Source organism: Sulfuricurvum sp. (assembly GCF_036279695.1).
Lineage (GTDB): Bacteria > Campylobacterota > Campylobacteria > Campylobacterales > Sulfurimonadaceae > Sulfuricurvum.
Window position 1 is genome coordinate 1 of the sequence record NZ_DASUIQ010000043.1, and the last position, 52,615, is coordinate 52,615.

At 47.1% G+C, this 52,615-nt stretch carries 49 protein-coding genes and 1 tRNA gene; 29 read left to right on the forward strand and 21 right to left on the reverse strand.

The window, feature by feature from the left end; translation table 11 throughout:
* Positions 1-232 precede the first annotated feature (232 nt).
* The 3 genes from VFW36_RS04185 to VFW36_RS04195 are packed head-to-tail and all read right to left on the reverse strand — an operon-like array spanning position 233 to position 5,231.
* Entirely contained in the window at positions 233-3,262 is a 3,030-nt protein-coding gene (locus VFW36_RS04185) for an efflux RND transporter permease subunit (RefSeq protein WP_329657555.1), read from the reverse strand.
* A gap of 8 nt (positions 3,263-3,270) precedes the next feature.
* Positions 3,271-4,008 (reverse strand): efflux RND transporter periplasmic adaptor subunit, encoded by a 738-nt coding sequence (locus tag VFW36_RS04190; protein WP_329657556.1) that lies wholly within the window; start codon positions 4,006-4,008, stop codon positions 3,271-3,273.
* Positions 4,005-5,231, reverse strand: coding sequence for a TolC family protein (locus VFW36_RS04195; RefSeq protein ID WP_329657557.1), 1,227 nt, complete (start codon positions 5,229-5,231; stop codon positions 4,005-4,007). Before VFW36_RS04195 ends, VFW36_RS04190 begins: the two co-directional genes overlap by 4 nt.
* 111 nt (positions 5,232-5,342) lie before the next feature.
* On the opposite strand from VFW36_RS04195, the gene VFW36_RS04200 reads away from it, so the two are divergent.
* Positions 5,343-5,945, forward strand: coding sequence for a TetR/AcrR family transcriptional regulator (locus VFW36_RS04200; protein ID WP_329657558.1), 603 nt, complete (start codon positions 5,343-5,345; stop codon positions 5,943-5,945).
* Here VFW36_RS04200 and VFW36_RS04205 read toward each other — a convergent pair.
* Positions 5,942-6,616: a TIGR01621 family pseudouridine synthase gene (locus VFW36_RS04205; RefSeq protein WP_329657559.1), complete on the reverse strand. Its 675-nt coding sequence runs from the start codon at positions 6,614-6,616 to the stop codon at positions 5,942-5,944. The two genes, VFW36_RS04200 and VFW36_RS04205, sit on opposite strands and share 4 nt — an antisense overlap.
* A 117-nt stretch (positions 6,617-6,733) precedes the next feature.
* Between VFW36_RS04205 and VFW36_RS04210 the strand changes: the two genes are divergently transcribed.
* From VFW36_RS04210 to VFW36_RS04240, 7 genes are all read left to right on the forward strand, one after another.
* Positions 6,734-7,546 carry a DnaJ domain-containing protein gene (locus tag VFW36_RS04210; RefSeq protein ID WP_329657560.1) on the forward strand — a complete coding sequence of 271 codons (813 nt, stop codon included), beginning with the start codon at positions 6,734-6,736 and terminating at the stop codon, positions 7,544-7,546.
* A 164-nt stretch (positions 7,547-7,710) separates the two neighbouring features.
* Positions 7,711-8,448 (forward strand): TetR/AcrR family transcriptional regulator, encoded by a 738-nt coding sequence (locus VFW36_RS04215; protein WP_329657561.1) that lies wholly within the window; start codon positions 7,711-7,713, stop codon positions 8,446-8,448.
* Positions 8,441-9,769, forward strand: a complete 1,329-nt coding sequence (locus tag VFW36_RS04220) for an AarF/ABC1/UbiB kinase family protein (protein ID WP_329657562.1) — start codon at positions 8,441-8,443, stop codon at positions 9,767-9,769. Before VFW36_RS04215 ends, VFW36_RS04220 begins: the two co-directional genes overlap by 8 nt.
* The gene (locus VFW36_RS04225; RefSeq protein WP_329657563.1) at positions 9,762-11,228 is read left to right on the forward strand and encodes a DUF4173 domain-containing protein; all 1,467 of its coding nucleotides are present in this window, start codon (positions 9,762-9,764) and stop codon (positions 11,226-11,228) included. The genes VFW36_RS04220 and VFW36_RS04225 overlap by 8 nt, the downstream gene beginning before the upstream one ends.
* Positions 11,229-11,242: 14 nt before the next feature.
* Complete coding sequence (locus VFW36_RS04230) at positions 11,243-11,605, forward strand: hypothetical protein (RefSeq protein WP_329657564.1); 363 nt, start codon at positions 11,243-11,245, stop codon at positions 11,603-11,605.
* On the forward strand, positions 11,598-11,993 hold the full coding sequence (locus VFW36_RS04235) for a VanZ family protein (protein WP_329657565.1): 396 nt from the start codon (positions 11,598-11,600) through the stop codon (positions 11,991-11,993). The genes VFW36_RS04230 and VFW36_RS04235 overlap by 8 nt, the downstream gene beginning before the upstream one ends.
* Positions 11,994-12,009: 16 nt before the next feature.
* Positions 12,010-12,462, forward strand: a complete 453-nt coding sequence (locus VFW36_RS04240) for a hypothetical protein (RefSeq protein ID WP_329657566.1) — start codon at positions 12,010-12,012, stop codon at positions 12,460-12,462.
* A 115-nt stretch (positions 12,463-12,577) separates the two neighbouring features.
* Here VFW36_RS04240 and VFW36_RS04245 read toward each other — a convergent pair whose 3' ends face one another.
* From VFW36_RS04245 to VFW36_RS04280, 8 genes are all read right to left on the reverse strand, one after another.
* Entirely contained in the window at positions 12,578-13,615 is a 1,038-nt protein-coding gene (locus VFW36_RS04245; RefSeq protein WP_329657567.1) for an HD-GYP domain-containing protein, read from the reverse strand.
* Positions 13,608-15,893, reverse strand: coding sequence for an ATP-binding protein (locus tag VFW36_RS04250; RefSeq protein ID WP_329657568.1), 2,286 nt, complete (start codon positions 15,891-15,893; stop codon positions 13,608-13,610). The genes VFW36_RS04245 and VFW36_RS04250 overlap by 8 nt, the downstream gene beginning before the upstream one ends.
* An 11-nt stretch (positions 15,894-15,904) precedes the next feature.
* Positions 15,905-17,029 (reverse strand): substrate-binding domain-containing protein, encoded by a 1,125-nt coding sequence (locus tag VFW36_RS04255; protein ID WP_329657569.1) that lies wholly within the window; start codon positions 17,027-17,029, stop codon positions 15,905-15,907.
* Positions 17,030-17,091: 62 nt separating this feature from the next.
* The gene (locus VFW36_RS04260) at positions 17,092-17,802 is read right to left on the reverse strand and encodes a pseudouridine synthase (RefSeq protein ID WP_329657570.1); all 711 of its coding nucleotides are present in this window, start codon (positions 17,800-17,802) and stop codon (positions 17,092-17,094) included.
* Positions 17,789-19,621 (reverse strand): ABC-F family ATP-binding cassette domain-containing protein, encoded by a 1,833-nt coding sequence (locus VFW36_RS04265; RefSeq protein ID WP_329657571.1) that lies wholly within the window; start codon positions 19,619-19,621, stop codon positions 17,789-17,791. The genes VFW36_RS04260 and VFW36_RS04265 overlap by 14 nt, the downstream gene beginning before the upstream one ends.
* A gap of 8 nt (positions 19,622-19,629) precedes the next feature.
* Positions 19,630-20,706: a phosphoesterase gene (locus tag VFW36_RS04270; RefSeq protein WP_329657572.1), complete on the reverse strand. Its 1,077-nt coding sequence runs from the start codon at positions 20,704-20,706 to the stop codon at positions 19,630-19,632.
* A gap of 7 nt (positions 20,707-20,713) precedes the next feature.
* The gene (flhA, locus tag VFW36_RS04275) at positions 20,714-22,903 is read right to left on the reverse strand and encodes a flagellar biosynthesis protein FlhA (protein ID WP_414720237.1); all 2,190 of its coding nucleotides are present in this window, start codon (positions 22,901-22,903) and stop codon (positions 20,714-20,716) included.
* 3 nt (positions 22,904-22,906) lie between these two features.
* A complete protein-coding gene (locus VFW36_RS04280) occupies positions 22,907-23,311 on the reverse strand; it encodes an Rrf2 family transcriptional regulator (protein WP_329657573.1) in 405 nt (134 codons plus the stop codon).
* 169 nt (positions 23,312-23,480) lie between these two features.
* Between VFW36_RS04280 and rpsO the strand changes: the two genes are divergently transcribed.
* The 8 genes from rpsO to VFW36_RS04320 all read left to right on the forward strand — a co-directional run bounded on the left by rpsO (position 23,481) and on the right by VFW36_RS04320 (position 34,726).
* Positions 23,481-23,756, forward strand: a complete 276-nt coding sequence (gene rpsO, locus VFW36_RS04285) for a 30S ribosomal protein S15 (protein WP_329657574.1) — start codon at positions 23,481-23,483, stop codon at positions 23,754-23,756.
* Between the two features lie 141 nt (positions 23,757-23,897).
* Positions 23,898-27,257: a transglutaminase family protein gene (locus tag VFW36_RS04290; protein WP_329657575.1), complete on the forward strand. Its 3,360-nt coding sequence runs from the start codon at positions 23,898-23,900 to the stop codon at positions 27,255-27,257.
* 49 nt (positions 27,258-27,306) lie between these two features.
* Positions 27,307-29,772 carry a circularly permuted type 2 ATP-grasp protein gene (locus VFW36_RS04295; RefSeq protein ID WP_329657603.1) on the forward strand — a complete coding sequence of 822 codons (2,466 nt, stop codon included), beginning with the start codon at positions 27,307-27,309 and terminating at the stop codon, positions 29,770-29,772.
* Positions 29,773-29,775: 3 nt separating this feature from the next.
* The gene (locus VFW36_RS04300) at positions 29,776-30,666 is read left to right on the forward strand and encodes a transglutaminase family protein (protein WP_329657576.1); all 891 of its coding nucleotides are present in this window, start codon (positions 29,776-29,778) and stop codon (positions 30,664-30,666) included.
* A gap of 118 nt (positions 30,667-30,784) precedes the next feature.
* The gene (locus VFW36_RS04305) at positions 30,785-32,149 is read left to right on the forward strand and encodes a circularly permuted type 2 ATP-grasp protein (RefSeq protein ID WP_329657577.1); all 1,365 of its coding nucleotides are present in this window, start codon (positions 30,785-30,787) and stop codon (positions 32,147-32,149) included.
* Positions 32,146-32,841 carry an alpha-E domain-containing protein gene (locus VFW36_RS04310; RefSeq protein WP_329657578.1) on the forward strand — a complete coding sequence of 232 codons (696 nt, stop codon included), beginning with the start codon at positions 32,146-32,148 and terminating at the stop codon, positions 32,839-32,841. Before VFW36_RS04305 ends, VFW36_RS04310 begins: the two co-directional genes overlap by 4 nt.
* Complete coding sequence (locus tag VFW36_RS04315; RefSeq protein WP_329657579.1) at positions 32,838-33,791, forward strand: M14 family metallopeptidase; 954 nt, start codon at positions 32,838-32,840, stop codon at positions 33,789-33,791. The genes VFW36_RS04310 and VFW36_RS04315 overlap by 4 nt, the downstream gene beginning before the upstream one ends.
* Complete coding sequence (locus VFW36_RS04320; RefSeq protein WP_329657580.1) at positions 33,788-34,726, forward strand: M14 family metallopeptidase; 939 nt, start codon at positions 33,788-33,790, stop codon at positions 34,724-34,726. Before VFW36_RS04315 ends, VFW36_RS04320 begins: the two co-directional genes overlap by 4 nt.
* A gap of 15 nt (positions 34,727-34,741) precedes the next feature.
* On the opposite strand, the gene VFW36_RS04325 is transcribed toward VFW36_RS04320, so the two are convergent.
* Positions 34,742-35,083 carry a hypothetical protein gene (locus tag VFW36_RS04325; RefSeq protein WP_329657581.1) on the reverse strand — a complete coding sequence of 114 codons (342 nt, stop codon included), beginning with the start codon at positions 35,081-35,083 and terminating at the stop codon, positions 34,742-34,744.
* Positions 35,084-35,225: 142 nt separating this feature from the next.
* Here VFW36_RS04325 and VFW36_RS04330 point away from each other — a divergent pair, with 142 nt between their 5' ends.
* From VFW36_RS04330 to VFW36_RS04340, 3 genes are read left to right on the forward strand one after another with little or no spacing between them, the layout of a single operon-like run.
* Positions 35,226-35,444: a hypothetical protein gene (locus tag VFW36_RS04330; protein WP_329657582.1), complete on the forward strand. Its 219-nt coding sequence runs from the start codon at positions 35,226-35,228 to the stop codon at positions 35,442-35,444.
* The gene (locus VFW36_RS04335; RefSeq protein ID WP_329657583.1) at positions 35,432-35,845 is read left to right on the forward strand and encodes a type II toxin-antitoxin system VapC family toxin; all 414 of its coding nucleotides are present in this window, start codon (positions 35,432-35,434) and stop codon (positions 35,843-35,845) included. Before VFW36_RS04330 ends, VFW36_RS04335 begins: the two co-directional genes overlap by 13 nt.
* A 13-nt stretch (positions 35,846-35,858) precedes the next feature.
* On the forward strand, positions 35,859-36,107 hold the full coding sequence (locus VFW36_RS04340) for a hypothetical protein (protein WP_329657584.1): 249 nt from the start codon (positions 35,859-35,861) through the stop codon (positions 36,105-36,107).
* A 4-nt stretch (positions 36,108-36,111) separates the two neighbouring features.
* On the opposite strand, the gene kdsB is transcribed toward VFW36_RS04340, so the two are convergent.
* Entirely contained in the window at positions 36,112-36,831 is a 720-nt protein-coding gene (gene kdsB, locus VFW36_RS04345; protein ID WP_329657585.1) for a 3-deoxy-manno-octulosonate cytidylyltransferase, read from the reverse strand.
* A gap of 54 nt (positions 36,832-36,885) precedes the next feature.
* Between kdsB and VFW36_RS04350 the strand changes: the two genes are divergently transcribed.
* The 5 genes from VFW36_RS04350 to VFW36_RS04370 all read left to right on the forward strand — a co-directional run bounded on the left by VFW36_RS04350 (position 36,886) and on the right by VFW36_RS04370 (position 42,090).
* Entirely contained in the window at positions 36,886-37,584 is a 699-nt protein-coding gene (locus VFW36_RS04350) for a tRNA1(Val) (adenine(37)-N6)-methyltransferase (RefSeq protein ID WP_329657586.1), read from the forward strand.
* The gene (locus VFW36_RS04355; protein WP_329657587.1) at positions 37,569-37,949 is read left to right on the forward strand and encodes a YkgJ family cysteine cluster protein; all 381 of its coding nucleotides are present in this window, start codon (positions 37,569-37,571) and stop codon (positions 37,947-37,949) included. The genes VFW36_RS04350 and VFW36_RS04355 overlap by 16 nt, the downstream gene beginning before the upstream one ends.
* Positions 37,942-39,210, forward strand: a complete 1,269-nt coding sequence (locus VFW36_RS04360; RefSeq protein ID WP_329657588.1) for a hypothetical protein — start codon at positions 37,942-37,944, stop codon at positions 39,208-39,210. The genes VFW36_RS04355 and VFW36_RS04360 overlap by 8 nt, the downstream gene beginning before the upstream one ends.
* Positions 39,197-39,982, forward strand: coding sequence for an indole-3-glycerol phosphate synthase TrpC (gene trpC / locus VFW36_RS04365; protein ID WP_329657589.1), 786 nt, complete (start codon positions 39,197-39,199; stop codon positions 39,980-39,982). The genes VFW36_RS04360 and trpC overlap by 14 nt, the downstream gene beginning before the upstream one ends.
* 89 nt (positions 39,983-40,071) lie before the next feature.
* A complete protein-coding gene (locus VFW36_RS04370) occupies positions 40,072-42,090 on the forward strand; it encodes a diguanylate cyclase (protein WP_329657590.1) in 2,019 nt (672 codons plus the stop codon).
* 11 nt (positions 42,091-42,101) lie between these two features.
* Here the strand turns inward: VFW36_RS04370 and VFW36_RS04375 are convergent, their stop codons facing one another.
* The gene (locus VFW36_RS04375; protein ID WP_329657591.1) at positions 42,102-42,545 is read right to left on the reverse strand and encodes a GatB/YqeY domain-containing protein; all 444 of its coding nucleotides are present in this window, start codon (positions 42,543-42,545) and stop codon (positions 42,102-42,104) included.
* 57 nt (positions 42,546-42,602) lie between these two features.
* Here VFW36_RS04375 and flgH point away from each other — a divergent pair, with 57 nt between their 5' ends.
* Positions 42,603-43,319, forward strand: coding sequence for a flagellar basal body L-ring protein FlgH (gene flgH, locus VFW36_RS04380; RefSeq protein ID WP_329657592.1), 717 nt, complete (start codon positions 42,603-42,605; stop codon positions 43,317-43,319).
* A gap of 12 nt (positions 43,320-43,331) precedes the next feature.
* Here flgH and VFW36_RS04385 read toward each other — a convergent pair whose 3' ends face one another.
* From VFW36_RS04385 to VFW36_RS04410, 6 genes are read right to left on the reverse strand one after another with little or no spacing between them, the layout of a single operon-like run.
* A complete protein-coding gene (locus VFW36_RS04385) occupies positions 43,332-44,546 on the reverse strand; it encodes a murein hydrolase activator EnvC family protein (protein ID WP_329657593.1) in 1,215 nt (404 codons plus the stop codon).
* The gene (locus tag VFW36_RS04390) at positions 44,547-45,359 is read right to left on the reverse strand and encodes a cell division protein FtsX (protein ID WP_329657594.1); all 813 of its coding nucleotides are present in this window, start codon (positions 45,357-45,359) and stop codon (positions 44,547-44,549) included.
* Entirely contained in the window at positions 45,346-46,017 is a 672-nt protein-coding gene (locus tag VFW36_RS04395; RefSeq protein ID WP_329657595.1) for an ABC transporter ATP-binding protein, read from the reverse strand. The genes VFW36_RS04390 and VFW36_RS04395 overlap by 14 nt, the downstream gene beginning before the upstream one ends.
* The gene (gene trmB, locus VFW36_RS04400; protein WP_329657596.1) at positions 46,010-47,182 is read right to left on the reverse strand and encodes a tRNA (guanosine(46)-N7)-methyltransferase TrmB; all 1,173 of its coding nucleotides are present in this window, start codon (positions 47,180-47,182) and stop codon (positions 46,010-46,012) included. The genes VFW36_RS04395 and trmB overlap by 8 nt, the downstream gene beginning before the upstream one ends.
* Positions 47,183-47,185: 3 nt before the next feature.
* Positions 47,186-48,439: a fibronectin type III domain-containing protein gene (locus VFW36_RS04405; protein ID WP_329657597.1), complete on the reverse strand. Its 1,254-nt coding sequence runs from the start codon at positions 48,437-48,439 to the stop codon at positions 47,186-47,188.
* Positions 48,384-49,361, reverse strand: a complete 978-nt coding sequence (locus tag VFW36_RS04410; protein ID WP_329657598.1) for an RluA family pseudouridine synthase — start codon at positions 49,359-49,361, stop codon at positions 48,384-48,386. Before VFW36_RS04410 ends, VFW36_RS04405 begins: the two co-directional genes overlap by 56 nt.
* A 90-nt stretch (positions 49,362-49,451) precedes the next feature.
* Here VFW36_RS04410 and VFW36_RS04415 point away from each other — a divergent pair, with 90 nt between their 5' ends.
* The 4 genes from VFW36_RS04415 to dndC all read left to right on the forward strand — a co-directional run bounded on the left by VFW36_RS04415 (position 49,452) and on the right by dndC (position 52,521).
* Positions 49,452-50,561, forward strand: a complete 1,110-nt coding sequence (locus VFW36_RS04415) for an FtsW/RodA/SpoVE family cell cycle protein (RefSeq protein WP_329657599.1) — start codon at positions 49,452-49,454, stop codon at positions 50,559-50,561.
* Between the two features lie 35 nt (positions 50,562-50,596).
* A tRNA-Ile gene (locus VFW36_RS04420) sits at positions 50,597-50,672 on the forward strand.
* Positions 50,673-50,769: 97 nt separating this feature from the next.
* Entirely contained in the window at positions 50,770-50,952 is a 183-nt protein-coding gene (locus VFW36_RS04425) for an addiction module protein (protein ID WP_329657600.1), read from the forward strand.
* A gap of 228 nt (positions 50,953-51,180) precedes the next feature.
* The gene (gene dndC / locus VFW36_RS04430; protein WP_329657601.1) at positions 51,181-52,521 is read left to right on the forward strand and encodes a DNA phosphorothioation system sulfurtransferase DndC; all 1,341 of its coding nucleotides are present in this window, start codon (positions 51,181-51,183) and stop codon (positions 52,519-52,521) included.
* Positions 52,522-52,615: the final 94 nt, after the last annotated feature.

The window sequence follows — 52,615 nt, forward strand, 5'->3', positions numbered from 1 at the left end:
AGGGGTTCAGCTCTTGAGAAATCATGCTGTAATCGTTTTTAATCTGATCGACTTCGCCCGATTGTGAGATCTCTTTATACGTCGGTGGAGGGGACTAGGAAGCGGTACCAAAAGGGTTTGAGAACGGATACGAACTGTTCGTTTTAACCTGCATTTGCACTCCTTATAATTCTAGTTATAAAGAGAGTAGCAAAAAGCAGTCCAAAATAGGGATTTATAGCCTCAAAAGAGGCTATTTTTTAATCGTATAGAGCTTACGAAGCTTTGCGTCCAACGGTGCGAGGACTTTGTAGAGTGCGGGAACGACGAGGAGACTTGTCAGCGTCGAGAGGAGCAATCCGCAGATGACGGCAACCCCCATCGGTCCTTTGACCCCTGAGCCTTCTCCGACCGAGAGGGCGAGGGGGAGCATCCCGAACACCATCGCCGTCGTTGTCATCAAAATCGGACGCAGACGTGAGAGCCCCGCTTCAACGATCGCTTCATCGAGTTCTTTACCGGAATCTCGGAGGCGATTCGCCGCATCGACGACGAGGGTGGAGTTTTTCCCGACGAGTCCCAGCAGTAGCATCAGCCCCATCATACTAAAGAGCGACATATTCATCCCTGCCGCCCACAGACCGATAAATGCCCCTGTAAAGCTCAGAGGCAACGCACTCATGATGATGAGAGGCTGTAATGGCGATTCGTACAATGCGGCGAGGATGAGATAGATCATCACCAGTGCCGCACCGATAGCCACACCGAACGCTTCGTTACTCTCTTGCATGTGTTTGGCATCGCCGTCGAGCTCATAGGCTACCCCTTGATCCAACCATTCGCCTTGGCGCTCGTTGACGATTTTGACCAGTTTATCGAGCGGCAGAGCTTTGGTGATGTCGGAACCTACGATCACCTTTTTGAGGCGGTCGAACCGTTTGATCGTGGTGGGTGCTTGACTCTCGCTGATCGATACGACGGCTGAGAGCGGTACGGTTCCCCCTGCTGAAGTGCGGACATTGAGGGCATTTAAGGTGTCGATGCTTTGTCGTTTCGTATCATCCAGACGCATCACGACATCGTACTCTTTCCCCCGTTCGCGGATAAAGGTGATCGTTCCGTCCCCCGAATAGCCGCTGGCAATTACACGGGCGATCTCATCGACGTTGACCCCGAGGCGTGTGGCGTTTTGGGTGAGGACGGTGATACTCAGCTGAGGTGCTTTGGGCTGAATGTTACTTTGAACATCGGTTGTCCCCTCGATACTTTTGAGCAATTTCATTAGTTTCAAAGCCGAAGCTTCCGCATCCTCCATGTTTTGAGCTTTGATGATTACCTGAAAAGGGGTATTGATCTCGTAGCCTCCGATGTCGTTGACCTCGGTGACACTGGTCATTGTAAACCCTTTTAAACTATCGAGCATGGAACGGGTCTCTTTCATGATGTCGCTTTGGCTACGGGAGCGCTCTTTGATCGGTTTGAGGCGGACGTAGAGTGCTGATTCATGTGCCTTTTGATCATTTCCGCGCCCGACATAGAGGGTGCAGTACTCCACTTCGGCAATTTTCCCGATACGATGCTGAACATCGAGAGAGAGTTTTTTCATCCCCTCAACACTCGTTCCGGCAGGAGCTTTTAGGGTAATGTCGAACTGGCTTTTGTCCTCTTTGGGCATAAATACCATCCCCAGTGTCCCCGAGAGGATGATGGAGACGATGAAAATCCCTAGAGCGCCAAAGAGGGTTGTTTTTTTGTATTTCAGAACGCTTTGGATGAGAGAGCGGTATGTCTCCTCCATCCGAACAAAGAAAGGCTCCGTTTTGTGATAAAAGCGGCTGTGTTCCCCTTTGGCGATTTGTGACGCGATCATCGGGATCAAGGTGATCGCGATAACGAACGAGACGACGATAGCGGCGATAATCGTCACCCCGAAACTGGTGAAAAACCGTCCGACGATTCCGCTCATTTTGGCAACGGGGACGAAAACCGCCAAAAGCATTGCTGAGATAGCGACGATGGAGAAGATGATCTCGTTTACCCCTTCGATGGCGGCACTCAGGCGGTCACGTCCCGCTTCGAGTCGTTTGAAGATATTTTCGATGACGACGATAGCATCATCGATGATGATTCCGATGGCGAGGGTGAGGGCGGTGAGGGTGAGGAGATTGAAGGTTTGACCGCTCCATCCCATGATCGCAAAGACCCCGAAAATCGATACCGGCAACGAGACGGCGGCGATGAGGGTGAGGGTAAGATTGCGTAAAAACAAAAAGATAACGAGCGAGGCGAGGACAGAACCTAGAATAAGGTCAAACTGAACCCCATCGAGGGTATCACGGATATATCCCGTCGCATCTTGCAAGGGGGTGAGCGTCATGGTTGGCTCCAGTGCCGCCAATGCGGGGAGCTGTTTACGGACAATATCGGCGATAGCGATTTCGTTGGCTCCCGTCATTTTTTTGACCATCAATAAAACGCCCGATTTACCGTCCAACGATGCAAAACTGCGCTCTTCGGCCAAGGTATCACTTACCGCTGCCACATCCCCGAGACTAAGCCCATCGCGTATCCGAAGCGTTCGCAGCGCGTCTACCGTTTTACTATCGTTATCGATGAGGATTTGGGTCTCATGTGCAGAGTCTACCGTTTTCCCTCCGTCGAGACGGATATTTTGGGCACGGATAATATTCGTTAGATCGCTCATGGTGAGGGAGTATTTGGAGAGGAGCACCGGATCGGGGGTGATGCGGATCTGTTTTTTACGCAAACCGGCGATCGTGACACCGCCGACCCCTTCTATACGCTGTAAGCGGGGTTTGAGAATCTCATCGGCATGCTTCATCATTTTTTGGGTGTCGTTACCCGCCAAAAAGAGGGTGATGACGGGGGATGAGTTGAGCGAGTATTTATCGACCGAGGGTTTATCCACCTCATTGGGGAGTTGAATACTGGAAACTTTGTCACGGACATCATTGACCGCTTCGTCGAGATTTTTGGAGAGTTTGAATTGGGCGACGACGACACTGATCCCTTTGGAACTGTCCGAGCTGAGGGTATCGAGTCCCGAAATCCCGCTCACCGCCTCTTCGATCTTGTCGCTCACTTTGCTCTCGACGATGTCGGCATTGGCTCCCTTATAGGTGGTGGTGACGATGACGATCGGAAAATCGACATTCGGATAGAGTCCCGAGGGCATACCGCCTCGTTCGACCAGCCCGAAAAAGATCAACGCGAGGGCGAACATAATGGTAGTGATAGGGCGGGTAATGGCAATTTTGTGCATAATAAGTCCTATTTAGCCATGATCATGCCGTCGCCGAACGTGCCGGGACGCAATCCTGAACCGTCGGCCTCGGCGGTCATTTGACGATTTTTGGTATTGATAGTGGGGTAGATTTTAATGATTTTGGTACATTTACCCGTCGATTTACCATCGATTGAGGTGCAAAAACGATCCCCCACTTTGACCTGTGAAGCGAATTTGGAATCGTACTGGATGAGAAGTTTGGTTTGGTCGCTGATGAGTTTAAACAGAGGTGTTCCCCCCATGGACGATACCATGTCCCCCATCTCGATATTTTTTTCGGAGATACTTCCCGCAAACGGGGCGCTAAGGCGCATTTTAGAGAGTTTTTGTTCGGAATAGGCGACCGATAATCGAGTCCGCTCTAGCTGTGCGCGTTTGGCATCCAGTTCGGCTTTGAGTTTGCCAAGGGTATTTTTATCAAACACCTGCGCACTTTTTTCATAGCGGGCGTACTGATCGCTCAAAAAGGCGGCCTCTTTGGAGATAGCCTCCAAATCGGCTTTTGCCATTTGAAGCGATAGCTGCTCTTCGGTACTGTCGAGTTGGAGGAGGAGGGAGCCTTTTTTGACATGATCACCGTTTTGGACGGAGACGTTTTTAACGATCCCCGAGGCATTCATCCCCAGAGAGGCTTCACGGTAGGCTTGGGATTCAAACGTGGCGTACACATCTGCCCACAACGAAAAGGTACAGAGGCTAGAGAGTAGGGCAATTTTTTTCATTTTTCATCCTTGATTAGAGTCATTAAATCGATTCCGTACGCATAGGCGGCACTCGCTTTTGCCACTTGGAGGGTGTTACGGGCATTGCGGGCTTTGGCACGCGAGTAGGTGAGGTTGGTGAGTTCGCTGAGGTACGTTGTCGTATTGACCAACCCCGCTTCAAAGCGTTTTTTGATAAAACCGAAGGCTTCGAGACGCGCTTCCTCTTCGGCAATGGCTGCGTCGTAGGCATTTTGGGAGGTTTGGATCGACATGAGGGCTATTTCGGCATCGTTGTTCAGACTTTGGATCTTGTAATCCAAGAGATTCTGGGCTTTAAGGGTATCGATACGGGCTTGTTCACGCTCTTTTGCGATGCGTCCCATATCAAAAAGGGTCATAGAGAGGGATGCGGTGATTTCGTTTTGGTTCAGCGGCTGGAGATTGGTTCCCCCCATTGTATCGTACCCGCTGTACTCCATGTATTTGTGTTTTGCCTCGAGGGTGATGGAGGGGAGATAGGTATAGCGATTTTCGGTGTTGCGTAAAATATCGATTTTGGAGCGATCGCTTTGCAGATCATGGCGCTCCAGTGTTGAAAATACCGGCATGGCAAGCTCACGGTAGACAAGCGGCTCCCGAATCGCAGTTGCGCTCAGGAGTTCCAAATGTTTACGATGTTTTTCAAGGAGCATTTTGAGATTTTGTTCGTCATACTCGGTTTCGAGTTTGGAAGCAATCAACGATTTGAGAATATCGGTGGTGGCGAGGTCATTTTTTACGAGTACCTCATAACGTTCCACTTCGGAGAGGATCTCTATTTTTTTCTCTTTATTGACGTTCAGTCGCTCTTGGGTATCGAGATAATCATAATACGCCGCGATAGTCTCCATGAGGACATTTTGCTCTTCTTGTGCGAGTGAGTGGGTGGCAGAACTCATCGACGCATGGAGGGCATCGAGTAGGGCTTCGCGCCGAAACCCGTCAAATACACTGATCTGCGCCCCTATCTCGGCACCTTGGATTTTGTTCGGCTCAAACGCAGGTGTTTTATCTTTTTTCTTATAGAGGGCAGTTGCGCTAACCGTCGGGAAATAGGCCGTTTTAGCCTCATCAAGCAGAGCTTCAGATTTTTGTATCTCCAGACGTGCCGATTCGACCCGTAAATTCGTTTTGGCACTCGGAAGCAACGATGCGAGATCGGCACACATGAGCGATTGGGCGGCGAGGAGTAAAAGAGCCATATTCCTCATACTGTTTTCCTTTTTTAAATCGTTATTACGTTTTATGTTGACAATGGTAACATTAAATGTGAACAATGTCAACATATTTATGCTATAATTTTTCTCATGAACATGAAAAAGACCTCTGCTTATCATCACGGTAATCTCAAAGAAGCGCTTCTCTCTACCGCTTTGTATATGGTAGAGAGTGAAGGTCTCGATGCGATTACACTACGTGAAATCACCCAGCGACTGGGGACATCACGCAGTGCTGTGTATCGCCATTTTGAAAGTAAAGAGGCTCTTATAAAAGGGGTGATCGAGCAGGGATATGCCCAGTTGGATGAACTGTTTACCCCGATTTTCCGGGATCAAAACCGCAGTGTCGAAGAGCGTTTTGAGTCTATGAGCCGTGCGTATTTGGATTTTGCCATCGCGCACCCCAACCTCTATCGTCTCCTTTTCGGTGAGCGGTTTCGAGAAGAGCGCGAGGGGATATGTGACTACCGTGACGAAACGCAGGCGACAGGCTTATATGCGCTGATTGGGTTGCTTCTCGAAGCCCAAGAGAAAGGTATTGTTGAAAAAGCCGATCCGATGATCCAAGCTGCAACGATTTGGGCATCGGTACACGGGCTAGCCTCTTTATTGATCGACGGGCATCTGATGATGAGTGACAATCTCGAAGAGATCTACCGACACATGTACATCTCTTTACTCAAAGGGCTGTGTTAAAACTGCTCCCACGGCTTGCTCCACAGCTCCAACTGATGTTTACACTCCGCACTCACAAACCGTTCCCCCTCCTCTGGCGCTATAACAAACTCAAATACGTCACCCTCAAGGCTAAATCGCAATGCGTAGGCGTGCAGATACCCCCGTTCCTCTTTGCGGGCTTCGTCGGATGACGCGTAGCGCTCATCTCCCGCGATAGGGGAGCCGAGACTTTTGAGGGCGACACGGATTTGATGCGTTTTTCCCGTATGGGGTTTGATGAGGAAAAATCGCTCATGGGGACGCAGTGCACAACTCACAAACTGCGTGATAGCGGGGTTTTCCATTGTGGTGAGGAGTTTATAGTCACCCCGTCGTGCACTCGTCATATCTCCCTTGATCCATCCCATTTTCTTTTTCGGCTTGCGCATCGAGATGGCGAGGTAGTATTTCTCGATTTCTTTATGTTCAAACATTTTGCCGAACTGCGCGGCGGTTTCGCTAGTTTTGGCGAGGATGACGAGACCTGAGGTCATTTTATCGAGGCGGTGAACAGGGAATAGGGGGATTCCAAGTTGCTCGCTGACCTGCACGACAAATCCCGCTTCTTCTTCGGAGTGGAAGTTGACACCTGCCCTTTTGTGGGCGATGATGAACCTATTGTTTTCAAAAATCAGCGTAATCTTTTCCATATGAAAGTCTATCCAATCTACCCTTTTGCTCAAGCAGATCAAGGGAATATTTTTTGCTTTAATGGAGAAACATATCAAGCGGGGTATCTAACAATGCGGATATTTACCAATAGAACCATGATTCTGATCCATGCTAGACGTGATACGGTACAGGAGAAGGTGATTGTCGATTTTGTAAATCGTCACTTCAAATACAAGGTTCAAGGTGAATCGAGTATCTTTATCCATCACTGCAACGAAGAAGTTAGCAGTAAACAAAGATTCTTTCATTGGCTCTACTGGAACTACCAGCACATGCATGGGAAAGATCCCCGCGATTTACGAGAAGAGATCGAATCGAGACCGCAACGCCCGATAAAAATCAATTGGATTGAACAAGCCAATATCATCACCAATATCCCGATTACCATCGAGGTTATCAACACTATTTATTTAAAATTTACCTTCAAACAAGACAATGCGACGACGTATATGCATAATTTTTTGCGCGGCTATTTTAAAAACCATATCATCAGCCATTCAGGAGATAGAGATCACTATCTCGTTAAGATCGATAGTGAAGCTGTTAAGGAAAAACTTCTCACACTTTTAAAACGTACTCGGATCATGCAGTATTACGTCAGTTTTACGTACAATCAACAGCAAATTTCACAACTTCTAGCCGCCAACAATCATTTTATCCCTCAAAATGAGAGTGAACAAGTAAAGATAGAGAAAGCCTACAAATTGCTTAAGGTATCCCCTGAGGAAGAGATTTCCGAGATCAAAAAAAGATATAAAAAGCTTCTATACAAATACCATCCTGATAGAGTGTACAACCAAGGTCAAGAGCTTATCGACAAATACACCATGACCTTCCAATCGATCCAGAGTGCATTTGAAACTATCCAAGCTGACAAAAATACTCAGACAACGCTTAGAGCTTCGTAAGTTTCTAAGCTTAATTCCCCTTCAAAACTATCCTCAATTACAACTTCTTTTCATTTCTTAATATAGATTTCTAACTAATTTTCCTATTTTATTTAACTTACTATAAAATACTTGACAATAAAATCGTATTTAATATATACTACGTTAAATAAATAGGAGGCGATATGAAAATCTCTCAGGAAAACAAAGAACTTACCAAACTGAAGATCTTATCAGCAGGTGTCGAATTGATTATCGAAAAAGGGTTCAAAGATGCTTCGATGCGTGAGATAGCGCAACGTGCCGGAGTGAGTAATCCGACGATCTATAACTATTTTCCGACCAAAGAGCAGATGCTCTATGCCTATATCGAATGGAAGCATCAGCAAACGCGCGAGATTTTGGGTGGAATCGAGGGGTTTGAGAACTATACGTTGCGTGAACAGCTTCAAACGCTGATCGAAACGGAACTCGAACTTTATCTCGAAGATCGCGAATTTATCCTCCAAATCTCAGAGATGGTGTTTCACTCTTCATCTTTGAAACTCGATTCTCTCTATGCAACCAATCGTCTCTTCGTCGAAACCGCCGCTGAGATGATCGCTATCGCTATCGAAGCGGGAGAGGTTGAGAAACCTCCGTTCGAAGAGTATTTGCCGAAGCTGTTTTGGGACTATTTCGTGGTGGTTGTGGCGTATTGGGTCAAAGATGAGAGCGAGTCGTTTGAAAATACGACTCAGTTCATCGATCACTCTATGGGAGTTATCGAAGCGCTACTCCAATCAAATCTTTTAAATAAAGCCTCTGAGTTGGGGATGTTTTTGTTTAAAAATCATCTCCTCTCATCACTGACACGTTTTTCCACCAAACAGAGCCGTTTCACAAAAATGAAACGTAAACTCGGGGAGGTGTTACATGGATAAGTGCATACCGACAACCACGATGGCACGTGCCAATGTGATCGGTAAAACATTGGTCAAAATCGGAGCGAATCACTCCAAAGGGGTGATTAAAAAACTGATCTCATCGGGTAGCAACCGACAATCGATCCACGATGAGACGCAAGAAGCGACGGCAAAACTGATCATAGAAGCGCTCGGTGAGCTCAAAGGGGTGTCGGTTAAAATCGCTCAACAAGTCGCTTTGGCGTTACCTTTTTTACCGCAAACGTATCTCGAACAAATCACTAAATCCTTTAACGCGATTCCGCCGATCAACCGTGCGCTGATTCGTAAAATCATCAAACAAGAGTTGGAACATTACCCCGAAGAGGTGTTTGAGCACTTCGAATCGACTCCGTTTGGGAGTGCCAGTTTGGGACAGGTGCATAAGGCGACGTATGGAGGAAATGCTCTCGCGGTAAAAGTGCAGTATCCCGGTATCGCCAATACGATCAATACCGATATGGGGATGATCAAATTCGCGCTTCAACGCTTCGCCAAAGGGCAAAATGTCGATCATTTGATTGAGGAGATCAATCAACGCCTTTTTGAGGAGGTGGATTACGCGTATGAAGCGAAAAACGTCCTATTTTTTAGCGAACGTCTCAATCATCCACAGGTGGTTATCCCTAAAGTCTACCCTGAACTCTCTAGCTCAAAAGTACTGGTATGTACGTATATAGAGGGGAAATCGTTTGGAGATTTTTTAACATCGTCTCCGACGCAAGAGGTGCGAAATCATTTTGCACAGCTCCTCTTTGATACCTTTTTCACCTCGTTGTATGCTCTCAAAGCAATTCATGCCGATCCTAATCCGGGTAATTTTATCTTTATGGATGATGATCGACTGGGGCTTATCGATTTTGGTTGTATCAAATACGTGGATGATGATTTCCTCGTCCCCTATAATCGATTGCACCTTTCGCTCATAGAAGGGTGCGATGATCTCGCTATTGCAAAACAGTATGCCGCGCTCAACATGATCGATTTGAGTGATGATGCGTCGATGGTTGCGTTTTACACCGAGGTGATTAAACCACTGGATCGGCTTTATATCGATGTTCTCACAAAAGATCATTACGATTTCGGAAATGATCACTCTTTTTCCAAAAAAGGGTTTGAAACCATCTTGGAAGTGCAGCGAAAACAGACTCATTCGGTACACAAATTTAACCAAGAGTATCTTTTTCTAAACCGTACCCTCTTGGGGTATTACACAATGTTTGAGCAATTAGGTGCGCAGATCGACACACGATCGGCTAGAAGTATTATGAATCAATACCAAGGAGAAAATCATGGCTAATATGACAGAAGAGATCCAAAAGATCGATTTTGATGGGTTTCGCTTTACAAGCGGATGGTTCAGTATGTTGTTGATCGGGGTGAGTCTGATACTTGCGTTGTTTCAATCGTTTTTTCTTCCGAACAATGTGGTTGGATTAGGGAATATCCTTTTTTTCCTGATTGCGATGATTCCGATGCTCTATTTGGCTTTGAGCGCTCAGGTGAGTAATCGATATACATTATGGCTGCTTCCGTTGGTCGCGGTGTGGACTGCCGATGTGTTTATTTATAATAATGTGTTGACGCAGTATTATCTCCCGACCATCATAATGGCGATGATTGGGATTTTGTACCTCACGAGTATGCACAAAGTCGATCATTTGTATCAGACGATGATTCCGAGATTGTTGGTTGCGTTTTCACCGTTGAAATATTTTAAAGTATTTTTCTCTCATCTGTTTGCACTTAATCCGAACTATTCAATCTACAAACGGATACTCAAAGGGGTACTCGTTACCGTACCGTTTATCGCTCTGTTTTTAGCGTTGTTTATGAATGCCGATACCAATTTTAGCACTGCCGTCAACCATATTATCGGTTTGTTTGCACTGCCTGCGATGGATCGGGTGATGATGATTCCCGTCTATTTTGTCCTCTTTTTAGGCATCTATCTCTATAGCTATCTCAACCGTGCGCAACGCTCGACGAATGATGAAGCAAAAGCTTATGACAAAGTAATCGTTGGGATTTTTTTAGGGGGACTTAATGCTCTCTTCGCCGCTTTTTTGGCTTTTCAGATTGCGTATCTCTTCGGGGGGGAAGCGTACATTACTAAATCAGGGATCGCACCGGCTCAGTTTGCTCGCGAAGGATTTTTTCAACTCGCATGGGTTATCGCTCTGGTCGTCGTTATCTTTTTGGGGATGATGCGCCGCTATAAAGGAGAGATGAGTATCCAAATCTTAATGGGTCTATTTATGGCTCAAACGGTAATCATGGGGATCGCATCGCTCAAAAAGATGCACTTGTATCAAACATTGATGGGGATGACGACACTGCGCTACTATGTGGAGTGGTTTGAATATTTCTTGATCGCGGTGTTGGTTGTGGGGATCGTTCTTATGATGATCCGCCAATCGTATCACGTTATCTTGAGTACTGTTACCGCTATGGGGTTGATCGCTTTTACGATAGTCTCATCACTCAATGTCGATTATATGATTGCGTCGCATAACGTAGCGAAGTTCAAAAATGAAACTGCAAAACTTGATACCGCGATGCTCTCGACTCTCTCTATCGATGCGTTGCCGGCATTGAAGGAGACTCCCGTGATGATAGCGGTCAATTTTCCAAAAGATAGTTGCCAAACTGCCATGCAATACCATTATGGTAGATGTGAACTGATTGGACAACATGGGGATAAACAATTATTGTATATCAACCAACGCAACACGACTACAGTTGCGATTAATCGATAATCAGGAGGCATCCAATGAAAGTTTTTGATTTTTATAAAAGTTTTGGAATCGATATGAGTGAGCACAACGGCGGTCAATTTTATGCGCTAAAGTATTCAGAAGCACTGGAAATGGTTGAACTCTTGAGAGAAGAGGGGGTTACTATCCACAGTATAGATGTATTACATCGTAATATCAGCGGATTATTCGATTATCGAAACGAGAGGGGTGAACGCATCTGCTGGGATTTTGATAGCGAAAATATTCCAGAATCTGAGCGTTATGGTGTTGCGACATCAAGAATAGAGGCTTTGGGAGTGGAGAACGTCGCATTTTTGTTCTCGGATGAAAAATCGTACAAAGCATGGAAAAAAAATCATCAAAGAATGAGTGCGTAGATCGATGGAAACGACACTGAAATCGAACCGTTTGAAACGAGTTTTTTATCCCGCATCTTTTTTCGTCCTATTGTTAGCGATTATCTATAAAGCCGATACGGCAAACTATAACTTTGCGTTTCATGTGGTAGGGATGATCCCCTATGGCGACAAAATCGCTCATGCCGTTTTATATGGGATTATGGTGTATTTGCTGAATTACGGTTTTAATGGTAAACGGTGGCTTAGGATAGAACTCGGTTCTGTGATCGTGTTTGGTTTTGCACTGATTGAAGAGGTGAGTCAGCTCTATTTTCCTAGCCGCTCATTTGATTGGTTTGATCTTTTAGCGGATGCAATTGGGATTGTAGCAGTGACGATGGTTTATCGGATGGGTAAGGAAAAATAAAATAACACAAATCATTTTGATTTTATTTGTAGTACTGTTTTTTTTAGGATGTTTTGCACAATTGATCATCTATCCATTTTATTGGATTGTCATTTATGCGGATATTGTTTATCTGTCGATTATTGCTGTTTTTGTTTTCATGATTATTGGCTTCTATGTACTAAAAAAATATCATCGTCTTGATCGTTTATCTATTGTTACATTGATCGGTGGAGGGATTATTTTTTTGGGATTCTCGGCATATATGGAAGCGTCGTTTTTTATTTGGAATGTAGCAAAAGAGAAACACCATTCTAGTCTAACAGGTTTGCATATTAATTTGAGTAAATGGACTGATTTTTCTTTCTTTGATAGGGCAGATCATGGATGCACTCATGCGGAAATTGAAATTGATGGTCAACGGTATTATTGGAGTTTTAATAAGAAAGATTTTGTTAAAGCTGAAGATAATTTAATGCGTTGTGATTAAATTAGACTATTTTGAATTAGAAAAAATAACACTGTTTGCCTTGAATAAGTTTATGGGTATGCTGTTCATGGTTCGACAAGCTCACCACGAACGACGTTTTCTCCGTACAAATTATTTATTTACCAAACAGTGAAAAATCGACTTGGTATCCCTTTTCCCGAAACAATCGAAGTGCGGCATCGGCAACTTCGGGATCGAATAAGATTCCCCTCTGTTCTTCGATCTCATGGAGTGCGACCTCGATCCCCAAAGCGGGACGGTAAGGGCGATGCGACGCGATAGCTTCGATCACATCGGCAACGATGAGGATTTGAGCTTCGGGGGAGATTTCGTCGGCTTTGAGCCCTTCGGGATACCCCGATCCGTTTTGGCGTTCATGGTGTTGTAGGACGAATTGGGCGATCGGCCACGGAAAATCGATCCCTTTGAGGATGTCGTATCCCGCTTGGGGGTGTTGGCGGATGAGGTTGAATTCGACTTCACTGAGTTTGCCGGGTTTGCTGAGAATTTCTGCGGGTATGTAGATCTTGCCGACATCGTGTACGACCCCTGCGAGGTAGAGCCCTTCGATTTTTTGTTCATCCCAACCGAGTTCGCCTGCGATGGCGCTTGCGATTTCCGCCACACGAAGCTGGTGTCCTGCCGTATAGGGATCGCGTAATTCTACGGTCGCGGCAATCGCCGTGATCGATTCGAGGAGGGTTGCTTTGAGTTTTTCCTCGCTTTGTTTGAGCGATTGGGTTCGCTCTTCGACCATTTTTTCGAGATGATGGCGGAGCTGGTTGAGTTCGAGATGGGTGCGTACTCTCGCGAGCAGTTCCTCGCGGTGGAACGGTTTGGTCACATAATCGACCGCACCTTTTTCAAACCCTTTGATGATCTCTTCTATGGCAGAGAGCGCACTGACGAAGATCACGGGAATGTCACGTGTGTGCTCCATCTCTTTGAGGTGGGCGCATACTTCGAATCCGTCCATCCCCGGCATACTAATATCCAAGAGGATCAGATCGGGCGGATCCATTTTTGCGGAATGGAGGGCTAATTCTCCGTTGATTGCGGCGCGGACTTCATATCCTTCGGCGACGAGGATGTCGTGGAGCAGTTTGAGGGAGGCTGGCGTGTCGTCTGCGGCTAGGATGATTCCCTTATTCATTGTTTTCCTCCTTGGCATCAAGTGCGTCGAGTATTTTAGGATAGTTGAAATCATCTACCAAATACGATAGGGTACTTTGCAACTCTGGATTGATTTCGCCGATTTGGGTGAGCGCTTCATCAATCCGCTGTTTGTTGAGACTTTTTAATGCCTCTTTGAGTGTGATGCGGATCTCTTCGGGCAATGCGGAGAGTTGCTCTGCATTTAGGTGCCGAGATTCGGTTTTTTTACTAATGTTGGGTGAACGGTAGATGAATTCGATTCCCAGTTGCTCGGTCATACTGTCGTATATTTCGTTAAAACGATACGGTTTATAGACGATAGCATCCATACCGCACGAGAGGAGTTCAGGTTGTTGCTCGGTAAATGCCGATGCGGTGACGGCGACGATTTTGACTTTGTCCCCATCCGGCAGTTGACGGATCTCTTTGGTCGCCTCGACCCCATCCATAATCGGCATAGCGCGATCCATCCAAATCAAGTCGGGATGCCAGTCGCGGAAGATTTGCACGCATTGTTCACCGTTTTCGGCTGTTTTTGTCTCCACGCCGATCTGATCCATCAGTTGAGAAAGCAGTAAACGGTTTTCATATTGGTCTTCGGCTATGAGGATTCGGTAGTCTTTCTGCCCCGGAGCGATCCCTATCACTTCACCGTGAACTTCTTTGCTCATATTGTGCACTTCGGTCTCGTCGGCTAGTGCCAGCGGAAGATCGACTTGGAACAGGGAACCTTTTTGCGGCTCACTGACAAGGATTATATCGCCGCCCATGAGTTGGGCAAATTGACGGGCGATCGTGAGCCCCAGACCGGTTCCCCCTTTTTCAGCTCCTTTGGTCAATTGGACGAACGGGCGGAAGAGTCTTTTTTGATCTTCGGGTTCTATCCCCGGACCGGTATCTTTGACCTCGATCAAGAGATGGTTACGGGTGTTGTATCTCACATCGAGTCGGATGGTTACAGAGCCTTTTTCGGTAAATTTGATAGCATTTCCGACCAGATTGATAAGAATCTGACGAAGACGGGCTTCGTCTCCTTTGATGTAACGGGGAAATTCGGAGGTTTGGTCGAACTGGAGACGAAGCCCTTTTTGTTCGGCACGTATATGCATCATTTCATGTATATCCCGCACCATAGAACCGAGGTCAAAAGGGGCAATTTGCAGTTGCAGTTTTCCCGACTCGATTTTGGCAATTTCCAAGATGTCGTTGATGAGAGTGAGAAGATACTCGCCGCTGAAATTGATGATGTCGATATTTCGGCGCTGGTTGTCGCTCAAGAGGGGATCTTGATGGAGCATTCCGGAGAACCCGAGGATTGCGTTTAGAGGGGTGCGCAATTCGTGGCTCATGTTTGCTAGAAAGAGGCTTTTGGCTTTGTTAGCGGTTTCGGCAGCGTCGCGTGCCTGTAGCAGTTCAACGGTACGTTGTCCTAATTGTCGGCGGTCTTCCCAGAATAGTTCGAGTGCGTGAGCCATTTCGTCGATTTCATCATGGCGCAGTGCCTCATTGTGCTGAGTATGCGGTTCTTTGTCTGCCGGCTTACCGGTTGAATCTAGGCGAAGATCACGGCTGATTTGCTGTAAACGTCCCAATACGTGTGCTCCGAGAAACCATTTTGAAACCATCAATGCTATTATGAGACTTCCGACGAGCAGCAGTGTTACCCAGCGAACATTACGATCTGTCAGATCATCGAGCTGTTGCATTGCATCTTGATAATTGCGGGTGAATCGCTCGGATTGAAGCTGTGTTGCGTTGATGAGTTCCTCGGCTTGTTTGTGCAACTCTATATGATAATATGGTTCCGGTTCAAAGGTACTTTTGGTTCGGTTTTTTAGGGAAGTTTGCAACTCTTTTTCCCGAAGCTGTGCCGCGATATTCGTTGTATTTCGGAACATTTGGCTGGAGAGATGGAGTTCGAGTAAAGCGTTCCCTTTGGACTCGGAGGCAAGCTGATCGACAACCTTATCAAACGTCTCCAATTGAGCCAAAATTTCCTCATAATTATCATGCAATATCTCTTGGGAGTGCGCTTGTGCCAATTGATAGGACTTACGCTCGATTAAAAGCGTCAGTTGTACCAGTTTTTGAGCCTCCTGCATCTGCACCAGACGGTGCCCTACCAAGGTGTGAATGGTTGTCGTAGAGGTTTGGAGCGTATAGACCGCCATAACCCCTCCGGCTAGAATCAGCAGAGTTAATGCCGATATTGCGAGCATAAACTGTCGCCGAAGGGAATACGGTACCCATGAAGTGAAGCGTTTAAAAAATGGCATAATCACTCCTCTTAACGCTTCCAGATACGGCGGTATATTTTTCGATAGCCGTTATCGGGGTCAAACTCCATCCGCTTGCCGCCATCATAGGCGATATTCTCCGGAGTCACGAGATGAGGGTTCATGACATAGCCGCTGACGCTCTGATGTGAAAGGAGACGATTTAGCTCGTCCGCCAACTGCCACCCTTGCAAGTTTAACGGTTCCGCTACCGTACCGTATTGAAACATTTTGGCTTGTATCCTCATAAAGGCAGCCGGACTTCCGTCTCCTGCGGAAAACAGGCGGATGTCCCGTCCCGTTTTGGTGAATTCGGGGGAAGCATAATCGAAATAGATGTCGTTGATTGCGAGGGAATGTGTCCACCGAGATCCGTAGCGCTTCAGTAATTCTCGTGTAATTTTGGGCATTTGTTGCGCACTTTGTGAGATCGGTACACGGCGTATTTCGAGCAGGGTACAGGTAGGACATTCTTGGATGATTTTTGCCATTGCATTTGCTTTGCTCATCGCAATGGCGAAGTTGCTGTCGGTGAAGATGATGACTCCCGCTTTAGCATGGCTTTCGACAACGGCTTTCATGGCTGTGACTCGGGCGACTTGGTAGGGGTCGGTGGAGACATTCATCGCCACACTTCCAGATGCGAGTTTTCCGGCATTTGGTCCCACATGCCATCCCACCACAGGAATCCCCTCTTTTTTAAATTTGACCAAGCGAGATTCGAGGCTATGGGCATCGCTTCCGAGCAAAATCACTCCATCAGGTTTCATTGCCAATGCCGTCTCAAGTGCACTATTACGACCGCTGATACTACCGCGCGCATCGAGTATCTTGATCTCCCACCCCAATACATCTGAGGCTTCGCCCAATCCTTTGGCGACACCCAAAACACCGCCGTTTCGTAAATCCTCACACACTACCGCTACTCTCATACCGTGCACTCCGATGGGTCCTGTCGTGGGACCGTCCCAGTTTGAAGCGCGTTCGCTTGCTTTGGCGACAATCTGTTGCATTTCAGTTAAAGTGGTAGATTTTTTTTCGTTTGGACGATCTGCGGCAGATGCATTTCCATTGATAATGAGGAAGAAAACTGTGAGTACGTAAATGAGTAAATTATTAGGTGCTATTTTACCCATTTGTATCTCCTCGGATTAATAATTAACGTGCAAAACTTGTTGTTTTAACTATTTCAATTATATCACAAAGTCATAAAATGGTCACATGTAAAGAGACGAAACTCCCCCTCTTTTAAATCCCCCAGTGTCAATTCCCCAAACGACGAGCGGTGCAGTGCGGTAACATGATTGCCGACTGCCGCAAACATCCGCCGTACTTGATGATAACGTCCTTCGGTAATTTCTAATGTAGCATGGGTTTCGTCGATTACGGTAAGTTTGGCGGGTAGGCAGGGGCTTTTTTCACCGTTTAACATCAATGTTCCCGAAGCGAAAATCTCTGCTTCATCTCCTCGGAGTGGTCGATCCAATGTCGCTTCATAGATTTTAGCAACATGGTGGCGTGGGGAGGTGAGACGGTGAAGGAGTGTTCCATCATCCGTGAGGAGTAGTAGTCCGCTCGTCTCTTTGTCGAGTCGTCCGACGGTGGAGATTTTGGGATCGCGTATCCGCCATCGAGGCGGGAGGAGATCATAGACGAGTCTCCCTTCTCCTTCATCATGGCTACAGATCAAACCTATGGGCTTGTGCATTAAAATCACCATTCCAGAGGGGGGATCAAGGGGTTCGCCCTCAAAACGGATTTCATCATGAGAGACTTTGGTATCGCTTTTAAGATAGAGGTTGTCGGCGTGGGTAATAATACCGTCTCGAAGGAGGGATGCAACCTCTTTGCGAGAGCAATATCCCAGTGAGGATAGGAGTTTGTCGAGCCGTACTTTAGAGCGCTTCAATCTTTTCCTCGTATTCGGCTTCGATTCGCGTGATTTCGTCACTGGCGATCTCGAGCCGCTCGAACAGCTCTTCGATCATTTTCTCATCCTCTCCGACCTGTTTGGAGAGTTCGAGGAGCTTGGAAGTCTCCCCCTGATTCGAATAGGCCGTTAGGAGTTCATGAGAAGTCTTTAGTTTCTCTTCGAGCTTCATGATCGTGCTCTCGCAATGATCCACCTCTTTTTTCAGCGGGCTGAGGAGTTTGGAACGCTCTTGGATGAGGGCGGCGCGAAGCTGCTTGTTCTCTTTTTTATTGACATTTTGTGTCACTTTGGGAGGTTTTGGAGCATCACTGATCTCTTCATCCCATCCGATTTTCTCCAAAAAGTCATCGTAACCGCCGTCGAAGAATTCTGCATTTCCCTCACGGAAAATGATGAGCTGATCGGCTAACTCACGCAATAGCATCTCGGAGGGGGTGACGATGACGACGGAACCTTCGAATCGCTTCAGCGCGTCGCACAATGAATCGATCGACTGCATATCTAGGTGATTGGTCGGCTCATCGAGGAAGAGGAGATTGGCAGGGGTGGCGATGATTTTCCCCAGCATAACGCGGCTGCGCTCCCCTCCTGAGAGGATGGAGATTTTTTTATCGGCATCGTCGCCGCTGAACATCATCGTTCCGCAGATTCCACGGATACGGACATTTTGCAACGTATTGTCGGCACTTTGTATCTCTTCGGTGATGGTTCGGTTTTTGTCGAGGCGGTCGATGTTGGTCTGACCGAAGTGGGCAATGGCAGTGGAGGGGTGAGAAATGATCTCACCGTTGGGGGTCAAAACTCCCGCAAGGGTGTTGAGGAGGGTCGATTTTCCCTTACCGTTTTTCCCGATGATGGCGAGGCATTTTTTCGCCTCCAACGCAAACGAGAGCTTTTGGAACAGCAGTTCATCGCTAGTGTAACCGAACGATAGCTCTTTGACCTGCATGATTACTTTGGCGGGAGTAGGGCGATAGGAGAACGAAAAAGAGAGATCTTTTTCACCTTCCAATGACTCCATCGTCCCCATCTTATCCAGCTCTTTTTGTTTCGATTGGGCGAGGGTTGCGGTAGAAGCACGGGCTTTGTTGCGGGCGACGAAATCTTCTAACTCGGCACGCTTTTTATCGTGGTTGATCTTGGTCTTTTCATAGAGTTCGTCTTCGCTTGCCATCATCTCATAATATTTGTGGCTGTTTCCTTTGATGATACTGACACAGCGGCGGCGAAGTCCCATCGTATGAGTTGTGACCGAGTCCATAAAATGACGATCATGGGTGATAAGGATCACTTCCCCTTCGAACGCTCTGATAAAAGAGGCGAGCCAGCGGAGTGAGACGATGTCGAGGTAGTTGGTCGGCTCATCGAGTAAGAGGAGATTGGGTTCAGTGACGAGGAGTTTGACGAGGTTGAGGCGGATTTGATACCCTCCTGAAAAACTGAGCGGGTCTTTTTCTAAATCGTCCTGCGTAAACCCAAGACCAAAGAGGATTTTTTCGACGCGATAGACCTCATGTTCCATATCACCTGTGAGAACGGAGGCGCACTCTTCGCGGACGGTTTTATGGGTGAAGTGGAGATGTTGGCGAAGCGTACCGATACGGTAATTTTTCGGGATAATGATCTCTCCCGAATCATATGGCTCTTCATCCAAAATGATTTTAAAAAGGGTCGATTTTCCCGTCCCGTTACGTCCGACGAATCCGACTTTGTTTCCGGCGTTCAGTTTGAGGGAGAGGTTCTCAAAGAGAACTCGTGTGCCGTAGCTTTTGGTGAGGTTATTGATCTGAATCATAGAGTGAGTTACTCTTCTATTTTATGCGGTAATTTACCAGGCATCGCCTCTTTGTTGGCGAGCATATCTTCCATTTGCCGTTTCACTTTATCGTAGCGGAATTGCTCTTTGAACCCTTGAATTCTGCCGCCCGCCGCATTCGGATGCCCGCCGCCGCCGACCCATTCGCCTGCCATAGCGGCCACATCCACTTTGTCATGTCCGCGTAAACTCATCGTTCCGCGTGTTCCGACATCGACGATGAAATCAAAGTCAGGGAACTCGGTTAAAAAACCGTTGCCGATGATCGAGGTGTTGCCTAGACCGTAGCTCAAAAAGCCGCGCCATCCTTTGTAATAGATCGTCATCGTAGAGCGTTTGGTTCCCAGCAGTGCGACGATATGCTTGGTGGATAGGTTGTCGAGGGTATTATCGACACCGTCTTTGAAAAACTCTTTTTTCATTTTATGGAGAGCTTCATCCAGCATAATGTTAGCGTTCGGGAGAAACCGCATGGTTGCCGCCTCTTCGAGCATAGTGAGCTTGTAAGCGCGATCTTCATCGGCAAACATGACACGGCTGAGTTCTTTGGCATCCGATATGAGACGCATACACACTTTTCCGTACTCGAAATCGTCCTCTTCATCCTGATGCCACAGATCGACGGCATTGACCACTTTGACAAACGCCTCTAACCATCCGCCACCGTTTAATCCGTAATGCTCTAATGCGTATTCATAAACGATTTTCGTCGCACAACGCTCGGTGTCCAAAAAGTACCACGGATATTGTGCCGCCGTGTCTTTTCCGCTGCCGTGATGATCGAGGAGGGTGATCGTGATTGTCCAACCGCTCTCATTGAGACGGTTCACTTCATTGTTGAGCCATTTTGCCTCTTCGGGATAGAGGTTTAAGTCGGTGATGAGAATCGTGGCGGTTTGTTTGGCTTTCTTGATGGTGTCGATAATCTCTTCGAGACGATCCATTACCTCGGCGCCGTAATTAGCATTATAACTGAACAGTGTATGGGGCGTTTGAGCCATAACCAGTTGGCAACTGTAGCCGTCGAGATCGATGTGGGAGAGGTGGTAAAATGTGGTGGTCATAAATTTCCTATTTGGTATCTAAAGTGATGGAACCGAGTACTTCAAATTTGGCGTTTGAGTCGATTTCGGCATGGGAGAGGGTGACAATTTCGAGGCTGAAGCGCTCATAAATTTCAGCCAACGGACGGCGAAGTTTCGGATCGACGATGACGATAATCGGCGAGATCCCTTTTTGGAGGAGTTCGGTTGCTTTGGCACTGGTAGCCTGAATCAGTCCGTTGATCTCTCCGACATTGAGGAGGAGTTGACGCGTTCCGTCACGCTCTTGGGATTTTTCCAACATCATCTGTTCACTCATCGTATCAAAGGTGAGGAGCTTGATAACACCGTCTGGACTGGTGTACGCTTGTGTAATGATACGGGAAAGTTTGGCACGGACGTGTTCGGTGATGATGTCGACGCTTTTGGTATACTCGGCGACATCGGCCATTGTTTCTAAGATCGTGATCATATCCTTAAGAGGGACACGTTCGTGCAAGAGGGCTTTGAATACACGCTGGATAAGACCGATATTTGCCACTTTGAGAAGATCGTCCACGACAACCGGATAGTCGTTTTTGATTTTTTCGATGAGCGATTGGGTCTCTTGACGGGTGAGAAGCTCTTCGGCGTGCCGTTTGACCAACTCACTCATGTGGGTGGAGATGACGGTTGCCGGATCGACGACGGTGTAGCCGTTGATGATAGCATCCTCTTTGAGAGCCGGATCGATCCATAGCGCATCGAGACCGAATGCCGGCTCTTTGGTCGGTTCTCCCTCGATCTCCGCCATCGCCATACCGCTGTCCATCGCGAGATAGCGATCGGGTTGGATGAGTCCGTCACCGATGTTGACCCCTTTGAGGAGGATCTCATATTGGGTCGGTTTGAGGTGAAGGTTATCGCGGATACGCACCTGAGGCATCAAAAAGCCAAAATCCGAAGCGATTTTTCGTCGCATAGATCGGATACGCTCCAGCAAATCTCCCCCCTGCGCACTGTCGGCAAGACGGATGAGCTGATAGCCGAGGGTGAGTTCGAGCATTTCGATTTTGAGAATATCCTCCAATGCCGCCTCTTCTTCTTTGGCGATCTCTTCGTTGCTTTTTTTACGCGGAGCGGAAGAGATGTCCCCCTCAGATGCATTCGTACTACCCGAAGAGCCGTCTTTTTTAGCAATAGCGGGAGCGGAAGTGAGAACCAGTTCTCCCCGCTCGTATTTATAGAGAGCATATCCCAATCCGGCGAAGATAAGCCCGACAAATCCGAGTGAGAGTGTCGGTAGCCCCGGAACCATTGCAAAAAGAAGCATGATAAACCCGACGATAATCATAACACGGGCATTTCCCATGAGTTGATTGATACTTCCCTCTGCAAAGTTTCCGCCCGTATCGCTTGAGCCGCGCGTAATCATAATACCGGTTGCGGTAGAGATAATCAGCGCAGGTATCTGCGAGACAAGCCCGTCCCCGATCGTGAGAATCGTATAGGTTTGACCGCTGGCGGCGACATCGAGATCAAATTGGAAAATCCCGATCAAAAATCCGCCGATGATATTGATGAGGGTGATGATGATCCCTGCGATCGCATCCCCTTTGATAAACTTGCTCGACCCGTCCATCGCTCCGTAGAAGTTGGCATCCTGCAAAATCTCGGCACGGCGCCGTTTTGCTTCGCTCTCGTCGATCAGTCCGCTGTTGAGATCGGCATCGATCGCCATCTGTTTTCCGGGCATCGCATCGAGGGTGAAGCGGGCTGCTACTTCGGCGACGCGTCCCGAACCTTTGGTGATGACCATAAAGTTGATCAAGACCAAGATGGTAAAGACGATCACCCCGATGACCATGTTTCCGCCGACAACGAAGTTTCCGAAACTCGTGATGATGTCACTCACCGCTTCAGGTCCTTCGTGACCGTGGCTGAGAATCATACGGGTTGTTGCGATATTGAGTGAGAGGCGAAAGAGGGTAATGATCAGCAATAGGGTCGGAAAGGTCGTCAGATCGGTCGGTTTAGGAATATAAAGGGAGATAAGTAAGATCAGAACCGAAAGGGCGATGACGATCGCCAAGAGGAAATCGAGCATGGCACTCGGCAACGGAACGATGATAATCGCCAAAATCGCCATAACAAAAAAGACGACACTGAGATCCCGTGAGGCGAACAGCGCCGATAATACCGTTTTAACGTCGGGGGTCTTATTCTTTGCTTTAGCCAAACGTTACTCTTCTAAAATGGCTTCGAGAGTCAGTGTCCCCAAAAAGGCATCCACTTTCCCTTGTAATCGGTTCAAAAACGGCCAAATACCGCAACTCATTGCTTTGTTTGAGGGACAATCTTCGGCTGAAGGAGAACAGCTGAATACCGCCGGACTTTTCCCCTCCGCCGCCTCCATCACTTCGAGTACGGTGATTTCACGAGGATGACGGGCAAGCTCAAATCCTCCGTTTACCCCTTTGTAAGAGTTGAGAATTCCTGCTCTTGCAAGCGATTGGAGGATTTTGGCTAAAAAACTTTTGGAAATGTCGAGTTCACGAGAGAGGGTATCGGCATCGAGCGGGTGCCCTGCTTTGGCTAAAACGATCAGTGACAGCAGTGCGTATTCACTCGCTTTAGTCATTAACATTCGGCTACACCCCTTATAAATTTTAATAAAAAAGCTATTATAGCCAAAAAATATTAGAGGTGACTTGTAGTGAAGTTTGGCGCAAAACATGATTTTTTTCGCTATAATTCCGATCCTGCTTGAAGAGAGTGTTTTTCAAGTAAAATTAACTACCCATCAGGAGGCTATTATGGCTTTAGATACGGCGAATAAAACGCAAATTATCAAACAATACCAAAGAACTGAAGGTGATACCGGTTCAAGTGAAGTACAAATTGCACTTCTTTCAACGCGTATTGCAGCTCTTACTGAGCATTTGAAAACATTCAAAAAAGACCATTCATCACGTCTTGGTCTTTTGAAATTGGTTGGTCAACGTCGTCGTTTGATGCGTTATTTGAAACGTACAAACCGCGCAAGCTACAACAAATTGGTTACTGATCTCGGAATCCGCGACAATATCTAATCCCCCTTTCCCCGATTTTCGGGGATCTCTATTTTTCTTCATCTCCTTAAATCTGTATGTTTAATGTACAACGCTCCATCGCTATTTTGCTCTAAAGTGTGATATTCTTGCTGATATTTATGATATGCGCAAAGGAATCCGATGTCGCTCAAAGTTGTCCTCTCTCACAAAACCCATTATGCTTTTGATAAACCGATCAATCTTTCCCCTCATGTGATTCGTCTTCGTCCCGCACCCCATAGCCGTACTCCGATCGAAGCCTATTCGCTAAACATCAAGCCGGCAGAACACTTTATAAACTGGCAGCAAGATCCGTTCGGGAACTATCTCGCACGGATCGTATTTCCCGAAAAAACAACGGAACTCTCGATCGATGTGGAGGTGTTGGCGGAATTGGTGAGTATCAACCCGTTTGATTTTTTCGTCGAAGAGTATGCGACCAATTTTCCGTTTAAATACAAAAAGGAACTCAAAAAAGAGTTATCTCCTTATTTGGAAATCACGGAAGAGGGGAAAAAACTCAAAAAGTTTCTTAAAACCCTCGATCTCAAAGAGCGCAATATCAACGATTTTCTCGTCGAACTCAACATGGCGATTCACAACTATCTCAACTACACGATACGCATGGAACCCGGAGTTCAAACGTGTGAAGTGACGTTGGGGAATAAATTGGGCTCTTGCCGCGATTTCGCATGGCTCTTTGTTCAGGTACTGCGTCATTTGGGGCTTGCGGCGCGTTTCGTCTCAGGGTACCTCGTTCAGCTCTCCGCCGATGTCGCCTCTCTCGATGGCCCGAGCGGTCCTAGCGAGGATTTCACCGATCTGCATGCATGGACGGAAGTTTATATCCCCGGTGCGGGATGGATCGGTTTGGATGCGACGAGCGGTCTTTTCGCGGCAGAGGGGCATATTCCTCTGGCGTGTACCCCCAATCCTGAGAGTGCCGCTCCGGTCGAGGGGGCAATGGATAAATGTGAGGTGGAATTTACGTATTCTAATACCGTTACGCGCGTTTTTGAATCACCCCGCGTCACCAAACCTTACCGTACCGAGCAGTGGGAAGCGATCGATGCCCTCGGATATGCGGTAGATCGTGAGTTGATGGCGAATGATGTCCGCCTCACAATGGGGGGCGAACCGACGTTTGTCTCTATCGATGATATGGAATCGCCTGAGTGGAATACCGAAGCGGACGGCCCTCACAAGCGGGAGTTGGCAAACGTCCTCTCTCGCCGATTGCTCAAAAGTTTCGGTAAAGGGGGATTACTCCATCACGCGCAAGGCAAATGGTATCCGGGGGAACCGTTGCCGCGTTGGATGTCCACGATTATCTGGCGCAAAGACGGAGAGCCGATTTGGAACAATCCCGATTTGTTGGCGAGTTTGGATCAGACATTCGATTACACCCCTGAGGATGCGCGGAAATTTTTAGCCAAACTGTGTCTCAATCTGGGAATCAGCGATAAAAATATCCATGATGCCTACAACGATCCTCTCGTAGCACTCCTCCAAGAATCGTTACTCCCGATCGATGTCGATCCGCTCAAAGCAACGCTCAAAGATTCATTGGAGCGCCGCGCGTTGGCGGATAGCCTCTCCAGCGGGATCGAAAAACCGGCGGGATTCGTATTGCCTCTGGGATGGGGGATGACACGCTGGGTGACGTGTCGTTGGGAGTTTCGACGCTCTCAGCTTTTCCTCGCACCGGGAACCTCTCCGGTGGGATTGCGTTTACCGCTGGATTCATTGACCCATAAACCGCAAGTGGAGCTGGAGCAAAGTTTTGAACCCGATTTGTTTGCTTCGTATCCTGCTTTGGGCGAATATCACAGCGCCGTCAAAGCACGTGCGGCAAAAGTGAAAAAATCGACCAAAAAAACGCACGATTACGAGGTGTTTGTCCGTACGGCACTGAGCATCGAGATACGGGAGCAAAAACTCTTTATTTTTCTCCCGCCGATCACCGAAACCGAAGCATTTTTGGATCTGATCGCATCGATCGAAGAGACGGCTGAAGCGCTCGATATGGCGGTGATGATCGAGGGGTATGAACCTCCGAATGATCTACGAATCGAAAAAATGCGCGTCACTCCCGATCCGGGGGTTATCGAGGTCAATATCCATCCGACATCGAGTTGGGGAGAACTTACGGGGGTGATCGATACACTCTATGAAGATGCCCATCACTCGCGTCTAGGGACACTCAAATTTATGCAAGACGGTAAGCAAAGTGGAACGGGGGGAGGCAACCACGTCACGATCGGAGGGATCACTCCAAGCGATAGCCCGCTGTTGCGTAACCCCGAATTGTTGCGCTCTTTGATCACCTTTTGGCAGCACCATCCGAGTTTGTCGTATCTTTTCTCAGGGCAGTTTATCGGACCCACCTCTCAGGCACCGCGTGTCGATGAGGGGCGGTTGGAAAACCTCTATGAACTCGAAATCGCCTTTAATCAAATCCCTGAGGGGGGAGCAATACCGTTTTGGCTCACCGATCGGCTGTTTCGCCATATGCTCACCGATCTGACGGGGAACACTCACCGAAGCGAGTTTTGTATCGATAAACTCTACTCACCTGATTCTTCTACTGGGAGGCTGGGAATTTTGGAACTGCGCGGATTCGAGATGCCGCCGCACGCTCAGATGTCGCTCGTGCAGATGCTCCTTATCCGTACCCTCGTGTCGCTCTTTTGGAAAAAACCGTACAAACACAAACTCGTACGGTGGGGGACACAGCTTCACGACAAGTTTTTGATCGAACATTATGTTCGCGAGGACATACGGGACATTGTCGAGTTTTTACGCTCCGAGGGGTACGGATTCGAGAACGATTGGTTCGATCCGTTTTTCGAGTTCCGATTTCCTCTGTACGGTATGAGTACGATCGAGGGGATTCACTGCGAATTGCGCGGGGGGATCGAGCCGTGGAACGTATTGGGTGAAGAATCGAGTTCACAAGGAACCGCCCGTTACGTCGACTCTTCGCTGGAACGGGTGCAGGTTCGGGTGCGTGATTTTGTGAGTGAGCGCTATGTCCTCACCTGTAACGGGGTGCGGGTTCCTCTTGTCTCTACGGGGGTAGAGGGGGAATACGTCTCAGGGGTACGCTACCGTGCATGGCAGCCGTGGTCGGCGCTTCATCCGACGATCGGAGTCGATACGCCGCTGGTATTTGACATCGTCGATACGTGGAACCGCCGCTCAATGGGGGGCTTTACCTATTTCATCGCCCATCCGGGGGGGCGTGCGTACGATACGTTTCCGATCAATACTCTCGAAGCGCAATCGCGCCGTATCAGCCGATATTGGGGATTCGGACATACTCAAGGGGAGATGGAAGAGATCCATGAGCCGATCAAACAAGAGATAGAAGAGGGGAAAACCCATAAAGTCGTGATCCATCCGCAGAAAAAAGTGTTTACGTATCAAGAACTTCCGGGTTCATTAGAGTATCCGCACACGCTTGATTTACGTCGCAAATGGAGCCCTAATCGAGAATAGGGTAAAATAAGGGATATGTTCGTGACCAAAAGGGTGTGATTTGAATTCGATGTTTGAACGCTATTCCCAAAACTCCATCTACGATGAGATGTTTGATGAGGATAAAAATGTCCGTCCTCACTGGGAAGCGTTTAAAAACAACCTTGAAGCCATCGGTTTGGAACAGCTCCTGCTCAAACAAAAAGAGATCGATTGGCGGCTCGAAGATAACGGCGTAACGTATAACGTTTACAACGATCCGGGAGGGTTGAACCGCCCGTGGAAACTCGATCCGATCCCGCTCATTATCGAAGAGGAACAATGGAGAATCGTCGAAGAGGGGCTTAAACAGCGCTGTAGTCTTTTTAATCTTTTGCTCCAAGATATTTACGGAGAGCAAAAAGCGATCAAAGAGGGGATCATCCCTATGGAAGTGATCTACGCTCACGGCGGGTTTATGCGTGAAATGCACGGGATGAAAATGCATTTGGGCATTTATGCCGCCGATATGGCCAGAGGGCCTGATGGCAAGCTATGGGTGGTAAATGATCGGACACAGGCTCCATCAGGGCTTGGATATGCGATTGAAAACCGTTTAACGATGAATGCGACGATGCAGGATCTATTTGAGGGGATTTCCATCCAACGGCTATACGATTTTTTCGAAACGTTTAAATCTCTTTTTCAAAATAACAACCGAAATTTTGATCCTCTCAATGTCCTCCTCTCTCCCGGACCCCACAATGAAACCTATTTCGAGCACGCGTATCTCAGCTCCTTTTTGGGTCTTACCCTCGTTCAAGGGCAGGATTTGCTCACCAAAAACGGAGCTCTTTGGCTCAAAAGCCTCAAAGGGCTTCGTCGCGTCGATACGATTTTACGTCGTGTGGATGAGAGCTATTGTGACCCGTTGGAATTGCGTCCTGACTCTCAGCTTGGAGTCGCCGGATTGGTACAGGTCATCCGATCGGGCGGAGTTGAGATGCTCAACCCGCTGGGGAGCGGCGTATTGGAAAATCTGGGGCTTAATCCGTTTATGTCCCATTTGGCACGCTACTTTTTGGATGAAGAACTGATATTGCCTCAAATTTCGACATGGTGGTGCGGTCAAGCCAAAGAGCAAAAATTTGTATTGGAAAATTTAGAGCGTCTCATCATCAAAACGATCGACCGAATAGGGGAGAAACACACCTATATCGGCAAACAGATGAGCAAAGCACAGCTCAAAGCACTGGCGCTGGAGATTCAAGCACAGCCTCACCGCTATGTCGGACAAGAAGAGGTCGAATTTGCGAGTTGTCCGACACTCATCAAAGACTCAATCCAACCTCGCCGTGCGGTGATTCGCGCCTATACCATCGCACATGGGGATCACTATACCCTTATGCCGGGGGCGCTGGTTCGCGTCGGAATGGACAATGATTCGCTGATGGTTTCAAATCAGTTTGGGGGGAGCAGTAAAGATTTATGGGTTCTCGGGGAGTCTCAAAGTATCCCTCTGTCTCCGAAGTTTCACTCCAAGATTGCGGCAGAAAACTCGTTGGAAAATATCCCCTCGCTTCGGGCAGAGAACCTTTTTTGGTTGGGACGCTATCTGATGCGCTCTATTATCACGGCGCGAATGATCCGAACGACGTTGAAATACATGACCAATGCCTCGCGCTATGACCATACCTCCAACCGCCAAACGCAGGAGATGCTCACCAAAGCGCTTACCCATGTGACGATGACTTATCCGGGATTTTTGGACGAAGAGCGCACTGTATCGGCGTTTGATGAGATTGCTTCGATCAGTTTTCACGCTTCAAGAGTAGGAAGTTTGGCACAGATTATCGCGATGCTCTCCAATGCGAATACCTATGCAAAAAGTATTTTGCCGCTTGAAGCATCCCGTATCTATGAACGGATGGGGCGAGAATGGAGTCAATTTTGCTCCGAAGAGAAGCCTTATCCGAGATTTATGATCCACAACCTTGACAAGCTGTTGATGCAGTTGATGGCGTATAAGGAGCTGATCCAAGAGTCGTTGTTTGTCGATCAGGGATCGCTGTTGTACGAGATAGGAGCGCGTATTGAGCGCTCACTCTTGTTGATCTCCAAAGCCAGAGCGCTATTGTCTCCCGCTCACGATCCCCTCAGCGAATATGAAATCTTGGAGACACTGCTGAGTACCTGTGAAAGTCTCAATGCCTACCGCGCACGTTACCGCTCGTCGTATGAGATGCGCAATATCATTGAGTTTTTATTGCTTGATATTAACTTCCCCAAATCGCTCATCAGTGAAATCGACGGATTATTGAAAATCCTCCCGCAGTTGCCTAAGTTTAAAAATGCTACCTATTTGAGCCGATATGAAGAGCCGATTTTTGAAGTGTTTTCGATGATTCGACTCAGCAAAATCGATACGCTCTCTTCACTGCCCGAAGAGGGATATATCCGAACCGAGCTTGATACGCTGCTGTCGATTCTCTCAGAGAAACTTCTTTTGGCGTCATCAGAGTTGTCTAAAACCTATTTTGCCCATTATGATGAGTAGCGAATGATATATACGATTTACCACAGTACCCGATTTATGTATCAGCATGAAGTCGGTTTCAGCCACAATCTGATCCGCTTGCAGCCTCGCAATACACCGATTCAAAAAGTACTTAATTTTGATCTCACCATCGAACCGACGGCGGCAGAGTGTGAGGGGTATGACGACTTTTTCGGAAATCATCTCCACCATTTGTTGGTGCGCGAGCCCCATAGCATTTTGAGCGTTTCGGCTCAGTCGCGGGTAGAGATTGACGCGGATGCTCTGGCGAGGGTTCAGGAGAATATCCAAAAAGTCAGAGCCCTTACCTATGCTCAAGCTCTGGAGAGGATGATGTTTCTCACCCCAGAGATTATCGAGGCCAAGCAATTCTCCCTAAAGAGTCCTTTGTTACCGATCGCTTCGGCAGAGATTGTGCATTACCTCTTTGAATCGCTTAAACCCGAGCGTTCGTTGTATGAGGGGATTATCGAATTCATGGCGCGTATCTATAACGATTTTTCGTTTGTGAGCGGTTTTAGCGATCTCAGCACACCCGTCGAGACGGTTTTTGCCGAAAAAAAAGGGGTATGTCAGGATTTTGCCCATTTTGCTCTCAGCGCGTTACGAGGGGCAGGTTTGTGTGCACGATATATGAGCGGCTACATCGAGACGACTCCGCCGAAGGGGTCGGAAAAGCTGTTTGGGACAGATGCTTCCCATGCGTGGTTTTCGGTCTTTTTTCCGGGGTTCGGATGGTTTGATTTTGATCCGACGAACAACATGGTACCGTTAGAACAACACATCCTTTTGGGATACGGTCGTGACTATGGGGACATCTCTCCGATGCAAGGGGTACTCAGCGGAAGCGGTTCGAGCCACTTGGTCGTTATGGTGGATGTTTCGAGAGAGTAGCTTTTTGCGCTAACGCATACTAAAAAATCCCGTTTTTATCCAATTGTCTTTTTTTTAAGCAACCCTTGAGTTTAGTTTAGGATATGATTGACTTATACCTAATGATTAAGGGGTGAGTATGATCGAACCAGTGTCTCCGGAATTACAGAAGTTTTATGACATCTTCGAGAGTGTAGATCAGAGTAAAGTTTCCGAATTTAAAGAGTTTTTAGAAGCCAATGCGGTCAATTTCAATCTTTTTAAAGACGGAACCTTTATTGAGCGCTCATTCCCTTTTGATATGATCCCTCGTATCATCCCCAAAGCGGAATTTGATGATTTGGAAGCGGGTATTATCCAGCGGGTCAAAGCGCTCAATGCGTTTCTCAATGATATATACAACGATCAAACTATCGTCAAAGACGGTATCGTACCGCGCGAATATGTCGATTCGGCAAAAGCGTTTTTACCTGAGTTTATGGGGGTCAATCCCCCCAAAGGGGTTCGTACCCATATCAGCGGTATCGATCTGGTCAAAGATGCGGTGAGCGGCAAGTGGATCATACTCGAAGATAACCTCCGAGTCCCCAGCGGAGTGAGTTATCCTCTCACGATCCGCCGTGCGTTTCGCCACACCTACCCTGAGTTTTTTGAGTCGATGAAAATCAGTAAAATCAAACATTACGGTGACGAACTCAAAGCGGCGATGGACTATGTCAATACGGGAGGGCTCAATGTCGTCCTCACTCCGGGGCGCTATAACTCCGCCTATTATGAACACAGCTATTTGGCAAAGATCACCGGTGCGACATTGGCATCGGGAGATGACTTAGTTGTTCTTAATGATGAGGTCTTCTTGTGCTCGTATGACGGTGAAAGACAGCGTGTCGGGGCGATCTATCGACGGCTCGACGATGATTTTCTCGATCCCGAAGCGTTTGAACCCGACAGTCTTATCGGGGTCAAGGGGATTACAAATGCGTACCGTGCCGGAAACATCGCTATTATGAACAGCATCGGAAACGGTGTCGCCGATGATAAAGGGATCTACTATTTCGTCCCTCAGATGGTCAAATATTATTTGGATGAAGAACCGATCCTCTCCAATGCCCCGACCTATCTCCCCTATTATGAGAAAGATCGACAATATGTTTTGGACAATATCGATAAACTCGTTATCAAAGACGTCGCCGAAGCGGGAGGCTACGGTGTACTCTTCGGAAACCGCTTAACCCCTGAAAAGCGTGCTGAGATTATCGAAATGATTTTGGCGGAACCTCGCCGATGGATTGCTCAGGAGGTGATCGAATTTTACGATCTACCGTGCATGATGGAGGGGGGGATCGTCCCTCGAAAAGCCGATTTGCGTGCCTATGTGATTCACGGAGAGAAAGTAACCGTCAGTATGGGGGGATTGACCCGCTATGCGATGGAAGAGGGGAACTATCTGGTGAACTCTTCCCAAGGGGGCGGATTTAAAGATACATGGGTGGTGGAACTATGATACTCAACGGTATGGCAATTTCGGTCAACACGGCACAGCGTCTCTATTGGTTCGGTCGCTACGTTCAGCGGGCAGAGACGATGCTCAAAGAGTTGGTAAACAGTTACGATTATGTGATCGACCGCGATTTTGAGGACGGGAAAAAACTCTACAGTAAACTAGGTGTTGAGATCGAGTATAAAAATGCCCTCGATTTTCTCAAACAAGGGGTGTACGGAACCTACGGCGGAAGTATCGAGCAGATTATCAGCTGGGCGCGCGAAAATGCGATCGAGACCCGACATCTTCTCGATGAGAGAGGATTTGCTACCCTCAATAAAATCCATAATCAGCTGGTCGCTGGGCGAGATCGTGCGGTTAGCCCGAGCAATCTCGAAGAGATCATCGATAACTGTAGTTTGATTTTGGGGATATTCTCTTCGGAACTCGATCGTACACGTGCTTATCAGCTCATCCGCTTCGGACAGCAGATTGAGCGGTTCGATCTCATCTTGCGCCTCTACGGCGAGATAGAGATGGTCACGGCCGATATTGATGTTATCAACACGATAGCCCGTCAATTGAACCGCCACTATCGTCCGATCAACGTCACCACCTCCGATATAGGGAAATTCTTAGGGTTCCTCAACGGCGTCGTCGATCGTGTGATCCAAAAAGAGACCTGTGTGTCGTCATCCCAATCTCAATCATGAACGGTGAGTATATGGGTACGATAGAAGAGGTATTTTCGATCGATCTTCCCGTCGGGGAGCAGTTTCGGATTCAGCGGTGCCGCTATACTCCTCAAAGCGGCGAAACTAAGAAGCGTATTTCGATAGTGAGCGGTATCCACGGAGATGAGTTAGAGGGGCAGTATGTCTGTTTTCTCCTCGGTGAATGGCTTCGTGCTAATCCCGAAGCGATCAAAGCGACAATCGATATTTATCCCGCGATCAACTCTCTGGGGATTGACAGTATCACCCGATCCGTCCCCTTTTACGATGTCGATCTAAACCGTATCTTTCCGGGGAGTAAAAACGATTTTCTCCCCGCCCAAATTGCCGATGGGGTGGTGAGCGCGATGAGCGGTTCTGAAATCGCCATTGACATCCACTCCTCAAACGTCTTTTTGCGTGAGATTCCGCAGGTACGCATCGCCAAATCCCAAGCCGAAACACTGGTTCCCCTTGCCAACAAGCTCAATATCGATTTCGTGTGGGTACACGATGCGGTTACGGTTTTGGAATCGACATTTGCCCATGCGATGAACACTTTGGGGACGAAAACCCTCGTGGTCGAGATGGGGGTCGGGATGCGGCTGGGCAAAGCATACGGTCATCAGTTGTTGGATGGCATTTTAAACCTGATGGCGTGCGAGGGGTTTTTGGATATTGCTCCGCCGGAGGTGCGAATGCCGATCCAGTCTGAGGTAGGAGAAGTCGCTTATCTCAATGCGGCATGTCCGGGGCTATTCGTCCCCGCGATCGAGCACTGTCAGATGATACAAAAGGGGGATGTCGTCGGGCAAATCGTCGATCCTTTGAGCGGTCAAACACTCGATGAGGTGATCGCCCCTATCGGCGGTATCCTCTTTACCCTCAGAGCCTATCCGATCGTGTATGAGGGATCGTTGGTGGGTCGCATTTTTGGAGAGAACGGATGAAGCGCATAGAGATACTCAATTTTAAATCCCCCAACCGTGCCCCGCTCAAGGTAGAGGGATTTCTATTCGGCGAAGAGAGTAGCGGTCCCTCGGTCGCTATCGTCGGTGCGATGAGCGGAGATCATATCAACCAGCTCTATGTCGCATCGCGTCTGGTCGATTACCTTCGCCAAAAAGAGGAAGAGGGGAAAATAACGGGGAAGATTTTGGTGATTCCCGCCGTCAATACCTATGCGCTGAATATGGGTGAGACGTTTTGGCCGCTCGATAAAACCGACATCAATATGATGTTTCCGGGATATGCACAGGGGGAGACGACACAGCGGATCGCCGCAAAACTGTTCGAATCTCTCCAAGGGTATGACTACGGTATTATCTTGGAAGGGCGGCGAGATCAGGGGATGTGTCTGCCGTATGTGAAACTGATTCAAAGCGGGTATGAAGATATGGATTCGGCTCGTGATCTGGGGATGCGTTTTATCCATTTCCGCCCCTACAGCCCGATAGAGACAGTGATGCTTCAGTACAATTGGCAGTTATGGGGGACTAAAGCGCTCTCTATCGTGTTCGGAAAGAACGGATCGATTGACCCTCTGAGCAGCGGGGATGTTCACGGCGCTTTGGTACGGTTCATGGTAAAACGCAAAATGTTGAATACATCCATCTTTGATGGTTTTTCGAGCAATATTATTGCCCCTGAGAACATTACGATACTCAAAGCGCCGTGCGCCGGAATATTTGACTCGTTGGTTGCGTGCGGGGTATCAGTTGAGAAAGGGGATGTTCTGGGTCGGATCACCGATGCCTTGAGCGGTGAGAAGCTGGAAAATGTGATTGCCCCGATTGATGGGGTCGTGACGTGTCAATACGCCAATCCGCTCATCTTTCAAAATTCGATCGCGTTTCGTATCGCCTCGGTAGAGTCAAAACTCTAAAGAAGCTCCATCACGTTATACGTCGTGATGGTAGTGCTCCAATACCCGTTTGTACTCTTCGTAGATTTGGCGCGGCGTATGTGAATCTTTATACATTTTGAGGATTTGTCGGATGAAATCGAGGGGATATTCAACCGTCAGCCCTGACCCCCGTGCATAAACACGTTCCAATGTCTCATACATCCCTTCGTATATTTCAGGCTCTTCGGCTTTGAGACGTTGGAGATTATCTTCGGCTTGGATCAGTTTAGCGTCGTTGAATTCACCCCGTGCATTGATCGTTTTACGAACTTCTACATACTCTTTGAGGCTTTTGCGATTGAGGACGTAGTCGGTAAAAAGTTCTATGAGTGTCATTTCTATTCCTTTATTCGTTTTGATAATTTTACGCCTTAAGTATAGCAACAGTGTAGCAACAATTTCCTAATGCACTATAATAAAATGATTTATAGAAAAACCGATGTATAATAACTCAAATTTATTGAGAAGGAGTCATGATATGACCGCAGTTAGAACCGTATATCGTGATATGCCTAAAACACTCATCATTCCATCAGAGCTTCAACATCGAACCGTAGAAGTGATTATGATCCCTCTCGAAGAAGAAAAGAGCGGTAATGATTTTAAATCATGGCTTTGCAGTATGCCCGAAGAGATAGACGAAAAAGTGTTTGAACGCTCAAACGATACTAATGAAGGGCGTTTGTGGGCTATCTGATCGATACTAATGTTTTGTCCGAATTACGGAAAAAACAAAATGCCGATACCAATGTAATCGAGTGGTTTAGCGGTGTAGATGGAGCGGAGTGTTACGTCTCCGTTTTGACGCTAGGTGAGATTTTCAACGGGATACAAAGGCTTCGTGAAAAAAATCCGGTAGCCGCCGAAAGTCTCAACAAATGGCTCGATGCCCTCACCCAAAACTTCCATGACCGAGTATTACCGATCACCTCTGACATAGCACTCAAATGGGGAGAGATCACTGCACCCGTTTCATTACCCGTTGTCGATTCTCTGATTGCTTCGACGGCAATGGTTCATGATTTGACGTTGGTGACACGGAATATCAAAGATGTAGAAAAAACGGGAGCAAAATTGCTCAATCCGTTTGTGATATAAAGGAACGTTTTTTATGTATGATAGTTGGTGGTTCAAAAAAACATTACTTCTCTTTTTTGCTACTCCAATAATTTTGATAATTACTGTTTTTATTTTTGGTTTATATATTGTTGTATTCGGATATGCTTATGATATTCTAAATCCATCGTTAGTTGGAACGGATGATTTGGCACTTATCGGTTGGGCTGCTGTTGCAACCATTATTTCTCTTCCTATAACAATATTTTTTGTAGTTAAAAAAATGTGGAAAGATTTCGAATAAACGTTTAAACCCCGAAAATCTTTTTTGCCCGCTCCAAATCTTCTACCGTATCGATTCCGAATCCTGCACTCGCCACTTTCACCATCGAGATTTTTTTGCCATGATAGAGGGCGCGGAGCTGTTCGAGCTTTTCGATGTCTTCGAGGGGGGCTTCGCCGAGGGCGCAGAAATCGTGGAGTGATTTTTTGGTAAATCCGTAGATTCCGATATGTCCGAAATAGTTCGCTTCTCCGCTTCGGTTAAACGGGATAGGAGAACGGGAGAAGTAGATCGCGTTATGATCGACGTCGGTGATGACTTTTACCAAATTAGGGTCTTGTGCCGATTCGGTGTTGATCGCGTTGTAACAGCTCCCCATGATGAACGGAGCGTTTTGCGCTTTGAGGGCATTGAGACGCTCGATCAGGAGTTCGAGCACTTCCGTTTCGATAAACGGCTCATCTGCTTGGACGTTGATGATAAGCTCATCATCGGGTACATCGATGATCTGAGCGCATTCGTTGATACGGTCGGTACCGCTTTTGTGCGTTGTGGAGGTGAGACGTGCTTCGACGCCGTGTGCGGCGCAGATGTCGAGGATTTTTTCATCATCACACGCGACAACAACACGGTCGATAGATGCGACCCGTTTGGCGGTGCGGATCACCATCGGTAAACCGCCGATATCGGCTAAAACTTTTTCGGGGAAGCGGGTTGAGGCGAGACGGGCAGGGATAATAATCATAGTTAAACCTAGTGAGAGATATAATTGGCTAAATAATAACGAAAAGAGTCGTAAATGCTCCTTTATCAACCCGACGGAGGCTATTGTTACAACAGCGATTCGATATTGCTGTACGGATTCATCTCCTGTTTTGTCCCGAAGGGAAAAATGCTCGATGTCGGTGCGGGGAGCGGAATCGTGGGGCTTTTGATCGGGCGGGATTTTCCTGCTGTGAGCCTCGAAGCCATCGAGAAACAGCCTCTGTATGTCGAATTTGCCCGACGAAATGCGGCGATTAACGGTATCGAGTACACCCTGCATGAGGGGGATTTTTTAGACCATACGCCGCATGGCAGTTACGATTGGATCGTCTCCAACCCGCCGTTTTATCATGAGGGCTCATCCCGCTCGGAGAATCCGATCCTCCATCAAGCCCGCTACAACCTTCATTTGCCGATTGAGCCGTTTGCGACCAAAATATCCAAACTTCTCAAAGCCAACGGCGAAGCGGTTATCTGTTACGATGCGAGGCAGTTTGCTCAGTTATGCAGTGCGTTTGAGAGTGCAGGATTAAGAGTCGTTGATGTACAATTCGTCCATTCAAAGGTGGATCGTCCCAGTATATTGGTGATGATCCATCTGAAAAAAAATTCCAAAGCGGCTCTCACCGTCTTGCCTCCGATGATTACGGAAGAAAACGGCGAATATACCCCTGCGGTACAAGCGATCTACGACAAAGCAAAGGTGCACAGTATCAAATGTCCGAGTTTATGACACAAGACGGTTTTTCTTATGCGTTTGACCCATCTGCATGCGCCTCATGCGGGGGAAATTGCTGTACCGGCGAGAGCGGCAGTATTTTCGTCTCCGTCACCGAGATTGCCGCTATTGCCGAGCTTTTGGAGATGGAAGAAGGGGAGTTTCGCCGTACCTATTTACGCAAAGAGGGGTTTCGGTTCTCGCTCAAAGAGAGGCTGGTAGAGGGTTCGTACGATTGTGCGTTTTTTGATCGTTCACTAAAGGGGTGTAGTATTTACGCCGCGCGTCCGTTGCAGTGTCGAACGTTTCCGTTTTGGGATTATTTTCGCCACCGTATTGATGAGCTGAAACTTGAATGTCCGGGGATTATCCATGATTAAATCGTTCATTGCCTCTGTTTTTGCCTTTTCTATCCTCAATGCAGTCCCTATTGCGGTACAAAACCCCAATATGTTGGAAGATACGTTTTCACTCTATGCGTTGGATGCACAGGTGCGTCAAAAGCCTATTCAGGCGGCAGGTTTTTTCGCCGAACTCTACAAACAGACCTCTAAAAAAGAGTATCTCTACCAATCGCTTCGGATGCTGGAGCAGTCTAATGATCTGAAATCTCTCTCCAAACAAACCGCCGCAGAGCTGAAAAAATTTCCTGAGGATGAGATTCTCAAACGCTTTGAGATCATTGTATTGCTCAAAGAGGGGAATTTTGCGGAAGCATCCCAAAAAGCGCTTGTACTCAGCGAAAAAAATCAAAAAGCCCCCGACCATCTTTTATACGCCGAAGCGCGGTTGAAACTCACCGATTACAGCGGTGCTCTCTCTGCGCTTAAAAAAGCGTATGCTCTGAATTTCGATGAGACGACGGCGGAGCGGATCGCTCTGATCCAGTACGCGCAACAAGGGGAAAAGAGCGAAGCGATCCAATTTTTAAAAGATCACATCGGAGCGCACGGCAACAGCCAAGCGTTGGGAAAACGGTTGGGTAGTTTGTATGCCGACAGCGGTGCGTTGGACGATGCGGCAGTGATCTATGAGCAAACGTTCGATGATTTCAAAGACCCCGCCGCCGCCGAAGAGGCGATGAAGATTTACCTTTATCAGAAAGATTTTTCTAAAATGACGACGCTGCTGGAAAAATCGCAATTGAACGATCCCCTTTTGCTCGATTTGTATGTCCGTGTCAAAGCGTTTGACAAAGCCTCCGCACTGGCACAAAAGCTCTATGAACGTGAAGACAATCCCCTCTATTTGGCGCAAAGTTCGGTGTTTCGATACGAGGGTGCCGCCAATCGAAATGATCCAAAAGTGATAGAGGGTGTCATCGAAGGGCTAAAAAAAGCGAATAAAGAGTTGGAAGAACCTCTGTATCTGAACTATTTGGGATATTTGATGATCGATCACGATATTAACGTTACCGAGGGGATGGGATATGTTCGCAAAGCACTCGAAAAACAGCCCGATTCTCCGTTTTATATCGATTCGTTGGCATGGGGACACTATAAGCTAAATGAGTGCGTCGAGGCGTTACGTTTGATGAAACGGGTCGAATCGATGATCGGCAGCGATGAACAAGAGGTCAAAGATCACTTGAATGCGATTGAGAAATGTAAAACCAAGGAGAAAATTAATGATTTTAGATGACATCATCAAAAAAACCAAAGAAGATTTAAAAGAGCGGGAAGCTGCGTTCAGTATGGATTGGCTCGGACGCTCACTTGCTTTTAACGCCCGTGCACCGCGTGATGTACGACCGTACCTCACCTCTACTCCCGAGGAGCCGTATCGCATCATCAGCGAAGTGAAAAAAGCTTCCCCTTCGCGCGGTGTGATCCGCGAAGATTTTGACCCTATCGCTATCGCACAGGCGTATGAGCGGGGCGGGGCGAACGCTATTTCGATTTTGACCGAGCCGCACTTTTTTCAGGGAAATTTGGATTATCTCGCCGAAATCCGCCGTTATGCGAGTATCCCGCTTTTGCGCAAAGATTTTATCGTCTCCAAATACCAGCTCCTCGAAGCGCTCGTCTACGGAGCCGATTTTGTCCTCCTTATCGCGGCGGCACTCTCTAAAGATGAGCTCAAAGAACTTCTCAACTATACCCGTCATTTGGGGATGGAAGCGTTGGTAGAAATCCACGATAAATCCGAACTCACAAAAGCGATCTATGCGGGTGCCGACATCATAGGGATTAACCACCGTAATCTCCAGACGTTTGAGATGAATATGAATCTCAGCTATGAGCTTATCCCCCTCATCCCGAACGGCAAAATTATCGTGGCAGAGAGCGGTATTTACGAGCACGGACAGTTGGAAGATTTGAATAAAGCGGGAGTAGACGCATTCTTGGTCGGCGAGTCGCTGATGCGCCAAGATGATGTAGAAAGCGCACTCCGCACCCTCAAAAACGGCTAAATTGCCCCCTCGAAAGAGGGAATTTAATCTATCAATTTTATAAATCTAATGATATAATATAAAAATTTTAATAATTGGATTTATATATTATGCAATCTTATACTACTTACAAACGCCTAATCGCAAAAACCGTTATTATTTCCCTCCTAACCAGTTTAGCCGTAGCCTTTTTGTACGGCATCTATATCAAAAAGCGTGCTGTTGATGATCTCGCCCGTGTCGATGCACGCAAAACCAGCCGTTTAGCGTTTGAAGCCCTCTATTCAGCGATGGAGAAGGGGTGGAGTAAAAAAGAGCTGGATGCGATTATCGTCCGTCTCAATGAAGTTGAACCTCAGATGAAGATCAATGCGTATCGGAGTCCGATTGTTGCGCAATTATTCGGTGATCATAACAACGATAAGCAGATGCGTGAAAGTGACCCGATGGTTGCAAAAGCGATGCAGGGCGAAGATATACTGACGGGGGATGATGAGATCCGCTATCTCTATCCGATTGTCGTTAAACAAGAGTGTGTCAGCTGTCATACCAACGCGAAAGTCGGGGATATTAACGGGGTTATCGACGTCCGTTTTCCGGTAGCTAATCTCAAAATCTCACTGACTACGATGATTAACTCGTTTATTGTCTTTTTTATCCTTTTTACGATTATCATTTTTGCCGTTTTGTACTACAAACTCAACGAATTGCTCGTTCAGCCGATCAAGCAATTTATCCTGATGATCCAAGATATTATCAGCAATAACGACATGGCGAAGCGGATCAGCCTGAAAACCAAAATCATGGAAGTGAAAAATATTGAAAACTATTTCAATAAAATGCTCGATTCGATCCAAGATTACTACGAAAAGCTCCAAGAACTCTCCGACCGTGATTACCTCACGGGGCTTTACAACCGCCGTAAATTTGAAGAGTTTTTGACCTATGAAGTGAAACGCTCTCTCCGTCATCGCCATAAATTTACGATTTTGATGATCGATTTGGATAATTTCAAATACATCAACGATACGTATGGACATGCATCGGGGGACTTGGTGCTCAAAGAGGTCACCGATATTTTCTCTTCCAATCTCCGTAATGCCGATATTTTGGCCCGTATCGGCGGGGATGAGTTTGCGGTGATCCTCCCAGAAACTCCGTATGAAAACGGTCATGCGGTGGTTGAGAAACTCCGCGCATCGCTCGAAGCGACTCCGATTTCGCTGATGTTTGATCAAGTCTCATTGACGGCGAGCTTCGGTATTGCCGAATACCCTGAACAGGGGGAGAATATCGAATCGCTCCTTACCGGATCGGATTTGGCGATGTACAAAGCCAAACGAGCGGGGAAAAATACGATTGCCCGTGCCGATCAAAGCGATCAGGAGATGGCGAGCGAGATTCAGAAAAAAGGGGAATTCCTCCGCCGTGCTATCGATGAAGATCGTGTCGAGCCGTTTGTTCAGCCGATCTACGATGTTAAAAGCGGCGATATTTACGGGTATGAAGTGTTGGCGCGTATCCGAGACGGACAACGCTATATGGCGGCAGGACAGTTTATCGAAGTGGCTGAGAGCCTCGGATTTGCTTCCAAAATCGATCATATTATCTTGACCAAAGGGTTGAATGCCCGTGAAGAGCGAGAGATGTGGAACAAGCGTTTCTTCTTCAACCTCTCCACAAAAAGCCTTTTCGGAGGTGAGTATGTCGATGTGATCAAATCGCATTATGAGCGTCAACCGAAAGGGGAGCATACATCAGGGGTCACTATCGAGATATTGGAGCGTGAAGCGATCCATAACGTGAACGGATTGATGGACATAATCGAAGAGATGAAAAAAGTGGGTATCTCGTTTGCGTTGGATGATTTCGGATCAGGGTTCTCGTCGTTTGTCTATCTCAAATATTTCGATACCGATTTCGTCAAGATTGACGGTGAATTTGTCAAAAATATTGCGGTCAATGAAAAAGACCGTATTTTCGTGAAACATATCAACCAAATTGCTCAAGAGTTCGGGAAGAAAACGATTGCGGAGTATGTTGAGGATGCAGAGACGCTCGAAATCTTAAAAGAGATCGGTGTCGATTTCGCTCAAGGGTTCCATTACGGTCGCCCTCATCAGATCTAAGGGCTAAACCCTTAGCTTAGAAGCGCTTTAGCGCATTCGTTGATCCGTTTACCATCCGCCGTCGCACCGAGTGCTTTGGATGCGGCTCCCATCACTTTGCCGATCTCTTTCATCGATGCCGCTCCTGTTTCGGCGATAATGGCGATAATCGCCACTTTTAGCTCATCATCGCTCAGCTGTTTCGGGAGATAGGTTTCGAAAATAGCCGCTTCGGCCGCCTCTTGCTCATACAAATCTTCACGTCCCGCATCGCGGTATTGCGTCATCGCGTCTTGGCGCTGTTTGACCTGTTTTTGGATGATTTTGATGATGTCCTCATCACTGAGTTCTTTGCGCTCGTCTACTTCGATTTGTTTCATCGCACTGCTGAGGAGGCGAAGGGCATCGCGGAGCGGAACGTTTTTCTCTTTCATCGCTGTTTTAATGTCGTTATTGATTTGTTCTTTCAAACTCATAAGTATCCCTTGGAACTATTTTTGCTTATTATAGCTAAATATGACTCGGATGGGATAATGCGCATACCACTTTATTTATCGATACTTTCGGCATCGTTGTTATTGAGCGGGTGCAATGCACGTTTGACCGAGCCTGAAATCACGTTCGCCCCGCCCAAATATGTCGAAGAGATGCCTTCACGTGAAGAGGAAAACAGTTTTGTTGCGCGAGGGAGTCTGTTCGGACAAGGGGATAGCCCGCTGTTCTCAGATCACAAAGCGATGCACGTCAATGATGTCGTAACGGTAGTTATATCCGAAACCGCGAGCAGCTCCAATGTGGGCAAAAAAGCGCTCTCTGAAGCGGATGCGTTAGGGTTAAACGGCGGTGTATTTTCGTCTTTGGGGGGAAATTCCGCCGTTGATTCAGCCGCCGCAAAGTTGAACGGAGTCGGAAATATCGGCTTTAGCGGAGGTTCAACTTCGTCGTATTCCGGTTCGGGGAGTGCAACCAAAAACGCTTCATTTACCACAACGGTATCGGCGCGTATCGTCAAAGTGATGGCAAACGGAAACTATTTTATCACCGGACGTCGTGAGATTATGGTGGATGATCAAAAGCAGATTATGCAACTCAGCGGTGTTATCCGACCTTATGACATCGATCAAAACAATCAGATCAACTCCGCCAAAGTATCCGATGCCAAAATCCTATATGCCAATGAAGGGGATGTGGATCGTTCTATTCAGCGGGGATGGGGAAGCAAACTCGTAGAGGCCGTTTGGCCGTTTTAAGTATCCGCTTTTTTAGCGGATCATCTGCATCGGGTCGATATGGGCATTTCGTTGTGTCACCTGAAACATCAACTCTTTTCCGACTCTTCCGATAATCGAACCTTGCTTAAGACGTTTACCTACTTCTACCGTAGGGGCAATTTTGTCCAAATGGGCGTAGATGGTATGCAGACCGTTATCGTGTTCGATAATAACGACGTTCTCTAGCATAGCGGTCGGTTTGGCGAGAATAACCTTCCCGTTGAGTACCGATTTGACTTTGGCATCGGCTTCGGTCGGACGGAGCGATACCGAGTCATTAAAGATTTTGATACCGTAGATCGGATCGGTGTAGGGACCGAACCGTTTGGTTACGACATAGCCGTCCAACGGAGCAATCGTGTGCTCTCCGGAGTATCCCGCAACATTTGAGGGGCTGTATTGCGCTACGGCTTGTTTGACATCTTCCGGTACCGGTTTGGAGCCCGGTTTTTGGGCTACCAACGGCGGAGGAGCTTTTTTAGGTTTCAGAGACTGTTGTTTGATAATATTGAGGCTGGCAAGGGTGTTTTGGAGTGAACGCTGTTGATTTAGAATTTTCTCCAACGATTTTTTATAGAGATTTTTTTCTTGCTCAAGCTGTGCTATCGCCTTTTCATTCTCTTTTTTGGTCTCCAATACCCTGTTTTTTTGTTGATCGATTACGGAAATCGATTGTTTCAGCACGGTCGTTTGGGATGATAGACCGGAAATTTTTTCGGCATTGGCAACAAAAACGGCATTCAAGTCTTTAATATTCTGTTGAATCTGTTTGAGATGAAGTTTTAGAGCCTCTTCGGTAATAATCGCATCGGCCTCTTTGGCACGATCATCGTTGATGAGGAGTGAAATAGAGGTATTGCGTGCGATGGCAAAGACAAGACGCTGTTCGATCTCATTTTGGGTTTTGATCAACATCGCTTGTTGGGCTTCAAGCCCTTTGAGGGTTGATTTGTTCGATTGGTAGACGTTCTCTTTGGATTTGAGCTCTTCTACGAGAACATTGATCTTTTCTTGCTGTGTTCCGACGATTTGGCGCTGTTGTATAATCTTGGAGGCGGTCGCTTCGAGTTTCGCATTTAAACTCGAAAAAGTTTGCTTGGTTTGCGTCAGCTGTTTCGAGGTATTTTGGATTTTTTCATCGATTTTGGCACCGTACAACGATGCCGACAACAATGAAATCAGGATAAGGGAGAGGGGAGTGCGCATCTATTCTTCTTCATCATTTCCGATAACAATCGTAAAAGTTAAGACGATGGAAACGCTCAAGGCAATAATGAGTGATCGCACTCCGTCTTGGACAAAGTTGAATAAATCGATCGTGATACCGACGGTGCGGAGCAACAAATCCATCCAACCGTATTGTTCGATCATTAAGAAAGCGAGACACACGATGATGGTGGCGATAATGGCATCGACAATCGCCAGACGGAAAAGGACGGCGGAACGGAGCCATACGGGAGCACCGAAAAGCGCCATGATAGACATACGATCGGCATGTTGAAACTGCCATAAACGCATCTCTTTGAGGATCAGCATAGAGGTGACCGCCGCAATAGCGATAGAGAAGATTTGGACGACATCTTTAAACAAAAGCATCAGTTTATAGACGGTGTCATGGGTTTGGGCATACCCCTCTACCCGTTCGATAGAGGAGTCTTTTTGGAGCCGTTTTTGAAGTTTTGAAATCTCATCCGGCGTAGGGAAACGGCTGAGATAGATTCGGTAAAACTTCGGCAACGTCAGTTTGAGCAATTCAAGATTTTTTTTGGACATCTCCCCTTGCAAACGTTGTAATACCTGATCGGTTGCGATAGGCTCGCTTCGGTCGATGATCGAATCCATCGCTTTGAATTCGACAGGGGTGAGGGCTTTATTGGCGACGACAATGATCGAATAATCGTTTTTGAGGCGGTTTTCATACGCATCGATGGTGCGATCGACGGCAACATAGATTTGAACCGAAAATAAAACGGTAAAAAGGGCGACGATGAGTGAAATATGATTTTTAAGAGATTTCATGGATATTCCCCATCTCAAGATGAAAATGTTTGTATGGTATGTTAATGGACGATGGGATATGGTGGGTGACGACGACGATGGTCGTTTTGAGCTGAGTATTCGCCCCCTCCAACAGGTTCCAAATCACTTCCGAGGAGTATTCATCCAAATTTCCGGTCGGCTCATCCGCCAAAATCAAAATCGGGTTATGGGCAAGCGCTCGCGCCATTGCGACGCGCTGCTGTTCCCCTCCTGAGAGTTCGGGAGGGTATTTTCCCGCTTGGTGGATCAGTTTGACATGACCGAGGAGCTTTTGCACCTGCGGACCGCTCACCTCTTTGGTATAGCCTGAGATGATCAGCGGGAGCATAACGTTTTTCTCGATGGTCCACTCTTTGATCAGTTTGTAGTCTTGGAAGACGATACCGATATGGCGGCGAAGAAAATTGAGCTTGGAGGTGCTGATGCGGTTCATTTTGACCCCGCCGACCATCAGCTGACCGCCTCGCGGTTCGATAGCGCCGTAAAGCGATTTGAGAAGTGTCGATTTCCCGCTTCCGCTGGCACCCGTGATAAATACAAAGCTCCCGGCATCGATGGAGAATGACGCTTTTGAGATAATGGTTTCAAACTCTTTGTATGAGAGCGATAGGTTTTCGGCGATGATGACTTTATCCATGTAGTAGCTCGTCTAATAAGATGTGGGCTTTGAGATTGGCGGATGAACGAACCGGCAGAGCAGGGTAGTAGCGTGCGCTACCCTCTTTGATGAGGACATAGGTACTCTCCGGACGGTCAAAGCTCCCCATAGCGAGGCGGATCATACTGTCAGCTTCACCGACGGTAAAAATACGCTCAACGTGAATGAAACCCCAGTCGCGTTTGTAGGTCTCTTTGGAGAGACGATCGATAGCATCTCGCCCGATAGTTCCCTCGGAAAAGGTAAAATTGCCGCTCATATCCGGCTCGCTCGATTCCACTTCACACGTAAAGGTGACATCATAGATGTTTTTTTCTTGTTTCTTCCAGCGATCTTCGTATTTGCTCACGATGGCGATCTCTTGGTTCTTGCGAACGTCGAAGCGGCTGATGGCGGGTGAACTAAACGTCTCCAGTGCAAATCGGTAGTAGTTTTCGCTGTCGGTACGAAGTTCGAGCGTCCCGCCGACGCGCAATGCACGCTCCGACTCTTTGAGAAACGCTTCGGAGATAACGCGACGGTGCGGTTTCTTGTCCCACGGTACCGGAAAATGGACGTAGATTTTACCGACGATGTTGGAGGGGACGAACTCCAAAAAAAGTCTCGCATCGTAATCGAGGATCATGATGTTGGTGAGGTTTTGGATGACGATCTGTTTGAGTGCCTGCTCGATAGAGGGCTTGTGGATCTCCAGTCCGATAAACAACACATCAGGATTGGCGGAGGCTTGGTGGAGGAGGTGGCGTGCCGAGCCGAATCCGACCTCAATACGCACTTCGCGATCTCTCGGGAAGTTTTCCGCAAAATAGGAGATCGATTTCAGCGCATCGTGCGTTTTGAGATGGGTATTCTCAGGGGCATTATCGACATTGGAATCGAGGATGGGAGAACCTGAACACTCTGCGTATGCCAAAAGGGCGTGTTTGAGGATAAAATTCGGGGAAGGGCGGGTCACTTTATCGCTTTTGAGGAGTTTTTTGGTTCCGTTTTTGTAGACGATAAAAAATTCGCGCCCTTTGTACCGAGTAGCGATCAATGCCCCCTCATCGGGGTTTTTATAATCGGCTTGGAACAAAAATTCCACTTCGCCGCAGCGAGCGGGGAAGCTAAGAGGCTGAAACGATTCGAGATTTAAATGCGGCATTCTCTATTTGGCCTCGTAACTGAGTTCGATAGCTTGGGTCGGGAGAGATCGGATACCGTTTTTATCGACGCTCACGATCTCATACAGATAGCCCGTATCGGGTTTAATATCGGTATCACGGAATGTTGTTCCCGTGATGTTATTAATATCGATTGTTTCGCGGGTGATCCAGCTCGTTTTGGTCGTTTTCACGACGGTATAGCTGATCGTGCGCGGATCGGTGTTTTTCCACTGCAATTCAGCCGCTTTATTTACGATTTTCCCCTCGTAGGCGATCGGTGTTTGCGGTTTTGAGAGGGTTGAACCTTGTGTCGCAACCGAGGAGAGGAGACTCTCTAAGCCGTCTTTGTCAACCGCGGTGATTTTGTAAAAGTAAAATTTCCCGTCTTCGGTGATGTTATCGGTAAACGTCGTCGTTTCGAGTTTGACATGATACTCAAATGATCCGTTCGGCGTGGATGAGCGGTAGATATTGTAGTGGCTCAAATCGCTGATGGTGCTCGGTTCCCATGAGAGTTTGATCGCACGAGGCATATCGTTGGTCGAGGTGATATTGCGGATCTCAGGTGGAAGCGGCTTGGTGATCACTTTGCTCATTTCGCTCGCTTCGGTGGTCAATTTGTCAAACGTCGTTGCTTTGATACGGTAGTGATAGACTTGTGAGTCTTTGAGATCATGATCGATAAATTCGGCGTTCAACCGTCCGGTAATCGTCGCGATGGGATTCCACTTTTGGTCGGTTGCGTCTTGGCGTTCGATGATGTAGCCGTTGATTTTTCCGTTCGGATGCGGACGCCAGAGGAGTTTGGCACTGCGCGGCATGTTTCCGACCGCTTGGAAAAAGCTCACGGGTGCGATCATCGGCTGAGTTGCGACGAGCATCGTTTCACTCGCTACCGATTCGGTTCCGTTTTTGGTAATAGCCGAAAAGCGGTATTGGTACTCGCTGGCGGGTTTGAGGTCGCTGTCGACGAAATGGGTTGCAAATCGGCTATCGATGGTTGCGATACGCTGAAGCTTTTGATCCTCCGCACCCGGTGTGTTGCGGTAAATATAGTATCCGCTCACTCGTTGATCTTCGAGAGGTTTCCACTCAAACGCGATAGAGGTGATGTCGGCAATAAACCCGTTCAACGACGGCGTAGGAAGGGTCGAATCAATCGTAACGGTTTTTTGCGGGGCGGGCTGAGTCGTACAACCGCTAAAGAGGCTCAGTGCTAAAGAGACGCTCAATGCGTAACGGATCGATGAGTTCATGCAATTCCTTTGAATCAAAATGTTTTTGTAAATAATCTTCCACCACATGATCCAAAGGAGCGGTAAAATTTACCCTCTTTTGAGTTGTCGGATGGGTGAAATAGAGGTTATAGGCGTGAAGCAAGATACGTTCCATTTTATCGCTTTTTGCCGAGGTTCCATAGAGATGATCGCCGATGATATGACGGCTGATCGACTCCAAATGAACCCGTATTTGATGGGTTCGTCCGGTGAAAAGTTTGCACGCGATCAACTCTTCGGTCTCGTCATGGCTCATTAGTACTTTGGCAAACGCCGTTTTGGCGTTTTTGCCGTTCTCGTTGATCGCCATTTTGAGACGGTTATGGGCGCTTCGCCCGATGGGACGGTCGATTATCGTGATGGTCTCTTTGAGCGGCGGAGTCACTACCGCGAGATAATAGCGCCCCATCGTTTTGTCTTGGAGCTGAAGCGAGAGGGCTTCGTGGGCTTCGTTGTTTTTGGCGATCACCATCGCACCGCTGGTGCCGCGGTCGAGGCGATGGACGATACCGTGGCGCTCTTCGCCGCTCAGCGTCGAGAGGGCGATCCCTTTATGTTTGAGCCAATCGACGAGGGTCGGCTCTTTGACGCTCGGTGCGGGGTGGACGGTGAGGGAACTGGGTTTGTTGATAACGAGGATGTCATCATCTTCAAACAAAATTTCCACATCAAAATCGATCTCCAACGCGGGGGTCGATTTTTGTTCGGGAAAGGTGATGACGACGAGCTGAGAGGGTTTGAGTTTCAGCCCCGATTTGGCGGTTGCTTTGCCGTCTACGCTAACGCAGTTTTGCTCGATGAGCTGGGTGATTTGGTTACGCGTTTGACCTAACTGTTGCGTTAAAAAAACGTCCAATCGGACGGCTTCTTCGGTCGTAAAACGGGATTCTTCGTGTGTCAAAACAAGGTGCCTTTTCGTATCGTATCTGAATCGTTTAAAATGTTATAAGTCCGCTGTGCTACAATTAGCAAAAATTAATGAAGGACCGTAGTGTTCAATATTGATCGCCGAATTTTAACACACTTTGATTTCATCACGGTTATCTTGTTGATTCCGCTCATCTTCACTTCAGGTTGGCTCATTTATGAGATCCATCCGACCCTCGGTCAAAAGCAGATGTTTTATGTCTCAGTCGGTATCGGTGTCTTTATCACCCTTTTTCTCCTCCCGATCCGCCGAATGTTGTGGATGATCCCTTTGATGTACTGGACGAGTATTTTACTGCTGATCGCAGTCGAGTTTGTCGGTCATAGCCGTCTGGGGGCGAAACGGTGGATTGAGATACCGTTTGTCCATTTTACCCTCCAACCCTCCGAACTGCTAAAACCGGCATTTGTCCTGATGCTCGCCTATCTCATCAGCCGCACCCCGCCGCCGCGTGACGGGTATCGGCTCAAACAGTTTATGAAGCTCTCGTTTTATATCCTAATGCCGTTTTTTCTTATCGCCAAAGAACCCGACTTGGGGACGGCAACCGTGTTGGTGATGCTCGGATACGGGATTTTGTTTATCGTCGGAGTGCATTGGAAAGTTTGGATCGGTGTGATCGCGACCTTTGTGATCTCCTTGCCTCTCATCTATTCACAGATGCACGATTACCAAAAACAGCGTTTACACGATTTCGTCGGCGAAAAACCGAGCTATCACGTCGAGCAGTCGATTATCGCCGTCGGTTCAGGGGGCTTTTTCGGTAAAAACAAAGAGGATGCGACCCAAACACAGATGAAGTTTCTCCCTATCGCGTCGAGTGACTTTATCTTCGCCTATGTGGTGGAACGGTTCGGATTTTTCGGGGCATTTTTACTCATCAGTCTTTATGCCGCGCTGATTACCCATTTGATGCTGATCGCCTTTTGGACGGAGGATTATTATATAAAGGTCGTCGCAGGGGGGTTATCGCTCCTCTTTTTCATCTATATGTCGGTGAATATCGCCATGACGATCGGATTTGCCCCCGTCGTAGGGGTTCCTCTGCCGATGTTCAGCTACGGGGGGAGCAGTTTCGTCAACTTTATCGTTATTTTGGCGATTTTGGAAAATCTCCTCGCCTATCGTTTCCGATATTTGTACGGGGATACGGGTAAAAAAAGCTTCGTCTAATCAAAGAGCGTTTATAATTGCGCTCTTTCAAAATCGGGTCAATAGTTCAGTGGTTAGAGCCCCCCGCTCATAACGGGGTTGTCGCAGGTTCAAATCCTGCAAGACCCACCACCTTCATCAAAATCACCCTTATCCAATCCTTTTTCTCTCTCAATTCAAATAGCCTAAAGCGTGTTATAATTTTTTAATACCTTAATCAAGGAGCATTATGTCGAGCGCTCTTGAAGATAAAAAGCTGGTTATAAATGAACAACCCCGCCCGTGGTACGCCGATGAAGTGAAACGCCGCATCGAAGAGTACAAAAGTGGTAGTATGGAGACTATACCGTGGGATGAGGGTTGGGAAGAGATAGAAGAGTTTTTAAATGGATTAGATAACCATTCAAATTAATCTACAAAGGTTACACTATCCCCTATGTCATTGATGGAGAGGATATAGTCATCATGGGGATTTTTAATCAGAATGAGTGGAGTGGAGAAGAGGAATAAGTAGCTAGTCCTCTTTTCTCTTTTTCCTTTTTTTATAAATCATTTTGACTTGACTAATTAGAAATAAGGTAAAACAAAGATATATTGTCACCTCTAAAACTACATTCATAATAAAGTATTTAATCAGATCATGAACCTTATTCGAGAAACGATAGAAGAACTTAAACAGCAATATTTCGCAGATGAGCGTCCGTGGGTCGTAACATACTCTGGAGGAAAAGATTCAACTTGTGTATTGCAGTTGGTTATTGCTATGCTTCAAGAACTTCATGCTGAGGGAAAAGACCATAAGCATACCTATGTTGTTTCTTCCGATACGACTGTTGAAATGCCTATTATCGAAAAATATCTTCGAACCAAACTTGATGAAATTACAGAGTTTGCAGAAAGCACGGAATTAAAACTATCCTGCCATAAGCTTAGTCCGAAAATTGAGGAGTCGTTTTGGACACTTATGGTAGGAAAAGGGTACCCCGCACCTACTAGCACCTTTCGTTGGTGTACTGAGCGTATGAAAATCAATCCGGCAACTCATTTTTTGCAATCTCTTGTCAACAAACATCAATCTATCTTAATGCTTTTAGGGGTGCGTAGTGCTGAATCTCAAGCACGTCAAACCTCTATCGCTAATCGAAAGTTAAATCAGCGTGGATTATCTCCTCATGATAATATTCCTAATGCTTTTGTCCTTTCTCCAATCAAACATTGGACAAATGAAGACGTTTGGACATATCTAAGCAATACAGGCAAGGATACAACCCCTTATCCGTGGAAAAATCACGATTATATGATGAGTTTGTACGACAAAGGAAGTGGTGAAGGAGATTGTAATATCGCTCTTAATCCGCAATCTCCTAGTTGTGGGAAAACCCGTTTTGGGTGTTGGGTTTGTACCGTTGTTGAAAAAGACCGTTCGATGGAAGGGATGCTTAAAAATGGTGAAGAGTGGATGCTTCCATTGTGGGAATATAGAGAAAAAATTTATCTTTATCGAAATGATGAAGAGAGACGGTTTGAACGTCGGAGAGATGGATCAATGGGTGCAGGGGCATTTTTGCCAGACATTCGGCGTGAACTTTTAGATGAACTTTTACAGACAGAAATAAAAGTTAGTGAACTTTATCATGTGTATAAAAAAAATAGCCCAGATTATAATCCACATGAAAATTTTCAACTGATTAAAGATGATGAGATAGAACTTATTCAAGCAAATTGGAATACAGACTTTGATATATCAAATTATGCATATCGAATTGCACAAAAATACAATCGATTGATGGATCGACCAATTACAACTCCTTTGAGATCAAAATTAGAAAATTATAGTGATGAATTAAATATCGATCTTTTTGAACGTATTTATGAGATAGAAGTCTACAGAAAAAATATCTCTACCCGTTATGGCATTATTGGCGAGATTGAAAAACGAATCGTAAATTTTTATAAGGGACAATTTCGTGAAACTAACTAGTATCGTTATTGATAACCTTTTCTCTTACAATGGTAGACACGAAGTCACTTTTGATACCATCACGTGTATTATTGGGACAAATGGATTTGGTAAA

What these genes read in the sequence shown, in the direction of transcription:
- VFW36_RS04305 (WP_329657577.1), top strand. Translation starts at nt 30,785, where the DNA reads ATGATCGAACCAGTGTCTCCGGAATTACAGAAGTTTTATGACATCTTC.
- VFW36_RS04395 (WP_329657595.1), bottom strand. Translation starts at nt 46,017, where the DNA reads ATGGATAAAGTCATCATCGCCGAAAACCTATCGCTCTCATACAAAGAG.
- VFW36_RS04325 (WP_329657581.1), bottom strand. Translation starts at nt 35,083, where the DNA reads ATGACACTCATAGAACTTTTTACCGACTACGTCCTCAATCGCAAAAGC.
- VFW36_RS04255 (WP_329657569.1), bottom strand. Translation starts at nt 17,029, where the DNA reads ATGGGTAAAATAGCACCTAATAATTTACTCATTTACGTACTCACAGTT.
- VFW36_RS04350 (WP_329657586.1), top strand. Translation starts at nt 36,886, where the DNA reads ATGCTCCTTTATCAACCCGACGGAGGCTATTGTTACAACAGCGATTCG.
- VFW36_RS04215 (WP_329657561.1), top strand. Translation starts at nt 7,711, where the DNA reads ATGAAAATCTCTCAGGAAAACAAAGAACTTACCAAACTGAAGATCTTA.
- VFW36_RS04405 (WP_329657597.1), bottom strand. Translation starts at nt 48,439, where the DNA reads ATGAACTCATCGATCCGTTACGCATTGAGCGTCTCTTTAGCACTGAGC.
- VFW36_RS04330 (WP_329657582.1), top strand. Translation starts at nt 35,226, where the DNA reads ATGACCGCAGTTAGAACCGTATATCGTGATATGCCTAAAACACTCATC.
- VFW36_RS04200 (WP_329657558.1), top strand. Translation starts at nt 5,343, where the DNA reads ATGAAAAAGACCTCTGCTTATCATCACGGTAATCTCAAAGAAGCGCTT.
- trpC (WP_329657589.1), top strand. Translation starts at nt 39,197, where the DNA reads ATGATTTTAGATGACATCATCAAAAAAACCAAAGAAGATTTAAAAGAG.
- VFW36_RS04290 (WP_329657575.1), top strand. Translation starts at nt 23,898, where the DNA reads ATGTCGCTCAAAGTTGTCCTCTCTCACAAAACCCATTATGCTTTTGAT.
- VFW36_RS04195 (WP_329657557.1), bottom strand. Translation starts at nt 5,231, where the DNA reads ATGGCTCTTTTACTCCTCGCCGCCCAATCGCTCATGTGTGCCGATCTC.
- dndC (WP_329657601.1), top strand. Translation starts at nt 51,181, where the DNA reads ATGAACCTTATTCGAGAAACGATAGAAGAACTTAAACAGCAATATTTC.
- VFW36_RS04390 (WP_329657594.1), bottom strand. Translation starts at nt 45,359, where the DNA reads ATGAAATCTCTTAAAAATCATATTTCACTCATCGTCGCCCTTTTTACC.
- rpsO (WP_329657574.1), top strand. Translation starts at nt 23,481, where the DNA reads ATGGCTTTAGATACGGCGAATAAAACGCAAATTATCAAACAATACCAA.
- VFW36_RS04190 (WP_329657556.1), bottom strand. Translation starts at nt 4,008, where the DNA reads ATGAAAAAAATTGCCCTACTCTCTAGCCTCTGTACCTTTTCGTTGTGG.
- VFW36_RS04385 (WP_329657593.1), bottom strand. Translation starts at nt 44,546, where the DNA reads ATGCGCACTCCCCTCTCCCTTATCCTGATTTCATTGTTGTCGGCATCG.
- VFW36_RS04245 (WP_329657567.1), bottom strand. Translation starts at nt 13,615, where the DNA reads ATGAATAAGGGAATCATCCTAGCCGCAGACGACACGCCAGCCTCCCTC.
- VFW36_RS04300 (WP_329657576.1), top strand. Translation starts at nt 29,776, where the DNA reads ATGATATATACGATTTACCACAGTACCCGATTTATGTATCAGCATGAA.
- VFW36_RS04340 (WP_329657584.1), top strand. Translation starts at nt 35,859, where the DNA reads ATGTATGATAGTTGGTGGTTCAAAAAAACATTACTTCTCTTTTTTGCT.
- VFW36_RS04270 (WP_329657572.1), bottom strand. Translation starts at nt 20,706, where the DNA reads ATGACCACCACATTTTACCACCTCTCCCACATCGATCTCGACGGCTAC.
- VFW36_RS04205 (WP_329657559.1), bottom strand. Translation starts at nt 6,616, where the DNA reads ATGGAAAAGATTACGCTGATTTTTGAAAACAATAGGTTCATCATCGCC.
- kdsB (WP_329657585.1), bottom strand. Translation starts at nt 36,831, where the DNA reads ATGATTATTATCCCTGCCCGTCTCGCCTCAACCCGCTTCCCCGAAAAA.
- VFW36_RS04220 (WP_329657562.1), top strand. Translation starts at nt 8,441, where the DNA reads ATGGATAAGTGCATACCGACAACCACGATGGCACGTGCCAATGTGATC.
- VFW36_RS04355 (WP_329657587.1), top strand. Translation starts at nt 37,569, where the DNA reads ATGTCCGAGTTTATGACACAAGACGGTTTTTCTTATGCGTTTGACCCA.
- flgH (WP_329657592.1), top strand. Translation starts at nt 42,603, where the DNA reads ATGCGCATACCACTTTATTTATCGATACTTTCGGCATCGTTGTTATTG.
- VFW36_RS04375 (WP_329657591.1), bottom strand. Translation starts at nt 42,545, where the DNA reads ATGAGTTTGAAAGAACAAATCAATAACGACATTAAAACAGCGATGAAA.
- VFW36_RS04370 (WP_329657590.1), top strand. Translation starts at nt 40,072, where the DNA reads ATGCAATCTTATACTACTTACAAACGCCTAATCGCAAAAACCGTTATT.
- VFW36_RS04225 (WP_329657563.1), top strand. Translation starts at nt 9,762, where the DNA reads ATGGCTAATATGACAGAAGAGATCCAAAAGATCGATTTTGATGGGTTT.
- VFW36_RS04250 (WP_329657568.1), bottom strand. Translation starts at nt 15,893, where the DNA reads ATGCCATTTTTTAAACGCTTCACTTCATGGGTACCGTATTCCCTTCGG.
- VFW36_RS04295 (WP_329657603.1), top strand. Translation starts at nt 27,307, where the DNA reads ATGTTTGAACGCTATTCCCAAAACTCCATCTACGATGAGATGTTTGAT.
- trmB (WP_329657596.1), bottom strand. Translation starts at nt 47,182, where the DNA reads ATGCCGCATTTAAATCTCGAATCGTTTCAGCCTCTTAGCTTCCCCGCT.
- VFW36_RS04360 (WP_329657588.1), top strand. Translation starts at nt 37,942, where the DNA reads ATGATTAAATCGTTCATTGCCTCTGTTTTTGCCTTTTCTATCCTCAAT.
- VFW36_RS04230 (WP_329657564.1), top strand. Translation starts at nt 11,243, where the DNA reads ATGAAAGTTTTTGATTTTTATAAAAGTTTTGGAATCGATATGAGTGAG.
- VFW36_RS04425 (WP_329657600.1), top strand. Translation starts at nt 50,770, where the DNA reads ATGTCGAGCGCTCTTGAAGATAAAAAGCTGGTTATAAATGAACAACCC.
- VFW36_RS04320 (WP_329657580.1), top strand. Translation starts at nt 33,788, where the DNA reads ATGAAGCGCATAGAGATACTCAATTTTAAATCCCCCAACCGTGCCCCG.
- VFW36_RS04185 (WP_329657555.1), bottom strand. Translation starts at nt 3,262, where the DNA reads ATGCACAAAATTGCCATTACCCGCCCTATCACTACCATTATGTTCGCC.
- VFW36_RS04315 (WP_329657579.1), top strand. Translation starts at nt 32,838, where the DNA reads ATGAACGGTGAGTATATGGGTACGATAGAAGAGGTATTTTCGATCGAT.
- VFW36_RS04265 (WP_329657571.1), bottom strand. Translation starts at nt 19,621, where the DNA reads ATGATTCAGATCAATAACCTCACCAAAAGCTACGGCACACGAGTTCTC.
- VFW36_RS04210 (WP_329657560.1), top strand. Translation starts at nt 6,734, where the DNA reads ATGATTCTGATCCATGCTAGACGTGATACGGTACAGGAGAAGGTGATT.
- VFW36_RS04310 (WP_329657578.1), top strand. Translation starts at nt 32,146, where the DNA reads ATGATACTCAACGGTATGGCAATTTCGGTCAACACGGCACAGCGTCTC.
- VFW36_RS04280 (WP_329657573.1), bottom strand. Translation starts at nt 23,311, where the DNA reads ATGTTAATGACTAAAGCGAGTGAATACGCACTGCTGTCACTGATCGTT.